General features: G+C 64.0%; 55 protein-coding genes (2 of these 55 running past the window's edge). 18 read left to right on the top strand and 37 right to left on the bottom strand.

The window, feature by feature from the left end:
* On the top strand, positions 1 to 1,255 hold the 3' portion of the coding sequence (locus AB688_RS08385; protein ID WP_063543386.1) for a heavy metal sensor histidine kinase. 131 nt of this gene lie to the left of the window's left edge; only the last 1,255 of its 1,386 coding nucleotides appear in the window; its start codon lies beyond the left edge, outside the window; it ends in the stop codon at positions 1,253 to 1,255.
* A gap of 42 nt (positions 1,256 to 1,297) precedes the next feature.
* On the opposite strand, the gene pdxJ is transcribed toward AB688_RS08385, so the two are convergent.
* From pdxJ to rpoE, 10 genes are all read right to left on the bottom strand, one after another.
* Positions 1,298 to 2,020 carry a pyridoxine 5'-phosphate synthase gene (gene pdxJ, locus AB688_RS08380; protein ID WP_232233620.1) on the bottom strand — a complete coding sequence of 241 codons (723 nt, stop codon included), beginning with the start codon at positions 2,018 to 2,020 and terminating at the stop codon, positions 1,298 to 1,300.
* A gap of 61 nt (positions 2,021 to 2,081) precedes the next feature.
* Positions 2,082 to 2,765, bottom strand: a complete 684-nt coding sequence (recO, locus tag AB688_RS08375) for a DNA repair protein RecO (RefSeq protein WP_063543382.1) — start codon at positions 2,763 to 2,765, stop codon at positions 2,082 to 2,084.
* 145 nt (positions 2,766 to 2,910) lie between these two features.
* The gene (gene era / locus AB688_RS08370) at positions 2,911 to 3,813 is read right to left on the bottom strand and encodes a GTPase Era (protein ID WP_054891833.1); all 903 of its coding nucleotides are present in this window, start codon (positions 3,811 to 3,813) and stop codon (positions 2,911 to 2,913) included.
* Complete coding sequence (gene rnc / locus AB688_RS08365) at positions 3,806 to 4,495, bottom strand: ribonuclease III (RefSeq protein WP_054891834.1); 690 nt, start codon at positions 4,493 to 4,495, stop codon at positions 3,806 to 3,808. The genes era and rnc overlap by 8 nt, the downstream gene beginning before the upstream one ends.
* Positions 4,496 to 4,653: 158 nt before the next feature.
* A complete protein-coding gene (gene lepB / locus AB688_RS08360; protein WP_054891835.1) occupies positions 4,654 to 5,508 on the bottom strand; it encodes a signal peptidase I in 855 nt (284 codons plus the stop codon).
* 5 nt (positions 5,509 to 5,513) lie between these two features.
* Positions 5,514 to 7,313, bottom strand: a complete 1,800-nt coding sequence (gene lepA, locus AB688_RS08355) for a translation elongation factor 4 (RefSeq protein WP_054891836.1) — start codon at positions 7,311 to 7,313, stop codon at positions 5,514 to 5,516.
* Positions 7,314 to 7,528: 215 nt separating this feature from the next.
* Positions 7,529 to 8,932 carry a DegQ family serine endoprotease gene (locus AB688_RS08350; protein WP_371264425.1) on the bottom strand — a complete coding sequence of 468 codons (1,404 nt, stop codon included), beginning with the start codon at positions 8,930 to 8,932 and terminating at the stop codon, positions 7,529 to 7,531.
* A gap of 204 nt (positions 8,933 to 9,136) precedes the next feature.
* A complete protein-coding gene (locus AB688_RS08345) occupies positions 9,137 to 10,102 on the bottom strand; it encodes a MucB/RseB C-terminal domain-containing protein (RefSeq protein ID WP_063543380.1) in 966 nt (321 codons plus the stop codon).
* A gap of 12 nt (positions 10,103 to 10,114) precedes the next feature.
* Positions 10,115 to 10,705 (bottom strand): sigma-E factor negative regulatory protein, encoded by a 591-nt coding sequence (locus AB688_RS08340; RefSeq protein WP_063543378.1) that lies wholly within the window; start codon positions 10,703 to 10,705, stop codon positions 10,115 to 10,117.
* Positions 10,706 to 10,736: 31 nt separating this feature from the next.
* A complete protein-coding gene (rpoE, locus tag AB688_RS08335) occupies positions 10,737 to 11,318 on the bottom strand; it encodes an RNA polymerase sigma factor RpoE (protein ID WP_003252049.1) in 582 nt (193 codons plus the stop codon).
* Between the two features lie 434 nt (positions 11,319 to 11,752).
* On the opposite strand from rpoE, the gene nadB reads away from it, so the two are divergent.
* Positions 11,753 to 13,357, top strand: a complete 1,605-nt coding sequence (gene nadB, locus AB688_RS08330; RefSeq protein ID WP_063543376.1) for an L-aspartate oxidase — start codon at positions 11,753 to 11,755, stop codon at positions 13,355 to 13,357.
* A 61-nt stretch (positions 13,358 to 13,418) separates the two neighbouring features.
* Here the strand turns inward: nadB and AB688_RS26105 are convergent, their stop codons facing one another.
* Together AB688_RS26105 and AB688_RS08325 are read right to left on the bottom strand one after the other, a co-directional pair.
* Positions 13,419 to 13,874, bottom strand: coding sequence for a protein YgfX (locus AB688_RS26105; protein ID WP_081255208.1), 456 nt, complete (start codon positions 13,872 to 13,874; stop codon positions 13,419 to 13,421).
* On the bottom strand, positions 13,858 to 14,112 hold the full coding sequence (locus AB688_RS08325; protein WP_054891841.1) for a succinate dehydrogenase assembly factor 2: 255 nt from the start codon (positions 14,110 to 14,112) through the stop codon (positions 13,858 to 13,860). The genes AB688_RS26105 and AB688_RS08325 overlap by 17 nt, the downstream gene beginning before the upstream one ends.
* 135 nt (positions 14,113 to 14,247) lie before the next feature.
* Here AB688_RS08325 and AB688_RS08320 point away from each other — a divergent pair, with 135 nt between their 5' ends.
* Positions 14,248 to 15,189: a YgfZ/GcvT domain-containing protein gene (locus tag AB688_RS08320; RefSeq protein WP_063543374.1), complete on the top strand. Its 942-nt coding sequence runs from the start codon at positions 14,248 to 14,250 to the stop codon at positions 15,187 to 15,189.
* A gap of 55 nt (positions 15,190 to 15,244) precedes the next feature.
* Positions 15,245 to 16,051, top strand: a complete 807-nt coding sequence (locus tag AB688_RS08315) for an HDOD domain-containing protein (RefSeq protein ID WP_054891843.1) — start codon at positions 15,245 to 15,247, stop codon at positions 16,049 to 16,051.
* An 18-nt stretch (positions 16,052 to 16,069) separates the two neighbouring features.
* Here the strand turns inward: AB688_RS08315 and AB688_RS08310 are convergent, their stop codons facing one another.
* Both AB688_RS08310 and AB688_RS08305 read right to left on the bottom strand, forming a co-directional pair.
* A complete protein-coding gene (locus AB688_RS08310) occupies positions 16,070 to 17,449 on the bottom strand; it encodes a sensor histidine kinase (protein WP_063543372.1) in 1,380 nt (459 codons plus the stop codon).
* The gene (locus AB688_RS08305) at positions 17,442 to 18,113 is read right to left on the bottom strand and encodes a response regulator (protein ID WP_054891845.1); all 672 of its coding nucleotides are present in this window, start codon (positions 18,111 to 18,113) and stop codon (positions 17,442 to 17,444) included. Before AB688_RS08305 ends, AB688_RS08310 begins: the two co-directional genes overlap by 8 nt.
* Before the next feature lie 201 nt (positions 18,114 to 18,314).
* On the opposite strand from AB688_RS08305, the gene AB688_RS08300 reads away from it, so the two are divergent.
* The 5 genes from AB688_RS08300 (at position 18,315) to AB688_RS08280 (ending at position 23,740) form a co-directional block, all read left to right on the top strand.
* Positions 18,315 to 19,589: an OprD family porin gene (locus tag AB688_RS08300; RefSeq protein WP_063543370.1), complete on the top strand. Its 1,275-nt coding sequence runs from the start codon at positions 18,315 to 18,317 to the stop codon at positions 19,587 to 19,589.
* A 31-nt stretch (positions 19,590 to 19,620) separates the two neighbouring features.
* Positions 19,621 to 20,601 (top strand): Bug family tripartite tricarboxylate transporter substrate binding protein, encoded by a 981-nt coding sequence (locus tag AB688_RS08295; RefSeq protein WP_054891847.1) that lies wholly within the window; start codon positions 19,621 to 19,623, stop codon positions 20,599 to 20,601.
* 138 nt (positions 20,602 to 20,739) lie between these two features.
* Entirely contained in the window at positions 20,740 to 21,198 is a 459-nt protein-coding gene (locus AB688_RS08290; protein ID WP_063546661.1) for a tripartite tricarboxylate transporter TctB family protein, read from the top strand.
* Between the two features lie 3 nt (positions 21,199 to 21,201).
* A complete protein-coding gene (locus AB688_RS08285; RefSeq protein WP_063543368.1) occupies positions 21,202 to 22,716 on the top strand; it encodes a tripartite tricarboxylate transporter permease in 1,515 nt (504 codons plus the stop codon).
* On the top strand, positions 22,709 to 23,740 hold the full coding sequence (locus AB688_RS08280; protein WP_063543366.1) for an AbrB family transcriptional regulator: 1,032 nt from the start codon (positions 22,709 to 22,711) through the stop codon (positions 23,738 to 23,740). Before AB688_RS08285 ends, AB688_RS08280 begins: the two co-directional genes overlap by 8 nt.
* Positions 23,741 to 23,824: 84 nt before the next feature.
* On the opposite strand, the gene ung is transcribed toward AB688_RS08280, so the two are convergent.
* Positions 23,825 to 24,517, bottom strand: a complete 693-nt coding sequence (gene ung / locus AB688_RS08275; RefSeq protein WP_054891851.1) for a uracil-DNA glycosylase — start codon at positions 24,515 to 24,517, stop codon at positions 23,825 to 23,827.
* A 129-nt stretch (positions 24,518 to 24,646) separates the two neighbouring features.
* On the opposite strand from ung, the gene AB688_RS08270 reads away from it, so the two are divergent.
* Positions 24,647 to 25,753 (top strand): enoyl-CoA hydratase/isomerase family protein, encoded by a 1,107-nt coding sequence (locus AB688_RS08270; protein ID WP_063543364.1) that lies wholly within the window; start codon positions 24,647 to 24,649, stop codon positions 25,751 to 25,753.
* A gap of 2 nt (positions 25,754 to 25,755) precedes the next feature.
* Here the strand turns inward: AB688_RS08270 and AB688_RS08265 are convergent, their stop codons facing one another.
* Complete coding sequence (locus AB688_RS08265; RefSeq protein WP_063543362.1) at positions 25,756 to 26,169, bottom strand: hypothetical protein; 414 nt, start codon at positions 26,167 to 26,169, stop codon at positions 25,756 to 25,758.
* A 233-nt stretch (positions 26,170 to 26,402) separates the two neighbouring features.
* Between AB688_RS08265 and AB688_RS08260 the strand changes: the two genes are divergently transcribed.
* Together AB688_RS08260 and AB688_RS08255 are read left to right on the top strand one after the other, a co-directional pair.
* Positions 26,403 to 26,624 carry a cysteine-rich CWC family protein gene (locus AB688_RS08260; RefSeq protein WP_063543360.1) on the top strand — a complete coding sequence of 74 codons (222 nt, stop codon included), beginning with the start codon at positions 26,403 to 26,405 and terminating at the stop codon, positions 26,622 to 26,624.
* A 10-nt stretch (positions 26,625 to 26,634) separates the two neighbouring features.
* Positions 26,635 to 27,327: a pseudouridine synthase gene (locus AB688_RS08255; protein WP_063543358.1), complete on the top strand. Its 693-nt coding sequence runs from the start codon at positions 26,635 to 26,637 to the stop codon at positions 27,325 to 27,327.
* A gap of 9 nt (positions 27,328 to 27,336) precedes the next feature.
* Here AB688_RS08255 and AB688_RS08250 read toward each other — a convergent pair whose 3' ends face one another.
* Positions 27,337 to 30,405 (bottom strand): efflux RND transporter permease subunit, encoded by a 3,069-nt coding sequence (locus AB688_RS08250; RefSeq protein WP_063543356.1) that lies wholly within the window; start codon positions 30,403 to 30,405, stop codon positions 27,337 to 27,339.
* A gap of 6 nt (positions 30,406 to 30,411) precedes the next feature.
* Positions 30,412 to 31,512 carry an efflux RND transporter periplasmic adaptor subunit gene (locus AB688_RS08245; protein ID WP_063543354.1) on the bottom strand — a complete coding sequence of 367 codons (1,101 nt, stop codon included), beginning with the start codon at positions 31,510 to 31,512 and terminating at the stop codon, positions 30,412 to 30,414.
* A 182-nt stretch (positions 31,513 to 31,694) separates the two neighbouring features.
* On the opposite strand from AB688_RS08245, the gene AB688_RS08240 reads away from it, so the two are divergent.
* Positions 31,695 to 32,330, top strand: a complete 636-nt coding sequence (locus AB688_RS08240) for a TetR/AcrR family transcriptional regulator (RefSeq protein WP_063543352.1) — start codon at positions 31,695 to 31,697, stop codon at positions 32,328 to 32,330.
* 96 nt (positions 32,331 to 32,426) lie between these two features.
* Here AB688_RS08240 and AB688_RS08235 read toward each other — a convergent pair whose 3' ends face one another.
* On the bottom strand, positions 32,427 to 33,209 hold the full coding sequence (locus AB688_RS08235; RefSeq protein ID WP_063543350.1) for a class I SAM-dependent methyltransferase: 783 nt from the start codon (positions 33,207 to 33,209) through the stop codon (positions 32,427 to 32,429).
* Positions 33,210 to 33,303: 94 nt separating this feature from the next.
* On the opposite strand from AB688_RS08235, the gene AB688_RS08230 reads away from it, so the two are divergent.
* The gene (locus AB688_RS08230; protein WP_054895054.1) at positions 33,304 to 33,927 is read left to right on the top strand and encodes a hypothetical protein; all 624 of its coding nucleotides are present in this window, start codon (positions 33,304 to 33,306) and stop codon (positions 33,925 to 33,927) included.
* Between the two features lies 1 nt (position 33,928).
* Here the strand turns inward: AB688_RS08230 and AB688_RS08225 are convergent, their stop codons facing one another.
* From AB688_RS08225 to ppc, 7 genes are all read right to left on the bottom strand, one after another.
* Positions 33,929 to 34,618, bottom strand: a complete 690-nt coding sequence (locus tag AB688_RS08225; protein WP_063543348.1) for an extensin family protein — start codon at positions 34,616 to 34,618, stop codon at positions 33,929 to 33,931.
* A gap of 6 nt (positions 34,619 to 34,624) precedes the next feature.
* A complete protein-coding gene (locus AB688_RS08220) occupies positions 34,625 to 35,455 on the bottom strand; it encodes an isocitrate lyase/PEP mutase family protein (RefSeq protein ID WP_054895056.1) in 831 nt (276 codons plus the stop codon).
* A 27-nt stretch (positions 35,456 to 35,482) separates the two neighbouring features.
* The gene (locus tag AB688_RS08215; protein ID WP_063543346.1) at positions 35,483 to 36,352 is read right to left on the bottom strand and encodes a DUF72 domain-containing protein; all 870 of its coding nucleotides are present in this window, start codon (positions 36,350 to 36,352) and stop codon (positions 35,483 to 35,485) included.
* A 3-nt stretch (positions 36,353 to 36,355) separates the two neighbouring features.
* Positions 36,356 to 36,652, bottom strand: coding sequence for a hypothetical protein (locus tag AB688_RS08210; protein WP_054895058.1), 297 nt, complete (start codon positions 36,650 to 36,652; stop codon positions 36,356 to 36,358).
* A 131-nt stretch (positions 36,653 to 36,783) separates the two neighbouring features.
* Positions 36,784 to 37,452: a tRNA (adenosine(37)-N6)-threonylcarbamoyltransferase complex dimerization subunit type 1 TsaB gene (gene tsaB, locus AB688_RS08205; protein WP_063543344.1), complete on the bottom strand. Its 669-nt coding sequence runs from the start codon at positions 37,450 to 37,452 to the stop codon at positions 36,784 to 36,786.
* Positions 37,453 to 37,539: 87 nt separating this feature from the next.
* Positions 37,540 to 38,190, bottom strand: a complete 651-nt coding sequence (gene adk / locus AB688_RS08200) for an adenylate kinase (RefSeq protein ID WP_063543342.1) — start codon at positions 38,188 to 38,190, stop codon at positions 37,540 to 37,542.
* A 259-nt stretch (positions 38,191 to 38,449) separates the two neighbouring features.
* Positions 38,450 to 41,077 (bottom strand): phosphoenolpyruvate carboxylase, encoded by a 2,628-nt coding sequence (gene ppc, locus AB688_RS08195; RefSeq protein WP_063543340.1) that lies wholly within the window; start codon positions 41,075 to 41,077, stop codon positions 38,450 to 38,452.
* A 156-nt stretch (positions 41,078 to 41,233) separates the two neighbouring features.
* Between ppc and AB688_RS08190 the strand changes: the two genes are divergently transcribed.
* The 3 genes from AB688_RS08190 (at position 41,234) to AB688_RS08180 (ending at position 43,069) form a co-directional block, all read left to right on the top strand.
* Positions 41,234 to 41,578 (top strand): hypothetical protein, encoded by a 345-nt coding sequence (locus AB688_RS08190; protein WP_063543338.1) that lies wholly within the window; start codon positions 41,234 to 41,236, stop codon positions 41,576 to 41,578.
* A gap of 244 nt (positions 41,579 to 41,822) precedes the next feature.
* Complete coding sequence (locus AB688_RS08185) at positions 41,823 to 42,236, top strand: DUF4398 domain-containing protein (protein WP_054895063.1); 414 nt, start codon at positions 41,823 to 41,825, stop codon at positions 42,234 to 42,236.
* Positions 42,237 to 42,286: 50 nt separating this feature from the next.
* Positions 42,287 to 43,069, top strand: coding sequence for an OmpA family protein (locus AB688_RS08180; RefSeq protein ID WP_054895064.1), 783 nt, complete (start codon positions 42,287 to 42,289; stop codon positions 43,067 to 43,069).
* Positions 43,070 to 43,141: 72 nt separating this feature from the next.
* Here AB688_RS08180 and AB688_RS08175 read toward each other — a convergent pair whose 3' ends face one another.
* The 7 genes from AB688_RS08175 to prfB form a co-directional block, all read right to left on the bottom strand.
* The gene (locus tag AB688_RS08175) at positions 43,142 to 43,468 is read right to left on the bottom strand and encodes a hypothetical protein (protein ID WP_063543336.1); all 327 of its coding nucleotides are present in this window, start codon (positions 43,466 to 43,468) and stop codon (positions 43,142 to 43,144) included.
* Entirely contained in the window at positions 43,465 to 44,388 is a 924-nt protein-coding gene (locus AB688_RS08170; RefSeq protein WP_063543334.1) for an alpha/beta hydrolase, read from the bottom strand. Before AB688_RS08170 ends, AB688_RS08175 begins: the two co-directional genes overlap by 4 nt.
* The gene (locus tag AB688_RS08165) at positions 44,360 to 45,637 is read right to left on the bottom strand and encodes a flavohemoglobin expression-modulating QEGLA motif protein (protein WP_054895067.1); all 1,278 of its coding nucleotides are present in this window, start codon (positions 45,635 to 45,637) and stop codon (positions 44,360 to 44,362) included. The genes AB688_RS08170 and AB688_RS08165 overlap by 29 nt, the downstream gene beginning before the upstream one ends.
* A 62-nt stretch (positions 45,638 to 45,699) precedes the next feature.
* Positions 45,700 to 46,248, bottom strand: a complete 549-nt coding sequence (locus tag AB688_RS08160) for a hypothetical protein (protein WP_054895068.1) — start codon at positions 46,246 to 46,248, stop codon at positions 45,700 to 45,702.
* 30 nt (positions 46,249 to 46,278) lie between these two features.
* Positions 46,279 to 47,031: a TetR/AcrR family transcriptional regulator gene (locus AB688_RS08155; RefSeq protein ID WP_063543332.1), complete on the bottom strand. Its 753-nt coding sequence runs from the start codon at positions 47,029 to 47,031 to the stop codon at positions 46,279 to 46,281.
* 181 nt (positions 47,032 to 47,212) lie between these two features.
* Positions 47,213 to 48,715 carry a lysine--tRNA ligase gene (gene lysS / locus AB688_RS08150; protein ID WP_054895070.1) on the bottom strand — a complete coding sequence of 501 codons (1,503 nt, stop codon included), beginning with the start codon at positions 48,713 to 48,715 and terminating at the stop codon, positions 47,213 to 47,215.
* Positions 48,716 to 48,808: 93 nt separating this feature from the next.
* A protein-coding gene (gene prfB, locus AB688_RS26735; protein ID WP_112897576.1) for a peptide chain release factor 2 occupies positions 48,809 to 49,904 on the bottom strand; the annotation gives its coding sequence in 2 pieces (ribosomal slippage) (positions 48,809 to 49,831 and positions 49,833 to 49,904; 1,095 coding nt in all).
* Positions 49,905 to 50,340: 436 nt separating this feature from the next.
* Between prfB and AB688_RS08140 the strand changes: the two genes are divergently transcribed.
* On the top strand, positions 50,341 to 51,528 hold the full coding sequence (locus AB688_RS08140; RefSeq protein WP_063543330.1) for a hypothetical protein: 1,188 nt from the start codon (positions 50,341 to 50,343) through the stop codon (positions 51,526 to 51,528).
* A 98-nt stretch (positions 51,529 to 51,626) separates the two neighbouring features.
* Here AB688_RS08140 and AB688_RS08135 read toward each other — a convergent pair whose 3' ends face one another.
* The 4 genes in view from AB688_RS08135 to AB688_RS08120 are tightly spaced (at most 51 nt apart) and all read right to left on the bottom strand, a layout consistent with a single transcriptional unit that may run on beyond the window.
* Positions 51,627 to 52,631, bottom strand: coding sequence for a response regulator (locus AB688_RS08135; protein WP_063543328.1), 1,005 nt, complete (start codon positions 52,629 to 52,631; stop codon positions 51,627 to 51,629).
* A gap of 51 nt (positions 52,632 to 52,682) precedes the next feature.
* The gene (locus AB688_RS08130; RefSeq protein ID WP_063543326.1) at positions 52,683 to 53,696 is read right to left on the bottom strand and encodes a chemotaxis response regulator protein-glutamate methylesterase; all 1,014 of its coding nucleotides are present in this window, start codon (positions 53,694 to 53,696) and stop codon (positions 52,683 to 52,685) included.
* Complete coding sequence (locus tag AB688_RS08125) at positions 53,693 to 55,978, bottom strand: hybrid sensor histidine kinase/response regulator (protein ID WP_063543324.1); 2,286 nt, start codon at positions 55,976 to 55,978, stop codon at positions 53,693 to 53,695. The genes AB688_RS08130 and AB688_RS08125 overlap by 4 nt, the downstream gene beginning before the upstream one ends.
* A protein-coding gene (locus tag AB688_RS08120; protein ID WP_063543322.1) for a chemotaxis protein CheW crosses the window boundary here: on the bottom strand, positions 55,975 to 56,093 show its end. Its footprint extends 547 nt past the window's final position; 119 of the gene's 666 nt are visible here — the last part of the coding sequence; its start codon lies beyond the right edge, outside the window; the stop codon is at positions 55,975 to 55,977. The genes AB688_RS08125 and AB688_RS08120 overlap by 4 nt, the downstream gene beginning before the upstream one ends.

Below are 56,093 nucleotides of genomic sequence, written 5' to 3'. Positions count from 1 at the left end.
CCTGGCGCGCAAGATGCTGCAAGTCGAGCACAACCTGCGGGTGGACCTGCGCAGCGACGACCTTGGCGCCCGCGCTCATCCCTTGCTCGACCTGGTGATGGGGCACGACAACCTCAGTCTCAATGTGCTGGCGATCAATGGACGGCACCCGTCGCTGCTGAGCCTGGGCCCAGCACTGGAGGCGCAGGCGTTGCGCCAGCTACCCGCGGGCCAGCAGCCAAGCTTCACGCAATGGCGTGACAGCGATGGGCGGCAGATCCTCACCGTCACCCAGTTGATGCGCCTGCGCGACGACCAGCCGGTGCGAGTAATGATGTCGCTGGACCGCGCCGACGACAATGCGCTGCTCCAGGCCTACCTGAACTCGACCTTGCTGGCGCTGCCGATACTCTTGCTGCTGATCGGCATCGGTGCCTGGAAACTGGTGCAGCGTGGGCTCGCCCCCCTACGCCGATTCCGCCGCATCGCCGGGCAGATCTGCGCGCACGACCTGGCGCATCGCCTGCCGACCAGTGGCCTGCCCCAGGAACTGGCGGAGCTGGCCGGCAGCATCAACATCATGCTCGATCGCCTCGACCAGGGTGTTCGCCAGCTGTCGCAGTTCTCCGACGACCTGGCCCACGAATTGCGCACCCCCATCGGCAACCTGATGGGCAAGGCCCAGGTGACCTTGTCCCGCGAGCGCGACGGCAACCGCTACCGCGAGGCGCTGGAGGACAGCGTCGAGGAGCTCACCCGCCTGAACCGCATCATCAATGACATGCTGTTCCTGGCCCAGGTCAGCCAACCCCAGGCACTGGCCATGCTCAAGCCACTGTCCCTGGCCGATGAAACCGCACGGGTGATGGAGCTGTTCGGCCTCAGCGCCGAACTGAAAGGAATCGAGCTACGGGCACACGGCTGGGGCACGGCCTTGGCCGACCGATTGATGTTCCAGCGAGCGCTGTCGAATCTGCTGAGCAACGCCATCCGCCATAGCCCACAGGGCCAGGTGATCGAACTGGGGATCGAGCGGCGCCAGGACCAGGTCTGGTTGTGGGTGCAGAACCAGGGCGCGGGGATTGACGAGGCGCACCTGGCGCATCTGTTCGAGCGCTTCTACCGGGCCGGCTGTGGTCGCTCGCGCCTGGAGGGTGGCACAGGGCTGGGGCTGGCGATCGTGAAATCGATCATGCAACTGCATGGAGGCCGGGTCGAGGTCAGCAGCGCAGCGCAAGGACCGACTCGGTTCAGCCTGGTGTTTCAGGCCGAGTGATGGCGGCGGCTTCGCGAGCAAGCCCGCGAGGCCGCCCCAATATCAACGCGAAGCCGCCACGATCAAGGCCTTCATTTCTGCCACCGCCGCCTTGAAGCCGACGAACAGTGCATGGGCCACCAGGGCATGGCCGATGTTCAGCTCATTGATCCCCTTGATCGCCGCCACTGCTTCTACGTTATGGTAGTGCAGGCCATGCCCGGCATTGACGATCAGCCCCTGCCCCACGCCAAAGGCCACGCCGTCGACGATACGCTTGAGCTCCTCGGCTACCTCGGTCGGGGTCTGTGCATCGGCATAGCGACCAGTATGCAACTCGATGGCCGGCGCGCCCACGCGACGCGACGCCTCGATCTGCCGCTCGTCGGCATCGATGAACAGCGACACCTCGGCGCCGGTGCGCGCCAGGCGCTCTACTGCAGCCTTGATCCGCGCCTCCTGGCCTGCCACGTCCAGGCCACCTTCGGTGGTCAGCTCCTGGCGGGTCTCGGGCACCAGGCAGATGTGTGCCGGGCGGATCTTCTCGGCGAAAAGCATCATCTCTTCGGTGACGCCCATCTCGAAGTTCATGCGCGTTTGCAGCACGTCCTTGAGCAGCAGCACATCACGCTCCTGGATGTGCCGGCGGTCTTCGCGCAAATGCACGGTAATACCGTCGGCACCCGCTTCCTCGGCGTCCAGCGCGGCCTTGACCGGGTCCGGATAGCGGGTGCCCCGGGCCTGGCGCAGAGTGGCCACGTGATCGATGTTGACGCCGAGAAGCATGCGGTTGCTGTGAGTCACGAAAGGCTCTCCTGAAGATTGAGCCCCACAGCATACGACGTGCTCAACGCTTGCGAAACAGTTCCCGGCTGACCAGTGGCTTGGGCCCCAGGTGAACGGCCAGCGCCTGACGCATCAGGCGCTTGGCCGCAAGCAGCGCGCCCGGGGCATCCCAGTCGGCATCGGCCAGGGCCAACAGCTCCGCACCACTGAACAGCCCAGGCTGAAACAGCTCGACCCGCTCCAGCCCGGCGTCCACCTGGAGCCGATAGCGCCCCTCGGCGACGACCGCATCATCGTTCACGTCGTGGGTCAGCGAGAAGGCATAGCCCAGCTCGTCCAGCAGACGCCATTCGAAGGCGCGCAGCAGCGGCTCCAGCGGGCGGCCGGCAGCCAGCGCCTCGAGGGTCAGGGTGTAATGCTCGAACAGGGCAGGAAACGGCGCTTCGGCAGGCAGCAGGCGCATCAGCAACTCGTTGAGATACAGACCACTGAACAGCGCGTCGCCGTGCAGCCACCCGGCAAGGCCGACCGTATCCAACCGACCGACGTTCTTCAACTCGCCCCGCCCGCGTAACTCGACTTCCAGCGGCACGAAGGGTCGCACCGGGCTACCGCCCTTGCCCCGCGCGCGCCGCAACACCGCCCGCACACGGCCTTGGGCGGTAAAGAAGTCCACCAACGCGCTGGTTTCCTTGTAGGCGCGGCTGTGCAGGACGTAGGCGGGTTGCGGGGTGGGTTGGTCCATGAGCGGTTACTCGGTCTCAGGCAAAGCGCACACCTGTAGGAGCGGGCTTGCCCGCGAAGAGGCCAGCCCAGGCACCGTGGATGCATGGCACAGGCGTTGCCTGTGTTCGCGGGCAAGCCCGCTCCTACAAGGCGCGCGGCGAGGCTTAGAGGTCGCCGTAACCCAGCGAACGCAGGGCGCGTTCGTCATCGGACCAGCCGCCCTTGACCTTGACCCAGAGGTTGAGCATGACCTTGGAGTCGAACAACACCTCCATGTCCTTGCGAGCCTCGGAACCAATGCGTTTGATACGCTCGCCCTTATCGCCGATGATGATCTTTTTCTGGCCGTCACGCTCGACCAGGATCAGGGCGTGGATGTGCAACACATGCCCCTGCTGTTTGAATTCTTCGATCTCGACGGTGATCTGGTACGGCAGCTCGGCGCCGAGCTGGCGCATGATTTTCTCGCGTACCAGTTCGGCTGCCAGGAAGCGGCTGCTGCGGTCGGTGATCTGGTCTTCCGGGAAGAAGTGATCGTTTTCCGGCAGGTGCTTGGCGATCTGGGCTTCCAGGGCGTCCAGATTGTGCCCCTGCTGAGCCGAGATCGGCATCACTTCGGCGTTCGGCAGTTGCTCCTGCAACCACTGCAGGTGCGGGATCAACTCGGCCTTCTCTTCCATGCGGTCGGTCTTGTTGACCGCGATGATGAGCGGGCCGGTGACGTACTGCACACGCTCGAGCACCAACTGGTCCTCGTCGGTCCAGCGAGTGCGGTCGACCACGAAGATCACCACGTCGACATCCTTGAGCGCTGCCGAGGCGTTGCGGTTCATGTAGCGGTTCAAGGCCTTGTCGTTGGCCTTGTGCATACCGGGGGTGTCGACGTAGATCGCCTGCACATCACCTTCGGTCTTGATGCCGAGCATGTTGTGACGGGTGGTCTGCGGCTTGCGCGAAGTGATCGCCAGCTTCTGCCCGAGGATGTGGTTGAGCAGCGTGGACTTGCCCACGTTGGGGCGGCCGACGATGGCCACGTAACCGCAGCGGGTCGGATTGTTCTCAGTCATTGCCATTCTCCACGCCCAAGGCGATCAGTGCGGCGGCAGCGGCGACCTGCTCGGCGATACGCCGGCTCACGCCCTGACCACGGCTCTTGTTGTTCAGCAGCACCACTTCGCATTCGACGAAGAAGGTGCGGCAATGTGGTTCGCCCTGGATATCCACCACTTCGTAGCGCGGCAGTTCGCAGGCACGCGACTGCAGATACTCCTGCAGCCGGGTCTTGGGGTCTTTGTTGGTGTCGACCAGCGTCAACCCATCGAACTCGCCGGCCAGCCAGGCGAGAATGCGCTCGCGGGCGGTCTGCATGTCGGCGTCCAGATAGATCGCCCCGATCAGCGCTTCGAGTGCATCGGCAAGAATGGACTCACGGCGAAAACCACCGCTCTTGAGTTCGCCCGAGCCCAGGCGCAGATAATCGCCCAGGTCGAAGCCGCGGGCCAGGCGGGCGAGGGTCTCACCCTTGACCAGCCGTGCGCGCAGGCGCGACAACTGGCCTTCGCGAGCCTGGGGGAAGCGCTCGAACAGCGCCTCGCCCGCCACGAAGTTGAGAATCGCATCACCGAGAAACTCCAGGCGCTCGTTGTTGCGCCCGGCATAACTGCGATGCGTGAGTGCCAGGAGCATCTGATCCTGGTTTTTGAAGGTATAGCCGAGCTTGCGCTCCAGGCGTTCGAGGGAAGCGCTCATGCAGCCACCCCTTCGTTGTTAAACGCGTTCAAATCAACATCCTGAAAGACTGTTTGGCTGTGTCACGCCGACGTGCAGCGGCGAATTTACCCATCCCTGAGAACACAGCCTATGTCAGAAATGCATTCGGCGCTGTCTGTTGACAGCGCCGAAGGGTATCAATGGATCAGGCCGACCCGCGACAGGTTGGGGAAGTGGCTGAGCTTGGGCTCGGGCCAGCTCATCCAGACTGCGAAGGCCTTGCCGACGATGTTGCGGTCCGGGACCATGCCCTGCAGCTCGCGCGGGATGCTCGGATCGTCCCAGTAGCGGCTGTCGTTGGAGTTGTCGCGGTTGTCGCCCATCATGAAGTAATGCCCGGCAGGCACGGTCCACTGCTGGTCAGGCGGCATGCGGTAGCGGCTCATCTCCTTGCGGATCAGGTGCTCGGCTTCGCCCAGCTTCTCCTTGTACAGCTCGGCACTGCCCAACGATCCGGCTTCGGTGCCCACCAGTTGCTCGGCGACCAGTTGGTCGTTGACGTACAGGTGCTTCTCGTTGGTGTAGCGGATCCGGTCGCCCGGCAGGCCAACCACACGCTTGATGTAGTTGACGTTCGGGTCGCTCGGGTAGCGGAACACCATGACGTCCCCGCGCTGCGGGTCACCGACCTCGATGACCTTCTTGTCGATCACCGGCAGGCGGATGCCGTAGGAGAACTTGTTCACCAGGATGAAGTCGCCCACTTCCAGGGTCGGCTTCATGGATCCCGACGGGATCTGGAAGGGTTCGACCAGGAACGAGCGCAGCACCAGCACGATGAACAACACCGGGAAGAACGACTTGCCGTACTCGACCAGCAACGGCTCCTTGTTCAGGCGTTCGACCACCGCAACTTCGGGCTGGCTGACGCTGCCCTGGTAGTTGGCGATCGCCGCTCGCCGGCGCGGGGCCAGGAACAGCAGATCGATCAGACCCAACAGACCGCAGACAGCAACGGCGATGACTAGCAACAGCGGGAAATTTAGCGACATAGGACCTAGCTATCCAACCTGAGCACAGCGAGGAAGGCTTCCTGTGGGATCTCCACGTTGCCCACCTGCTTCATGCGTTTCTTACCGGCCTTCTGCTTCTCCAGCAGTTTCTTCTTACGGCTGACGTCACCGCCATAGCACTTAGCCAGTACGTTCTTTCTGAGCGCCTTGACAGTGGTCCGCGCAATGATCTGGCCGCCGATAGCTGCCTGGATCGCCACGTCGAACATCTGCCGAGGAATCAGTTCCTTCATCTTCTCGGTCAACGCACGACCTTTGTAGGCCGCGTTGTCACGATGCACGATCAATGCCAGGGCATCGACCTTGTCGCCGTTGATCAGCACGTCCAGCTTGACCAGGTTGGCCGACTGGTAGCGATCGAAATGATAGTCCAGCGAGGCGTAGCCGCGACTGGTGGATTTGAGACGGTCGAAGAAGTCCAGCACCACTTCGTTCATCGGCATGTCGTAGCGCACCTGCACCTGGCTGCCGAGGAACTGCATGTCACGCTGAACGCCACGCTTCTCGATGCACAGGGTGATGACGTTGCCCAGGTGCTCCTGCGGCACGAGGATGGTCGCGGTGACGATCGGCTCGCGGAAATCGGCGACCGCCGAGACATCCGGCAGCTTCGACGGGTTGTCGACGACAATGGTTTCGCCGGTCTTGAGCTCCAGCTCGTAGATCACGCTTGGTGCCGTGGTGATCAGGTCCAGGTCGTATTCGCGCTCCAGGCGCTCCTGGATGATCTCCATGTGCAGCATGCCGAGGAAGCCGCAACGGAAGCCGAAGCCCAGTGCATCGGAGCTTTCCGGCATGTACTGCAGCGACGAGTCGTTGAGCGTCAGCTTCTGCAGGGCGTCGCGGAAGTCCTCGAAATCGTCGGAACTGACCGGGAACAGGCCGGCGTACACCTGCGGCTGGATCTTCTTGAAGCCTGGCAGCACTTCGACCTCAGGGGTCGAGGACAGCGTCAGGGTGTCGCCGACCGGCGCGCCATGAATGTCCTTGATGCTGGCGATGATGAAGCCCACTTCACCGGCCTTGAGATCGGCGGTGGCGGTGTGTTTCGGGGTGAAGACGCCGACGCTGTCGACCAGGTGCACCTTGCCGGTGGACTTGACCAGGATCTTGTCGCCCTTCTTGACCCGGCCCTGGCGCACACGCACCAGCGACACGACGCCCAGGTAGTTGTCGAACCAGGAGTCGATGATCAGCGCCTGCAAGGGTGCGTCGATCTCGCCTTCCGGCGCGGGGATGGTCTGTACCAGGCGCTCGAGCACCTCGTCCACGCCCATGCCGCTCTTGGCACTGCAGGCCACGGCATCGGTGGCGTCGATGCCGATGATCTTCTCGATCTCGTCCTTGACGCGGTCCGGATCGGCCTGGGGCAGGTCCATCTTGTTCAGTACCGGCATGACCTCGAGGCCCTGCTCGATGGCGGTGTAGCAGTTGGCGACCGATTGCGCCTCGACGCCCTGGCCGGCATCGACCACCAGCAACGCGCCCTCGCACGCCGCCAGCGAGCGCGAGACTTCATAGGTGAAGTCGACGTGGCCGGGGGTATCGATGAAGTTCAACTGGTAGGTTTTGCCGTCCTGCGCCTTGTAATGCAGGGTGACGCTGTGGGCCTTGATGGTGATACCGCGTTCACGCTCGAGGTCCATGGAGTCGAGGACCTGGGCTTCCATTTCGCGCGCCGTCAGGCCACCGCACATCTGGATGAAACGGTCGGCCAGCGTCGACTTGCCATGGTCGATGTGGGCGATGATGGAGAAATTGCGGATATGACTCAAATCACTCACGGGTCAACACTCGAAAAGGCTGCGAGCCGGACGCCCGCGGAAAAATAGCCGGGAATTGTACCTCAAGCCGGAGGGATATGGGAGATTCCTCTATCGCCACGCACACCTGCAAATGCGACATGAATTTGCTCGGCTCGCTGATGTTCCCACAGAAAATCATGACACGCTCATGAAAAAGGGCAGCCGAAGCTGCCCTTTCCTACCCTTCACTCAGCCTATTCAGCCAACTTGAAGGTGATGAAGCTGGCGCGCCCTTGTCGCAGCACACGCATCGATACCGAACGATTCTTCGGCAGGTCCTTGGCGATCTCGGTGAATTGCTTGGCCGAGCTGATCGCCTGGTTGTTCAGATGGCTGATGACGTCGCCCGGACGCAGGCCAATCAGGGCAGCCGGACCATCCTGAACCTCCTTGATGACCACGCCGCCCTTGAGCTCGAGCGACTTCTTCTGCTCGTCGCTGAGGTCGGCGACGGAGACGCCCAGGCGGTTGCTGTTGCGCTCCACGCCGGCCTGACCACCGGTGCCAATGTCGGCATCGTCTTCAGGGAGTGCGCCGACAGTGATGTCCAGGGTCTGGCGCTTGCCTTCGCGAATGATTTCGAGCTTGGCTTTCTGGCCATCCTTGAGACCGCCGACCAGGTGTGGCAGGTCTGCGGACATGATGATCGGCTGGCCGTTCATGCTCAGGATCACGTCACCGACCTGCAGGCCGCCCTTGGCCGCAGGACCGTTTTCCAGCACCTGGGCCACCAGGGCGCCGGCAGGCTTGTCGAGCCCGAAGGATTCAGCCAGGTCCTTGTTCACTTCCTGGATCACCACGCCGAGCCAGCCGCGACTGACCTTGCCGTCTTTCTTCAACTGGTTCGAGACATCGATCGCCACGTCGATCGGGATGGCGAACGACAGGCCCATGAAACCGCCGGAGCGGGTGAAGATCTGCGAGTTGATACCTACGACCTCGCCCTTCATGTTGAACAGCGGGCCGCCGGAGTTACCCGGGTTGATCGCGACGTCGGTCTGGATGAACGGCACATAGGTGTCGTTGGGCAAGGTGCGCCCCTTGGCGCTGACGATACCTTTGGTCACCGAATGATCGAAGCCGAATGGCGAGCCAATGGCCAGCACCCACTCACCGACCTTCAGCTTCTCGGAATCGCCCAGTTTGACGGTCGGCAGATTCTTGCCATCGACCTTGAGCAGCGCCACGTCGGTGCGCGGGTCGGTGCCGACCAGCTTGGCCTGCAACTCGCTGCGGTCGGACAGGCGGACGATGATTTCGTCGGCGTCGGCGACCACATGGTTGTTGGTCAGGACATAACCATCACTGGAAATGATGAAGCCCGAGCCCAAGGACTGCGCTTCACGCTGGCGGTCGCCGCCACGCGGGGAACGCGGCTGCTGCGGCATGTTGCGCTCGAAAAACTCGCGGAACATCGGCGGCAGGCCTTCCAGATCGGGCATCTGCCCAGCGGCCACGCGACGGTCCGGCAGCTTTTGCTTGGTACTGATGTTGACCACTGCCGGCGAGGCCTGCTCGACCAGGGTGGTGAAATCCGGCAGGGCTTCTTCGGCCTGGGCGGTGAGCACCTGGCCGAGCATCAGCACGGCGGCGAACATCGATAGGTAGGTTTTCAAGCGTGGTATTGACATACGGCTCCCGTCACAACGAGCGTAGTTAGCAGAAGGGCCCCTGCAGATGCAGGAAAGGCCAGACTCCAGGGAGTCTGACCTATAGGAAATTTACCAGTTGATTGCAAATGACAATGCTTTAATTTCATGTCAGTTGCATGCCTAGCAGCTTGTAGGAAGGGTCTGCGACGGTCATTGCCGTGCCTGGACATCCTGGGCGCGCATCGACAAGGCCACACGCTCGGCAGTGCCCAGCGGAATCTCTCCGACCACGGTCACCATGACCTTGCCCTTGGGCGTGTTCAGATGCCGCGAAACAGCGACAGTCGGCCCCAGTTGCGCACGGGTATCGGTACCGGCGTCTTCCTTGATCGGCTCGAGAAAGACCGAAAAACGCGCCAGCCCATCGTCGTACATCAGGCTACTGACGGTACTGTTGCGTTCCGGATCACGGCGCACGGCACTATTGACCAATTCGAAGCCTGGCGGCAGCCAATCGGAACGCCAGCCAGCGACTGTTTCGGACTGGGTCGCCGCAAGACGTTCCACCGGCTTGCACGCGGCACTGGCCTGCAGGTCGCGATCGGTCGGCACATCATCGGTGTCCAGGCGGGTCATCTGGAAGCGCTCAAGCAACTGCCCCTTGTCGTTCAGCATCAACGAACGCAGCGGCAGGCCGGTCTGGCGATCCAGGTGAAGCTCAAAGGCGTAGCGGTGCTGGTCGCGTGGCGTGAGCGTGACGATCACCGCGTCGCGCCCGGCGATTCGGGCCTTGCCAGCCACACCCAGGTCGTACCAGCTCATCAGCTTCAAAGGATCGAGTAAACGCGGGGCGGAATCGGGCGGTGTACCGACCCCGCTGACCAGGGAACCACTGACGCACTGCACCTTGCCATTGACCCGCACGATTTCCTGGGCGGCGCCATCAAGCTGCAACAGCCGCTCGCTGACCTTGCCGTCCTGGACTCGATGCCAGATATCGTGGGAAGAAAAACTGCCGTTACGTTCGTAGACGAAAGAACCCTGGTAACTCTGCCCTTGCTCGGCCTGTGCCAGCTTGTTAAGCCACTCGCTCGCCTCGGGCGAAGAGTTGGCCGCCAATACCGGCACCGTCATGCAACTGCCGAGCAGCAGCGACAGAAGAGGTAGCGCGCGCATGAGCCTCCTTACTTAGCGATTTTCCAGGCTGGCGGCGCGGGCATAAGGCAGAGCGGTTTCGGTGCCCTTCAGCGCAGACTCCTGAGCGTGCTGGCGCAGATAACCGGGCAGACGCTGATCCCAGCCAGCCTGATTCTGCAGCACACCGTTGGCCATCGGACCGGTCGGTTGCTCACTGCTTTCACTATAGCCTGCCAGAACGGCTGGGCCCTGAGCCTGTGGCACGATGATGCCCTGCTGCACAGGTTGCTGCGAAGCGAGTTGCGCACCGTTGATCTCGTCCTGGTTGTACAGGCGTACACCTGCCAGCACAGCGACGGTCACCGAGGCGGCAACGGCCAGGCGGCCAATGCTGCGCCACGGGCCACGCTTGGCCTTGACCGGTACGGCTTCATCGGCCAGCGCAGCCGAAACGGCCGAGGCGATGTCGAGCTTGGGCAGCAGCAGTTCCTTGTGCATGGCTGCGCGAGCGACCTGGTAACGCGACCAGGTGGCACGGGTCTCGGCATCATCGACCGCGTTCAGCACGCGACGTAATTCCAGTTCGTCCGCTTCGTTATCCATTACCGCGGACAGCGATTCCTGCAAAGCTTCACGACTCATGGCGGTTCCTCTCTTGGCTGTCGCCGCTGTCTCAGGTTTCCTGCAACAAGGGTTGCAGGGCTTTGTCTATGGCCTCCCGAGCGCGGAAGATTCGAGAGCGCACGGTACCCACCGGACATTGCATGACACTCGCAATGTCTTCGTAACTCAGTCCGTCGAACTCGCGCAGGGTCAATGCCGTGCGCAGGTCTTCGGGCAGTTGCTGGATGGTGCGATGGACAGTGCCTTCGATTTCATCCCGCAACAACGAGCGCTCTGGGGACTCGAGATCCTTGAGACCATGATCGCCGTCATAGAACTCCGCATCCTCGGAGCTCACATCGCTGTCTGGCGGCCGTCTTCCACGGGACACCAGGTAATTCTTCGCCGTGTTGATGGCGATGCGGTACAGCCACGTGTAGAACGCACTGTCACCGCGGAAGTTGCCAAGCGCACGATAGGCCTTGATGAACGCTTCCTGTGCCACGTCCTGCGCTTCATGGGTGTCGTGTACAAAACGCACGATCAACCCGAGAATCTTGTGCTGATACTTCAGCACCAACAGATCGAACGCTCGCCTGTCACCGCGCTGCACGCGCTCGACAAGCTGCTGATCCTCTTCCTGGGTTAGCATGAACACTCCTCAGTGAACTCAAAGGAGCGTTGCGACAGCCATCGTTCAGGCTTGCAACCATAGACTCGGGCTTTGCGCAAAAGTTCTCCCCTCCAAGCAAGTTTCCTGCGGCCTCTGGTCGGCTCGCACGAAAAAGACACAGCGCGGTCGCAGCCGGCTGCGTCGATAATCGGTGTTTCGAATACACAGGTTTCAGCCCGGGTAGAGCTGCTGTCCTGCATCGCCTCGGCAATCGTGGCAGACGGGCAGCCTTCTTGAGATTTGCAGGGGTGCTGGAAAGTTCCCACAAAGTCGCCGCGCCTGCGCAACCGCCATTGGAAATCCGACGCCGGGGGCTGCTATAAAGGCATCCCGGCACTTTTCCAATAGTTTCACAATGCCATATACGCATGCCTATTGTGCCGCTCCCCTTCCCTAGTTACTAGTGTCCCGACATGAGCCAACAATTCCAACATGATGTCCTGGTGATCGGCAGTGGCGCCGCTGGTCTCAGCCTGGCACTGAACCTTCCCAGCCACCTGCGCGTTGCCGTACTGAGCAAGGGCGACCTCGCCAATGGCTCTACCTTCTGGGCCCAGGGCGGTGTCGCCGCAGTACTGGACGACACCGACACGGTGCAGTCACACGTCGAGGACACGCTCAATGCAGGCGCAGGCCTGTGCCATGAAGACGCCGTGCGCTTCACCGTCGAGCACAGCCGCGAAGCCATCGAGTGGCTGATCGAGCAGGGCGTGCCCTTCACGCGCGACGAACACCACGGCGTCGACGACGGCGGCTTCGAGTTCCACCTCACCCGTGAAGGCGGTCACAGCCACCGCCGCATCATCCATGCCGCCGATGCCACGGGCGCCGCGATCTTCACCACGCTTCTGGAACAGGCCCGCCAGCGCCCGAACATCGACCTGCTCGAACAGCGTGTGGCCGTGGACCTGATCACCGAGCGGCGTCTGGGCCTGCCCGGCGACCGCTGCCTGGGCGCCTACGTGCTCGACCGCAACAGCGGCGAGGTAGACACCTTCGGCGCACGCTTCACGGTATTGGCGACAGGCGGTGCAGCCAAGGTCTATCTCTACACCAGCAACCCCGATGGCGCCTGCGGTGATGGCATTGCCATGGCCTGGCGCGCTGGCTGTCGGGTGGCGAATCTTGAGTTCAACCAGTTCCACCCCACCTGCCTGTACCACCCGCAAGCCAAGAGTTTCCTGATCACCGAGGCCCTGCGCGGCGAAGGCGCACTGCTGCGCCTGCCCAACGGCGAGCGTTTCATGCCGCGCTTCGACCCACGTGAAGAGTTGGCGCCACGGGATATCGTCGCCCGCGCCATCGACCACGAAATGAAACGCCTGGGCGTGGACTGCGTGTACCTGGATATCACCCACAAACCTGTCGAGTTCATCAAGAGCCACTTCCCCACGGTCTACGAACGCTGCCTGACCTTCGGCATCGACATCACGCGACAGCCAATCCCCGTGGTACCCGCAGCCCACTACACGTGCGGCGGCGTGATGGTCGATGAGCGCGGGCACACCGACGTGCCGGGCCTGTACGCCATCGGCGAAACCAGTTTCACTGGCCTGCACGGCGCCAACCGCATGGCCAGCAACTCGCTGCTGGAGTGCTTCGTCTACGGGCGTGCGGCGGCAGCGGACATCGAGGCGCACCTGGACGAAGTCAGCAGGCCACAAGCCCTGCCTTGTTGGGATGCCAGCCAGGTCACCGATTCGGATGAGGACGTGATCATCGCGCACAACTGGGACGAACTGCGGCGATTCATGTGGGACTACGTGGGCATCGTGCGCACCAGCAAGCGCCTGCAGCGCGCCGAGCACCGGGTGCGTCTGCTGCTCGACGAAATCGACGAGTTCTACAGCAACTACAAGGTCAGCCGCGACCTGATCGAGCTGCGCAACCTGGCGCAGGTGGCCGAGCTGATGATTCGCTCGGCGATGCGGCGCAAGGAAAGCCGTGGACTGCACTACACCCTGGATTATCCGGGGATGCTGGATGAGGCCAGGGATACGGTACTCAGCCCGACCTGAGCCTGGCGCCGACCTCTTCGCCTTTGGCGACTTGCCCGCGAGGAGGTCGGCAACTCTCACCTCACTCTGGCGCCATCACCCACCGGCGCCGGCTGAACTTCAAGCGCACACGCAGCCGTCGGTGCTCATCCGCCGTCAGCGCATCCCTTGGAATGCACTGACTCTGGGCAACCCACCGCCCCTCGCGCATGAAGCGCAACACCACTATCCCCGGCAGCGCGACGCTGTCACGACACAACCTTATCCGCTCCCAGCCACAGGCACGGCTGAACGCCTGCCAGCCACGCGCATCACGGCGCAAGCCAGTCACGGCATCGGGGTGAGTCAGAAGGATACGGCGGGGAATCACCCAGCAGGCATGGGCGAGGCAGCCAATCAGTGCACAAGCTGCCAACCACCAGGGCAACTCGACTAACCACAGGGTGGCGAGCGCCAGCGCCTGCCCGCAAAGATAGGCCGTCAGCAGCAGGCGCGAGCCTTGCCAACGGCACTCGAAGCACTCACTTGGGCTGGACACGGTCCAGGATGATGCGGACCATGCGCTGCAGCTCAGGGTCTTCGGATTCGTTACGCTCCATGAACCAGCCGAACATGTCCTGGTCCTCGCAGGTCAACAGGCGGCGGTACAGTTCGCGATCCGCTTCGCTCAGGTTCGGGTAGACCTCTTGAGTGAAGGGGACGAGCAGCACGTCCAGCTCCAGCATGCCGCGGCGGCTGTGCCAGAAAAGCCGGTTGAGTTCAGTTTGTTCGACCATGGGGCCCTCCTCGAATGGTCGCGCAGTATACCGCGCTGCAACCGCAGCGGCACGAGGCATTGGTCTAGTCACCTACCTATTTTGTTACTGGCGTTCTATGATGGCCGCCAGTCTTTATAGCTACCGCGATGACCCATGGCCGACTCCGCTTTCTTCTGTCCCCTGTCCCACGAGGGCATCCTCGCTGTCCGCGGCTCCGACGCCGGAAAATTCCTGCAAGGCCAGCTGACCTGCAACCTCGACTATCTGAATCTGCAGCACGCCAGTCTCGGCGCGCGCTGCATGGTCAAAGGCCGCATGCAATCCAGTTTCCGCATCCTGCCCGAGGGCAATGGCTACCTACTTGCCATGGCCAGCGAACTGCTCGAGGCGCAACTGGCGGACCTGAAGAAGTATGCGGTCTTTTCGAAGGCCACGCTGACCGACGAAAGCGCCGCCTGGGTGCGCTTCGGCTTGCAGCAGGGCGATGCCGCGCTGCAGGCGCTGGGGCTTGAAACACCGCAGGCAGCCGGCGCCACCGTGCGCCATGAAGGGCTTTTGGCCATCGCCGTCTCGCCCGCTCGCGTCGAGCTATGGGTTCCCTCCGAACAGGCCGCCAACGTGCGCGAGACCCTCGCCGCCGCGCTGCCCGAGGGCACCCTGGATGCCTGGCTGCTGGGCCAGATCCGCGCCGGCATCGGCCAGGTCATGGGCCCGACCCGTGAACTGTTCATCCCGCAGATGATCAACCTGCAGGCCGTCGACGGCGTGAGCTTCAAGAAGGGCTGCTATACCGGCCAGGAAATCGTCGCGCGCATGCAATACCTGGGCAAGCTCAAGCGTCGCCAGTATCGCCTCTCGCTGCCCGTGGACGAAGCGCCCGCACCAGGCGCAGAAATCTTCTCGCCCACCCACGGTTCGTCTGTCGGCGAGGTAGTCATCGCGGCACCCGCCGAGCAAGGTGTCGAACTGCTGGCAGTGCTCAGCGCCGACTCGGTGGAAGATGACAACCTGCACCTGGGCAGCCTCGAAGGGCCACGCCTGACCCTGCTGGACCTGCCTTACGAACTGGACCGCGACCGGGAAATCCAGCGCTGACCAGCCCGCCCCGCCGCTGCGGCGGGGCAGCCCCACCACTGCGGTAGAGAAGTCCATGAACAAGCTGGCCGAGATGGTTCAAGCGCAGTTGCTCGCTGCCATCGACAACGACGACCTGGTCCTGCCCACGCTGCCAGAGGTTGCCCTGAGCATCCGCGAAGCCGCCGAAGACAGCGAAATCAGCGTGGCCGCCTTGAGCCGCGTGATCGGTCGCGATGCCGCGCTCTCGGCGCGCCTGATCAAGGTGGTCAACAGCCCGCTGCTGCGCGCACTGGTGGAGGTCACCGACCTGCACACCGCGATCACGCGCCTGGGCGTCAACTACAGCTGCAACCTGGCCATCGGCCTGGTGATCGAACAGATCTTCCATGCCCGCTCGGCGGCGGTGGAGCACAAGTTGCGCGATATCTGGGAAAACAGCCTGGAAGTAGCGGGCATCAGTTACGAAATATGCAGGCGCTACACCCACCTCAAACCCGATCAGGCCACCCTGGGTGGGCTCGTGCACCAGATCGGCGCCCTGCCGGTGCTGATCTACGCCGAAGAGCACAACGAGCTGCTGTCCGACCCCGTGTGCCTGCACTATGTCATCGAGCAGATTCAACCGGTGCTGGGCGACAAGATCCTCAGCGCCTGGGAGTTTCCAGAGCAACTGGTCAACCTGCCCAGCCAGGTCCAGAACCTGGAGCGCGAGACCGACAAGATCGACTACATCGGCATCGTCCAGATCGCTCGCTCGCTCAGCCTGCGCGGGCGCGGCCAGCCCTTGACCAGCCTCCCCGCCTATAAGCTGCTGCGCCTGCCGGAGGGCAAGGAGCTGGACCTGATGGAACTGGTCGAGGCGCGGGACATGTTGCGCTGACCGCCGCGGGTGCGGCGGTCAATCCGCGATGAAACTCACCCGCACCTTCAAACCGCCGTTGTCGCCATCATGCAGGCTGATCTGCGCCAGATGCGCACGACAAATTTCGCCGACGATCGCCAACCCCAGCCCACTGCCCTGGGCACTGCGCCGGTAGAAGCGCTCGAACACACGCTCGCGATCATCCAGTGGAATCCCCGGGCCATCGTCCTCGACCTCCAGTACGGCGGGGGCCAGCACCCGCAGAATCACGTTGCCGCCCGTCGGCGTATGGGCCAGTGCATTGTCCACCAGGTTGCTGAGCAGCTCGTTGAGCAAGGTCGGCTCTCCCTTCAGCCACACCGGCGCCTCGGCTTCCAGCGCGAGGGCAACACCACGGGCATGGGCCAGCGGCGCCATCGCCATGCCCAGTTCGCGGGCCAGCTGGCTGAGGTCCAGGCGCTTTGCACCGCCTTCGGCGATCGCCCGCGCGCCATTTTCCACTCGGGCCAGCGACAGCAACTGGTTCGCCAGGTGGGTAAGGCGATCAGTACCCTGGGCCGCGGACTCCAAGGTCTGGCGCCACTCCTCGGGCTCCCGCGAGCGCAAGCCCAACTCCACCCGCGCCTTGAGCGCCGCCAGCGGTGTGCGCAACTCGTGGGCGGCATCGGCAATGAACTGCGCCTGGCGCTCGAACTGCCCGCGCAGCCGCTCGGTGAAATGGTTCAAAGCCCGCACCAGCGGCCCCAGCTCATGCTGTACCTGCACCACCGGCAGGGCCCGCAGGTCGTCGGGCTGACGGGCTTCCACCGCCGTGCGCAGACGCTCCAGCGGACGCAGCGCAGCACTGACTGCAAACCACACCATCACCAGCGCACCCAGCGCAAGCATGCCCAGGCGCAGCAAGGTATCGGCCATCAGCCCACGCGCCATGCTCACCCGCGCCTCTTCGGTCTCGGCCACGCGGATCTCGGCCATGCCGTTCATGTTCGGCTCGCTGACAGCCTTGAGCAGGCTAACCACGCGCACGTCCTGCCCCAGGTAGGTGGCGTTGTAGAAGCGCGCCAGCGCCGGATAGTCGTCGGTGCGCGGCGTGCCAGGGGGCGGCGGCGGCAGCTTCTCGTAACCGGAAATCAGCTTCTGGTGGATATCCAGCACCTGGTAGTAGATGCGTCCGGCGCTGTCGTAGGCGAAGGTGTCCAGCGCGACATAGGGCACATCGGCGCTGAGCGTGCCATCACGCTGGGAGAGGCCGGCGGCAATGGTCCGCGCCGAGGCCAGCAGCGTGCGGTCATAGGCGGTGTCGGCGGCCTCGCGGCCATTCCAGTATGCGCTCAGGCCACTGGCCAACATCAGCACCACGAGCAACAGCGCCAGGTTGCCGAGCAGGCGCGCGCGCAGGCTGCCGTTGTCACGCATCACGATGCTCGAGCAGGTAGCCCAGACCGCGGAAGGTGACGATGGCCACCGGATGGCCATCGAGCTTCTTGCGCAGACGATGGATGTAGATCTCGATGGCATCGGGGCTGGCTTCTTCGTCCAGGCCAAACACCTGGGCGGCCAATTGCTCCTTGCTCATCACCCGCCCGGGACGGGCGATCAGCGCCTCGAGCACGCTCTGTTCCCGCGAGGTCAAGGTCAGCGGCTCGTCACCCAGCGCAAAGCGCCGCGTGTCCAGGTCGTACACCAGGGGCCCGCAACGTTGCTGGCGTTCGCCACCGAGTACGCTACGGCGCAGCAGTGCCTTGACCCGCGCCTCAAGCTCGGTGAGCTCGAAAGGCTTGGCCAGGTAGTCGTCGGCCCCAAGGTTCAGGCCATGCACGCGGTCCTTGACGTCGCTGCGCGCGGTGAGCATCAGCACCGGGAGGGTCTTGCCCCGCGAGCGCAGGCGCGCCAGCACCTCGAAGCCGTCCATGCGCGGCAGGCCGACATCCAGCACGGCGACAGCATAGTCCTCGCTGGCCAGGGCCAGGTCGGCGGCGACGCCGTCATGCAGCACATCCACGGTCAAGCCCTGGCTCTTGAGGGCCTGGGCCACGCTTTCAGCCAGCGGCAGATGGTCTTCGACCAGCAGCACACGCATCGGATTCTCCCTGCTCGGGTTGGGCGGTGGCGCGGAGTGTAACGCCGTCGTGGGGACTGTGAAGCCCTTGTGACAAACCTTTCGTGCTGAAAGGTTAGCGAAAGGTTCGCCACCTAGCATCGCACCACGGTCGCTCCACGCGCCGAAAAAAGCACCAGCAAGGTGCAACGAATAAGAACAATAAAACGGAGTCAGACGACGATGCTGTCAATGCAGCCCAGCCGGTCCCTTTGCGCCCGCCCTTCCACGCTCGCCAGCGCCATCGCCCTCGCCGGCATCGCCCCGATGAGCCAGGCCGCCTTCTTCGAAGACAGTACGGCCACCTTCGAAACCCGCAACATGTACTTCAATCGCGACTTCCGCGATGGCACCAGTTCGCAGCAATCCAAGCGCGACGAATGGGCCCAGGGCTTCATGCTCAACTTCGAATCCGGCTATACCGACGGCACCGTGGGCTTCGGCCTCGACGCCCTGGGCATGCTCGGCATCAAGCTCGACTCCAGCAAGGACCGTACAGGCACCGGCCTGCTGCCGACCCACGACGACGGCAAGGCGGCCAACGAGTACTCCAAGCTCGGCCTGACCGGCAAGGTCAAGATCTCCCAGACCGAACTCAAGGTCGGCACCCTGATCCCGGAACTGCCGACGCTGCAGCCCAACGACGGGCGCATCCTGCCGCAGACCTTCGAAGGCGGCCTGCTCACCTCCCGCGAGATCAAGAACCTGACCTTCACCGGCGGCCGCCTGGAAAAGGCCAAGGACCGTGACGACACCAACTGGGAAGACCTGGCGCTGAACAACAAGAACGGCCGCTTCGGTGGTACGTTCCGCGCCGATCACTTCGACCTGGGCGGCCTGGACTACAAGTTCACCGACCGCATCACCGGCAGCTACCACTTCGCCCAGCTCGACGACATCTACCGCCAGCATTTCGTCGGCATGGTCGCCACCCAGCCCTGGGGCCCCGGCACCTTCGGTGCCGACCTGCGCCTCTCGAAGAGCGACGAACAGGGCAAGGCCCTGGCCGGCAAGATCGACAACACCACGGTCAACGGCATGCTCAGCTACGCGCTCAGCGGCCACAAGTTCAGCGCCGCCTACCAGCACCTGTCTGGCGACAGCGCCTTCCCCTATGTCGACGGCGCCGACCCGTACCTGGTCAACTTCGTCCAGATCAACGACTTCGCCGGCGCCGACGAGCGCTCCTGGCAGGTCCGCTACGACTACAACTTTGCCTCCCTGGGCATCCCCGGCCTGACCTTCATGACCCGCTACATCAACGGCGACAATGTCAGCCGCGCCGATGGCAGCGAAGGCAAGGAATGGGAGCGCAACACCGAGTTCAAGTATGTGGTGCAGAGCGGTCCGCTGAAGAACGTCGCAGTGCGCCTGCGCAACGCCACCTTCCGTTCCAACTTCGCCCGCGACGCCGATGAAGTACGCCTGCTGGTCAGCTACAGCGTGGCCCTGTGGTAACCCATAACAACAACGCTCACGGAGATAGACGATGAACCTTTCACTACGCCGACTCGTCCTTGCCACCGGCTGCCTGCTGCTGGCAGGCAACGCCCTGGCCGCCGAACCGAAACGCCCGGAATGCATCGCCCCGGCCTCGCCCGGTGGCGGTTTCGACCTGACCTGCAAACTGGTGCAGAGCGCACTGGTCGAGGAGAAGATCCTCAGCAAGCCCATGCGCGTCACCTACATGCCAGGCGGTGTTGGCGCCGTGGCCTACAACGCCGTCGTGGCCCAGCGTCCGGCCGATGGTGGCACGCTGGTCGCCTGGTCCAGTGGCTCGCTGCTGAACCTGGCCCAGGGCAAGTTCGGCCGTTTCGACGAGAACGCGGTGAAATGGCTGGCCGCCGTCGGCACCAGCTATGGCGCCATCGCAGTGAAAAGCGACTCGCCCTACAAGACCCTCGATGACCTGGTTGCTGCATTGAAAAAGGACCCGAGCAAGGTGGTGATCGGTTCCGGCGGCACCGTGGGTAGCCAGGACTGGATGCAGACCGCGCTGATCGCCAAGGCTGCCGGCATCAACCCGCGCGACCTGCGCTACGTGGCCCTGGAAGGCGGCGGCGAAATCGCCACCGCGCTGCTCGGCGGCCATATCCAGGTGGGTTCGACCGACATTTCCGACTCCATGCCACACATCCAGAGCGGCAGCATGCGCATCCTCGCGGTGTTCTCGGAAAATCGCCTGGACGAACCTGAAATGAAGAACATCCCGACCGCCAAGGAACAGGGCTACGACATCGTCTGGCCGGTGGTGCGTGGCTTCTACCTCGGCCCGAAGGTGAGCGACGAAGACTACGCCTGGTGGAAAGCGTCGTTCGACAAGCTGCTGGCCTCGGAAGACTTCGCCAAGCTGCGTGACCAGCGCGAGCTGTTCCCGTTCGCCATGACCGGTGAAGAGCTCGACGGCTATGTGAAGAAGCAGGTCGCCGACTACAAGACACTGGCCAAGGAATTCGGCCTGATTCAGTAAGCCCCTGTGATCTCTGTGGGAGCGGGCTTGCCCGCGAATTCGCCAGTCGCAGCAGCATCGTTGCCTGGTCTGTCGCATTCGCGGGCAAGCCCGCTCCCACAGGGAAGCATGAAAGCCGCTTCCATCGAGGATTCCTTCATGATCCTGCAACGCATCTTCGCCCTGGTCCTGCTGGCGGTCTGCGCCGCCCTGGCCGTCATGGCCTGGCCATACCAGGCGGCGTTTTCCTATGAGCCGGTAGGGCCGCGTGCCTATCCGCTGCTGATGCTCGGCCTGATGAGCCTGGGCCTTTTGTATTTGGCGATTCGTCCGACGCCCATCGTGCACAAGGACGACGAAGTTCCCCTGGACCGCGAGACCCTCACCAAGATCGCCGCCTGCATCGGCCTGCTGATCGTCTTCGCTGCCACCTTCGAGTCGCTGGGCTTCATCCTCAGCGCCGTCCTCGCCGGCCTGCCCATGGCCCGCCTGTATGGCGGCCGCTGGCTGCACAGCGCCATGGTGGTGGTGGGCATGAGCATCTTCCTCTACTGGCTGTTCGACCGGGTGATGGACGTCCCCCTGCCCCTCGGCCTGCTCGACGTACTGGAGAACTGACACATGGATACCTTGAGCTACCTCGGCCAGGGCTTCGGCGTCGCCCTGAGCCCCTACAACCTCGTCACTGCCCTGAGCGGCACCTTGATCGGCACCGTCGTCGGCCTGTTGCCAGGCCTGGGCCCGATCAACGGCGTGGCGCTGCTGATCCCCATCGCCTTTGCCCTCGGCCTTCCGCCGGAGTCGGCGCTGATCCTGCTGGCCGCGGTGTATCTGGGCTGCGAGTACGGCGGCCGGATCAGTTCGATCCTGCTGAACATCCCGGGCGAAGCCTCGACCGTGATGACCACCCTCGATGGCTACCCCATGGCCCGCCAGGGTCTGGCCGGTGTCGCCTTGTCACTGTCGGCCTGGAGCTCGTTCATCGGTGCCTTCATCGCTACCTGCGGCATGGTGCTGTTCGCCCCGCTGCTGGCGAAATGGGCGATCGCCTTCGGACCGGCGGAGTACTTCGTGTTGATGGTGTTCGCCATCGTCGCCCTTGGCGGCATGGCCGGCGACAAGCCACTGAAGACCTTCATCGCCGCACTGATCGGCCTGTTCCTGTCCGCCGTCGGCATCGACGCCAACAGCGGCGTGTACCGCTTCACCGGTGACAGCGTGCACCTGGCCGACGGTATCCAGTTCGTCGTGCTGGTACTGGGCCTGTTCTCCATCAGCGAGATTCTCCTGCTGCTGGAAAAGACCCACCATGGCCACCAGGCCGTCAAGGCCACCGGGCGCATGTTGTTCAACCTCAAGGAAGCGGCCTCGGTCTTCGTCGTCAACATTCGCTGCGGCCTGCTCGGCTTCTTCATGGGCGTGCTGCCCGGTGCCGGTGCCACCCTGGCCAGCGCCGTGGCATACATGACCGAGAAGCGTATCGCCGGGACCAGCGGCAAGTTCGGCAAGGGCGATGCCCGTGGCCTCGCCGCCCCGGAAACCGCCATCGGTGCATCCTGCTGCGGCGCCCTGGTGCCAATGCTGACCCTGGGCGTTCCAGGTTCGGGCACCACCGCCGTGATGATCGGTGCACTGACCCTGTACAACATCACCCCCGGCCCACTGCTGTTCGAACAGCAGCCTGACATCGTGTGGGGCCTGATCGCCTCGCTGTTCATCGCCAACATCATGCTGGTGATCCTGAACATCCCGATGATCCGCATCTTCACCCGCATCCTTGCCGTGCCGAACTGGGCGCTGGTGCCGGTGATCGCGATCATCACCGCGATCGGCGTCTATGCCGTGCACGCCACCACCTTCGACCTGTTCCTGATGGTTGGCATCGGCATCATGGGCTACATCCTGCGCAAGCTCGACTTCCCGCTGTCGCCGATCCTGCTGGGCTTCATCCTCGGCGGGCTGATGGAGCAGAACCTGCGCCGTGCGCTGTCGATCTCCAACGGCGAGCTGGGCATCCTCTGGTCGAGCCCGATCAGCATGAGCGTGTGGGCACTGGTGTTCTGCATGCTGGCCCTCCCGCTGCTGCGCATCTGGCGGCGCCGTAGCCTGCAGCGCCGGACCATGGCCGATGCCTGATCGGTCGTTGCCGCTGTTCTGGGCTACCGGGCTGGTCGGACTTGCTGGCGGTTTCATCGCCAGCAAGGTCGGCGGGCCTTTGCCGTGGATGGTCGGCTCGCTGCTGGCAATCATCGCAGTACGCTGCCTCACCCCCTGGCAGCTGTCGGAAATCCCCAACGGCCGCAAATGCGGGCAGTGGGTCATCGGTATCGGTATCGGCCTGCACTTCACCCCGGAAGTGATCGAACAGGTTGCCAGCCATTTCGGCTTGATCTTCTTCGGCGCGCTGCTGACCACGGTCTCCAGCGGCGTCGGCGTGTGGCTGCTGCGCCGCTCCGGTGAGGACCGTGCCACCGCGTTCTTCGCCAGCATGCCCGGCGGTTCGGGCGAGATGGTCAACCTCGGCGCGCGCAATGGCGCAGTGCTCAGCCAGGTAGCGGCAGCGCAGAGCCTGCGCGTGCTGGCGGTGGTGCTGTGTGTACCGGCACTGTTCAAGCTGCTGCTGGGCGATGGCGTGGCGCTGAACCATGCCGGCAGCGTCAGTTGGGGCTGGCTGGCGCTGATCGCGCCGCTGAGCATTGGCGTGGCGCTGCTCTGGCAGCGCCTGCGCCAGCCCAACCCCTGGTTGTTCGGGCCACTGCTGGTGGCCGCCAGCATCAGCCTGGCAAACAACCTGCAGATCGGCCTGCCCAACGGCGCCAGCCAGATCGGCCAGTGGCTGATCGGCAGTGGCCTGGCCTGTCACTTCAACCGCGCGTTCTTCCGCCGTGCGCCGGCGTTCCTGGGGCGCACCCTGGTGGCGACGGCCCTGTGCATGCTGATCGCAGGCGGCGCGGCCTGGGTGCTGAGCCTGTTCAGCCACCTGGACCTGCGTTCGCTGACATTGGGGATGATGCCCGGGGGGATTGCCGAGATGAGCCTGACGGCGGAGACCCTGCAACTGTCGGTGCCGCTGGTGACGGCATTGCAGGTGATGCGGCTGCTGTTCGTGCTGTTTCTGGCAGAACCGATGTTCAGGTATTGGGTGCGCCAGGGCGATTGAGCGGTCGGTCTCTTCGCGGGCAAGCCCGCTCCCACTGGCTGAGAGCAGGCTTGCCCGCGAAGAGACCAACCCGACCGCAAGCCCTTACAACGGCGGCACCGCCCAGTTGATGGGCTCCAATCCGCGCTGCTGCAGGAAGCCGTTGGTCCGGCTGAAATGCCCGCAACCCAAAAATCCGCGATACGCCGACAAGGGCGACGGATGCACCGACTTGAGCACCAGATGCTTGGTCCCGTCGATCAGCTTCTGCTTGCTCTGCGCATGGGACCCCCACAGCAGGAACACCACGTTCTCGCACTGCTCGCTGACCAGCTCGATGATGCGGTCGGTGAAGAACTCCCAGCCCTTCTTGGCATGCGACGCAGCATTGGCACGCTCGACGGTCATGGTGGTGTTGAGCAGCAACACCCCCTGCTCGGCCCAGCTCTGCAGGTAGCCGTGATTGGGGATCGGCAGGTTCAGGTCGCGCTGCAGCTCCTTGTAGATGTTCACCAGCGAAGGCGGCGTCGGCACGCCCGGTTGCACCGAGAAGCACAGACCATGGGCCTGGCCGGGGCCGTGGTAAGGGTCCTGGCCGAGAATCACCACCTTCACCTTGTCCAGCGGCGTGGTATTGAGGGCGTTGAAGATCAGCGGCCCAGGTGGATAGATCTCCTTGCCCGCGGCATATTCCTGGCGCAGGAATTCGCGCAGCTGCTGCATGTAGGGCTTGTCGAACTCGGCACGCAATGCGGCCTTCCAGCTAGGTTCGAGCTTGATGCGATCGTCGTCGGTCATGGCGCCATCCTGAATCAGAGTGGGCGCGACACTAGGAAAGCCGCCTCGGCTTGTCAATCGCTCCGACCGGTGACAAGCACGATCGGCCAGGCAAGCCATACTTGTGCGACGACTTGCGCGAGGTTGTCCATGTCCATTCATTGCGAGGTACTCACCGGCGCCGATGGCGCCCGTATCGGCATCGCTACCCTGGATGCCGCCAAGACCCTGAACGCCCTGACCCTGGGGATGATCGAGATGCTCGATTCGCACCTGCGCGAATGGGCACGCGATCCGGGCGTGGTCTGCGTGCTGCTGCGCGGCGATGGCGAAAAGGCCTTCTGCGCAGGCGGCGATGTACGGGCGCTGGTACAGGCCTGTCGCGAGCATCCCGGCAGCGTGCCGCCGCTGGCGGCAACCTTTTTCGCCGCCGAATACCGCCTCGACTATCTGCTGCACACCTACCCCAAGCCGCTGTTGTGCTGGGGCCACGGTCATGTGCTGGGCGGCGGCATGGGCCTGTTGCAGGGTGCCAATGTACGCATCGTCACCCCCAGCAGCCGCCTGGCGATGCCGGAGGTGAGCATCGGCCTGTATCCGGATGTTGGTGCCAGTTGGTTCCTCAGCCGCCTGCCGGGCAAGCTTGGCCTGTTTCTGGCGCTGACCGGTGCGCCGATCAATGCCCGTGACGCCCTTGACCTGGGGTTGGCGGACCGCTTCCTCGGCGAGCCGCAGCAGGCGTCGCTGATTGAAGAACTGCTGCAACTGAACTGGCAGGAACAGACCGACTTGCAACTGAACAGCCTGCTCAGGGCCGAGCAGCATCGCGTCTGGGGCGAACTTCCCGAAGCGCAGTGGCTGCCCCGCCGTGCCGTGATCGATGCGCTGCTCGATATCGCTGACCCGGTAGCCGCCTGGCGGGCCGTGTGCGGCTTGAGACAACACGCCGATCCACTGCTGGCCAAGGCGGGCGAGCGCTTGCATGAAGGCTGCCCGCTCACGGGTCATCTGGTCTGGGAACAGCTTCACCGCGCCCGTCACCTGTCGCTGGCCCAGGTGTTCCAGATGGAATACGCCATGAGCCTGAACTGCTGTCGGCATCCGGAATTCAGCGAAGGGGTGCGTGCTCGCTTGCTCGACAAAGACAATCAACCGCACTGGCACTGGCCGGATATCGGCAAGGTGCCAGCGGCGGTGGTCGACGCACATTTCGCTAAAGTCTGGGAGGGGCGACACCCGCTGGCAGATCTGGGCTGATCCTATCGCTGCCAGTTGCGATCCCCGCGCCCCCGGTCCCTTTGCCCATTGGAATGCCAGCGATCATCCCGCCCACCACCACGATAATCATGGCGATCGCGGTCACGCCCATAGTCATAGCGCTGGCGGTTGCCGTAGTCATAACGCGGATTGCCATGCCACTGGTTCACCACCGGTGGCGTGTAGGGCCGGTAGTAAGGCGCCGGCGCTGGACGGTAGTAACGCGGTGCCGTCTGGTAGTAATACCGAGGCTGGGGCGCGACGTAGTAACGGTCCTGACGATAGTAGTAACCCGGGTAGGCGTAGCGGTCAGCGGTGTAGTACCCGCTGCGGTAATAGCCCCCGCCCCCGTAGTATGGGGCGCAGGCACTGGTCATCAGGCCAAGCAGAACGACCAACAGGATTCGAGGGTACATGGCGGCCTCCTGGACCGCTGGATTGCCCGGCACAGCGGCGCTGGCGGACGTCGATCGCAACACGTTGATCGACACTGAGTAAGACAGTGCGCCCGAGATCCGGTGCCATTTGCGCAACAAATTGAAACAGACAGAACGATCCGGAAATACAAATGGACAGAGGCGCGACAAAAGCTGTCAGCAGATATACTGCGCGCCTCTGTGCAGATCTACTCGAATCCCCGGAAGCCACCATGAACGACAGCCAGCGCTGCCCCGCCTGCGGCGCCGCCAACCAGTGCGCCCTGGCGGACCCGCGCAGTGCCACCCAGGCCTGCTGGTGTTTCAGCGTCAGCATCGATTGCGCTGTGCTCGAAGCGCTTCCCGACGAACTGCGTAACAAAGCCTGCCTGTGCCCTCGCTGTGCAGCAGCCGACGAACAGCTCAAGGCAGCCGACCAGCGGCAGCCTCTCTAAGACTTGTACGATGCGCCTGGATCGATTTCTCGCCAACTTCCCCCAGTACAACCGCCAGCAGGTGCGCGTGCTGCTGGTGCAGCGCCGTGTGTGGGTCGACGCGCAGCCGGTGATCGACCCGCGCCACGAGGTGCGCGAATTCAGCCGAGTCGAGGTCGATGAGCAGTTGCTGCAGGCCGGGCGCCCGGCACGCTACCTGATGCTGCACAAGCCCGCCGGTTGCGTCAGCGCCACCCGCGACCCGCAGCACCCCACCGTACTCGACCTGCTGCCGCCCGAACTGCGTGACGACCTGCACATTGCCGGGCGCCTGGACTACAACACCACCGGCCTGATGATCCTGACCAATGACGGCCAATGGTCACGCCGCCTGACCCAACCACGCACCAAGCAGGCGAAGATCTATCTGGTCGAGACCGAGGACGAAATCGGCGCGCACTACATCGACAAGTTCCGCGAAGGCTTCTACTTCGCCTTCGAAGACCTCACCACCCTGCCCGCCCAACTCGACATTCTGGGCCCACGCAGCGCGCGGCTGGCGATCGTCGAAGGGCGCTATCACCAGGTCAAGCGCATGTTCGGCCACTTCGACAACAAGGTGATCGGCCTGCACCGCGAAAGCATGGGGCCGATCCATCTGGACCCGGCCCTGGCGCCAGGTGCGTTCAGGACGCTGACCGCCGAAGAAATCGCGGCGGTCTGAAGGTCGGCCTCAGGCGTTCTTCCTCACTCTGAACCACGCCGCATACAGCGCCGGCAGGAACAACAGCGTCAGCGCCGTGGCCACGATCAGACCACCCATGATCGCCACCGCCATCGGCCCGTAGAACACGCTGCGCGACAGCGGGATCATCGCCAGAACCGCCGCCAGGGCAGTCAGCACGATGGGCCGGAAGCGCCGCACCGTGGCCTCGATGATCGCCTGCCAACGGTCCAGCCCAGCGGTGATGTCCTGCTCGATCTGGTCCACCAGGATCACCGAGTTACGCATGATCATCCCTGCCAGCGCGATGGTGCCAAGCATCGCCACGAAGCCGAACGGCTGGCGGAACACCAGCAGGAACAGGGTCACACCAATCAGCCCCAACGGCGCGGTGAGGAACACCATCACCGTGCGCGAGAAACTGCGCAGCTGGATCATCAGCAAGCTCAGTACCACCACGATGAACAGCGGCATGCCCGCGTTTACCGAGCGTTGACCGCGCTGGGCATCCTCTACCGTGCCGCCGACTTCCAGCAGGTAGCCGTCGGGCAACTGCTCGCGCACCTGCTGCAGGGTCGGCAGGATCTGCTTGACCAGGCTGTCCGGCTGTTCCTTGTCGTAGATATCGGCACGCACGGTCACCGTCGGCAGGCGATTGCGGTGCCAGATCACGCCCTCTTCGAAGCCGTACTCCAGCGTCGCCACCTGCGACAACGCCACGCTCTGGCCGTTGTCGGTCGGCAGCGCCAGGCTGCCCAGGCTACCCATGTCGCTGCGCTCCTCGCGGGTGCCGCGCAGGAGGATCTCGATCAGTTCGTTGTCCTCGCGGTACTGGCTGACCGTAGTACCTGTCAACGAGCTCTGCAGGAAACTGGACAGGTGCGAAGTACTCACCCCCAGCGCGCGGGCACGGTCCTGGTCGATCGCCAGGAACACCGCCTTGCTCGGCTCCTCCCAGTCCAGGTGCACGTTGACCACATGCGGGTTCTCGCGCACCTTGGCCGCCACCTCGCGGGCCAGGGCGCGTACTTTCTCGATGTGCTCACCGGTGACCCGGAACTGCACCGGGTAACCCACGGGCGGACCGTTCTCAAGGCGCGTGACCCGCGAGCGCAATTGCGGGAATTCCTGCTCAAGGGTGGTAATGGCCCAGCTGCGCAGGGCTTCGCGGTCTTTGAGCGACTTGGCCAGCACCACGAACTGGGCGAAGCTCGCCGCCGGCAGTTGCTGATCCAGCGGCAGGTAATAACGCGGTGAGCCGGTGCCGACGTAGGCCACGTAGTTGTCGATACCGTCCTGCTGCTTGAGTAGGGCCTCCAGACGCTTGACCTGCTCGGCGGTATTGGCCAGCGAAGCCCCTTCGGCGAGCTTCAGGTCGATCATCAGCTCAGGCCGCGCCGACGCAGGGAAGAACTGCTGGGGCACGAAGCGGAACAGCACGATGCTGCCGATGAAAGCGGCAATGGTCAGCACGATCACGGTCTTGCGACGGCGCACGCACCACTCCACCACCTTGCGCACACGTTGGTAGAACGGCGTGGCATAAGGGTCGGGCGTATGCTCGCCATTGCCGTGACGCGCCGCATGGCGCTTGGCCAGGTCCGGCAGCAGGCGGTCGCCCAGGTAGGGAACGAACAATACCGCCGCGACCCACGAGGTCAGCAAGGCAATGGTCACCACCTGGAAGATCGACCGGGTGTACTCGCCGGTGCTCGACGCGGCCGTGGCGATCGGCAGAAAGCCCGCAGCGGTGATCAGCGTTCCGGTCAGCATCGGGAAGGCGGTACTCGACCAGGCATAGCTCGCCGCCTTGAGCCGGTCGTAGCCCTGCTCCATCTTGATCGCCATCATCTCGACCGCAATGATCGCATCGTCCACGAGCAAACCCAGGGCCAGCACCAGCGCCCCCAGCGAAATCTTGTGCAAGCCGATGCCGAAGTAGTGCATCGCGGCGAAGGTCATCGCCAGCACCAGCGGGATCGCCAGCGCCACCACCAACCCCGTGCGCACCCCCAGCGAGAAGAAGCTCACCAGCAACACGATGACCAGTGCCTCGACCAGCACCTGGATGAACTCGCCGACCCCAGCCTTGACCGCTGCCGGCTGATCGGACACCTTGCGCAGTTCCATGCCCGCTGGCAGGTTGTGCGCCAGGCGGGCGAACTCGGCTTCCAGCGCCTTGCCCAGTACCAGGATGTCACCGCCGTCCTTCATCGACACGGCAAGGCCGATGGCATCCTCGCCCATGAAGCGCATACGTGGCGCAGGTGGGTCGTTGAAGCCGCGATGGACTTCGGCGACATCGCCGATGCGGAAGGTTCGGTCGCCCACGCGGATGGGGAACTGGCGAATCTGCTCGACGCTGTCGAAGCGCCCGCTGACCCGCAGTTGCAAGCGCTCACTGGGCGTTTCGAAGAAGCCCGCAGTGCTCACCGCATTCTGCTCACGCAACGCCTGCTGCACCGCCGCCAGCGGCACCCCAAGGGTCGCCAGCTTGGTGTTGGACAGCTCGATCCAGATCTTCTCGTCCTGCAAGCCGATCAGCTCGACCTTGCCCACATCCTTGACCCGCTGCAGCTGGATCTGGATGCGATCGGCATAATCCTTGAGCACCGCATAGTCGAAGCCTGCCCCGCTCAGGGCGTAGATATTGCCGAAGGTGGTGCCGAACTCGTCGTTGAAGAACGGACCCTGCACTTCCGGTGGCAAGGTGTGGCGAATGTCCGCGACCTTCTTGCGGATCTGGTACCACAGCTCGGGAATTTCGTTCGAATGCATCGAGTCGCGGGCCATGAACGTGACCTGGGACTCACCCGGACGGGAGAACGAGACGATCTTGTCGTACTCGCCGGTCTCCATCAGCTTCTTTTCAATGCGCTCGGTGACCTGTCGGGACACCTCTTCGGCGGTGGCACCAGGCCACAGCGTGCGCACGACCATGGCCTTGAAGGTAAAGGGCGGATCTTCACTCTGCCCCAGCTTGGTGTAGGACATGGCGCCAATGGCCGCCAACAGGATCATCAGGAACAATACGATCTGGCGATTGCGCAGCGCCCAGGCGGAAAGGTTGAAACCCATCGGGACTTACTCCTTGGTCGCCAGGTTCACCATACGGTTGCTGCGATCGACCGGCCGTACCTCCTGGCCTTCGCGCAGCACGTGGCCACCTGCGGCGACCACCCAGTCGTTGGCGCCCAGCCCTTCGAGCACCGGCACGCTGTCTGCGCCATAAGGGCCGAGACGCACGGGCGCACGCTCCAGTCGATTGTCCTTGCCAACCCGCCAGACATAAGCCTGGCCCTGCTCGGCAGTCACCGCCGACAGCGGCACCGACAGCGGCGAGTGTTCGGCGTGGGCGATGTACACCTTGGCACTCTGGCCCAGCTCTGCCGGGGCTTGCGTCGATGTGAAGGCGATTCGCGCAGCGAAGGTGCGCGAGCGTGGATCGGCCGCCGGCGACAGCTCGCGGATACGCCCCTCGAAGCGTTGCTCGGGATGCGACCACAGTTCGACACTGACCGCCTGCCCTACCGAGAAACGCGCGAACTGTTGCTCGGGCAGGCCGATGGCCACCTCACGTTCGCCATCGGCGGCCAGGGTGAACACTGTCTGCCCCGCCGCAACCACCTGGCCGACCTCGACCTGGCGCTTGGCGATCACCCCGTTCTGCGGCGCCCGCAGCACCGCGTATTCGGCCTGGTTGCCGGCCACGTCGAATTCGGCCTTGGCCTGCTTGAGGCGGGCAAGACCTGCACGGTAGAGGTTCTCGGCATTGTCGAACTGGGAATGGCTGACCATCTGTCGGTCGAGCAGCTTCTGGTAACGGTCGCGTTCGGCCCGCACCAGCGACAGGTTCGCTTCGGCGGCCGCCATCTGCGCGCGGTTGGCCTCCAACTGCAGGTGCACATCCTGTGGATCGAGCTCGGCCAGTGGTTGGTCGGCCTTGACCCGCTGCCCTTCCTCGACCAGGCGCTTGCTGACCTTGCCACCAATACGGAACGCCAGTTCCGGCTCGAACCTGGCGCGTACTTCGCCCGGATAGCTGTCGGCCGAGGCGCCGGTGGGCTGGGGCTGGATCACCAGTGCCGGACGCGGGGCCGCGGGTGCAGCAGCCTCCTGGCCACAGGCAGTGAGCAGCAGAAGGCAGGCAAGGGGCAGGACGAGGGGCGACGCACGACGCAACATGATGGAAGACCTTTCGCAGAGGACGCATCGAATAATTATACTGGCGGGTATATTAAGTCAGCGAAACGACTCCGGGAAGCAGGTGCATGAGAGAAAAATGTATTTGCGCCGCGACGTGCGTAGCAGCCGCGAGCCGCGCGACCCGGTAATATGAGCGCTCCATCAGACAAACACGGATTCCAATGCCCATCGACGCACCCACAGGCCCTGGCCGGCCCAAGGATCTCGCCAAGCGCGAGGCCATCCTCGAAGCCGCCAAGTCGCTGTTCCTCAGCCTTGGCTATGCCAACACCAGCATGGATGCGGTCGCTGCGGCGGCGGGTGTTTCAAAACTGACGGTCTATAGCCACTTCAACGACAAGCAGACCCTGTTCGGCTCTGCAGTCATGGCCACCTGCCAGACGCAGTTGCCCGACCTGATCTTCGAGCTGCCCGAGGGGGTGCCGATCGAAGAGGTGCTGCTCAACATCGCCCGAGGCTTCCAGGCACTGATCAGCAGCGACGAGTCGGTCAAGCTCACGCGCCTGATCATGGCCTTGGGCAGCCAGGACCCGGGGCTTGGGCAGTTCTTCTACGAGGCGGGGCCCAAGCGGGTGCTGGCCGAGATGGAGGCGTTGCTGCGCTGTGTCGACGAGCGTGGGTTGCTGCGGATAGAGAATCCGTTGCGCGCCGCCGAGCATTTCTTCTGCCTGATCAAGGGTGCTGCCGATTACCGCCTGCTGCTGGGCTGCGCACCGCCGCTGGCCGGCGAGGACGCCGAGCAGCATGTGCGCGAGGTGGTCGGGGTGTTCATTCGCGCGTATAGCAGCCCCCTGTAGGAGCGGGCTTGCCCGCGAAAAGTACACACCGCGCTCATGCACCGGCTTTTGCCGGTGTTCGCGGCGGTTCGGCGCCACCCCTCGAGCCGGCTGACCCTAAGCCTTCAACGCCTTCTTCGGATAGATATCGTAGCGGCTGGACTTGCCTTCCAGGCTATGACTCGGCTTTGGCCCGTCGATGATCGGCGCCTTGCGCGGGCGCTTGACCACCACCCGGTGGCTGGCCAGCGCCAGCGCCGCCTCCAGCAGTGCAGGAGCATCCAGGTCGTCGCCCACCAGCGGGCGGAACACGCGCATTTCCTTCTTCACCAGCGCGCTCTTGTCACGATGCGGGAACATCGGATCGAGGTAGATCACCTGCGGCGCCTCGCCCTGCCAATCGCGCATGCGCTCGATGGCGTTGCCGGTCAGCAGGCGCATGCGCTCGACGATCGGCCCCACTTCGGCATCCAGGCGCCCACGCGCCAGGCCATCCTCGAGCAACGCAGCAATCAGCGGCTGACGTTCGATCAGGGTCATCTGGCAGCCCAGACTCGCCAGCACGAAGGCATCCTTGCCCAGGCCCGCAGTGGCATCCAGCACCTGAGGCCGCACGCCTTGAGCGATACCGACCGCCTTGGCGATCATCTGCCCATTGCCGCCGCCGAACAGGCGTCGATGTGCCGCCTGCCCTTCGACGAAATCCACCCGGACCGGGCCGGGGGCCTGCGGGCCCAATTGCTGGATCTGCAGACCATCAGCACCGATCTGCACAGCGAACTCCGCCGCGTCATCCACCTGCGGCAGGCCCAGACGCTGCGCCCATTCCTGTGCCTGCGCCTGGAACGACGCCGACAGCGCCTCGACCCTGATACCTGTGCCCTGCTCTTGCTCTGCCATCCGATCCCGCACTCGAAAAAATTAATGAAACCCCGGCCACGGCCGATAAAAGCTCTATCCGCTATTCTGCCAGAGCACAACGCGCGCGACTGCCATGTCAGATACTCTTCCCATCGGTTTGACCTACCTGTCGCCAGTCGGCAACTACGGTCGCCAGAATACCCAGGCACTGGGCGGCGTCAGCCACCTGTGGCAGGACTTCTTCGCCCGCGCGATGGCCGAGCAGTCCGCAGAAGAGCAGGACAGCTTCAGCCAGGCATTGACTCGCCAGTACGACAAGGACAGCGGCGAGCCACTGGGTGGCGCCAAGGCGCTGGCATTGATCGAAATTCAGCGCGCGCTGCCGGTTCAGGATACCGAGGTGCGTCCGCCCGAGCCGCTGTTCCTGCCCAAGGCGGAACTGGAAGCCAACCTGCTGGAGCCGGCCCCCGAACCCTTCAGCGCCAGCGAACTGATCGAGCAGCAGCGCCAGCTCGACCTCAACGGCAGTTGGCTACGTCCGCTGGTGATGAACCAGGGCCATCCTTCGCCCGAGCCGGGCCCGGCGCCTTCGCCGCGTCCGCTGCACCTGCCAATCGCCGAACTGGAAAAGTACCTGCTAGAGCCCGCCCCGGAACCCTTCGACGACGCGACTCTCGCCAAGCAGCAGACCGACCTGGAGTTCGACACCCACTGGGCGCGCCCGGTGGTGCTGAACAACGTGCGCGTACACGCCTGAATCAGCGACAGACCTGCCACCGCCCCGCATCCAGATGAAAGTGATTTGCGTGGGCGGCATTGTAGTCAGGTCCAAGCACCGTACTGAAGCTCTCGCAGGCCGCATCGCGCACTTCGCGCAGGAATTGCGCCTTCGCCCCGCCCGCCTGCCAGTCTCGCGCCAGCACGATGCGCTGGCCATCCTTCAGACGAAAACCGCTGATGTCCAGGGCATTGGCCGTCGCGTGCTGGCTAAGCCGCCCCTGCTCGCGATGATAGACATTGCGACAGGCAAAACTGCCCAGGTGATCCACCTGTGCCACCGACTGGCCAAACACACGCTGCGCCGCAGGCTGCAGGCCGTGAGTCTCGAACAGCGCATAGGCCACCGCCAGCGGACAACTGGCGAGAAAGCTGCTGCTCAACCGCGCCTCGCCAGCTTCGATACGCCATACGTTGCGTAACGGACAACGCGCCGTTTCCGGGCTGTCGGCCTGTTCCCGATAACGCAGCGCGGAGGTTTGCAGTGCCTGTCGACACAGATCCGGGTCGTCACGCAGGCGTGACAGCTTGTAGGCCGTCAGCAGGTTCGGCGGCTGACGCACATCCAGCGCCGCCCAGGGGTTCCACGCCGCCGGGGGGCGCCAACCGAGATACCAGGCAACAGCGCCTGCGACCATCACCCCGCCCAGCACCGTCGCCAGCAAACGCATGGCCGATCAGCGTCGGAACAGATCGTTGAGCTGGGCGAACGGCACCGCCTGCTCGCCGTAAGCGAAAGTGCCCTGGTCGCGGATCTCCAGCGCCGCACGCTGCAACGCCCCCAGCGCCGCCCTGGCCATTGATGAACCCACACTGATGCGCCGCACACCCAGGTCCTGCAACTGGTTCACCCCCAGCGGCACGCCTGCCATGCCCATCAGCACGTTGACCGGCCTGGGCGCAACGGCCTGCACCACTGCCCGTATCTCATCGACGCTGCGCAGGCCTGGGGCATAGAGCACATCGGCACCGGCCTCGGCGAACGCCTGCAGCCGCTTGATGGTGTCATCCAGGTCCAGGCGCCCGTGCAGCAGGTTTTCTGCGCGGGCACAGAGAGTGAACGGGAAAGGCAGGCTGCGCGCCGCCTGCACTGCAGCGCGTACGCGCTCGACGGCCAGGCCGAAGTCATGGATGGGGGAATCGCGGCGACCGCTGGCGTCCTCGATCGAGCCGCCAACCAACCCGGCCTCGGCGGCACGCAGAATGGTCTGCGCGCAGTGTTCGGGCAGGTCGCCGAAACCGTTCTCCAGGTCTGCGGCCACCGGTAGGGGAGTGGCATCAACGATGGCCTGGGCGTTGGCCAGGGTTTCATCGAGGCTCAGAGCGCCCTCGGCATCAGGACGGCCCAGACTGAAGGCCAATCCTGCGCTGGTCGTGGCAAGTGCCTCGAAGCCCAGCGCAGCCAGCAGCTTGGCGGACCCGGCGTCCCAAGGGTTGGCGATGACGAAGGCGCCATCACGCTCGTGCAACATCTTGAAGGCTTCGGCTCGCAGGGTTTGCACATCCATGATCAGGTCTCCGGCAAGGTCTGGGGGTCAGAGTAATCCCAGTTGTTCGACCTCAGGTGCGCGCGGCAATTCCGGCAAGGCCGCCAGGCCCGGCAACCGCACCATGAGGCGCTGGTGAAAGTGCTGGGCCAAGGCTGCGGCCAGGCGGTTGTCGGAGGTGTGCAGGAAAATGTACGGGCAACGCCCCTCCTCGATCCAGCCGGCGACCTTGTCTACCCAAGGTGTGAGAAAGCTTTCGTTGGCAGCCAACTCCGGATGACCGATGAAGCGCACCTGCGGGTGCTGGCTGAAGGCGGCCGGACGCGGCGGCACCTTGGGCTTCTTGGCCTGCGCGTGCAGCACCGCCGGGTCGCGCGACGTGCAACTGAACAGTGCCCGCGGATCCAGGCAGATCCGCTCCACACCGCGCTCATGCAACAGTCGGTTGAGCAGGCGCTCTTCATCGCCACGGGCGAAGAAGGCATCGTTGCGCACCTCGACGGCCACTGGCACACCGATCTCGTCGAGAAAGTGACTCAGTTCCGCCAATCGGGCCGGGCCGAACAGCGCTGGCAGTTGCAGCCAGTAGGGGGTTACTCGCTCGCCCAGCGGCGCCAGCAGACGGGTGAAGTCCAGCGCGGATTCAAGCTGATCACGCAGATCGCCCGCATGGCTGACGTCACCGGGAAACTTCGCGGTGAAGCGAAACCGCTGGGGCATGACCTGGGCCCAGCGCTCCACCGTGGCGGGCGCAGGACGGGCGTAGAAGGTGGTGTTGCCCTCGACCGCATTGAACACCTGGCTGTACAGGCCAAGGTATTCAGCAGGGCGGGCGTCGGCGGGATAGAGGTAGTCGCGCCAGGCGTTCTCGCTCCAGGACGGACAACCGAGGTGATAAGGCAGAGGCGATGGATTCATCCATCAAATGTACAGGTCCAACCCAAGCACTTCCATCTCCCAATCGGTGAAACCGGCGGTGCTGAGGTAGCTGGCCAGCGCAGTGGCGGTGCGGCGGTCACGGGCGCGGGGGAATACCATGTCCTGCTGACGCGCAGGCAGGCCGGCGCTGCGGCGGTTGGCGCGGGCAATCTGCTCGGCTTCGTCGTCTTCGACGTCCTCGATTACCTGTGCATCGTCGATGCTCTCGTCGCGCACCAGCGCCTTGCGCGGGGCACGCTTGACCGGATAGGACTGTGAGGAGAAACCGTCGATGCGCATGATGGGTGCACTCAGGAGCAATGATGGCAATCTAGCAGCATCAGGCTTCCATCACCAATGCGCGTGTGATAACTGGACCACAGTTCGCGCAAAAGGTTTTATCTCGAACGGCAATAGCCGACGAACTGTACTCAGCGCGCCTTGGGCGTAGCGACATTATCGCGCAGATAGACCGGTTGAGCCTGTTCGGCTGCAACCGCCTCGCCACGCGCCCAGGCATGACCGGCCAGGCTGAGGATATCCAGGGCATGCGGCAGGGCCTGGGCATCGCAACGCTCGACCTGCACCGCCAGACGCTCGCCATAACCCCAGCCAGTGCCGGCACCGAACCACTGGCCGGCCTGGGGCAGTGCCACCCGCTCAGGGGCGATCACCCGCTCCTGATCGAGCAGGCGCATTTCGCCATCGTGCGCCTGGTAGCAGCCCCAATACACTTCGTCCATGCGCGCATCGATGGCCGCGGCCACCTGCTGCACACCCTGTTGGCGCAAGGCCCCCTGGGCCAGGGCGGCGAGGTTCGACACCGGCAGCACGGGCCGTTCGAGGGCGAACGCCAGCCCATGGACCACACCGATGGCGATGCGCACACCCGTGAAGGCCCCAGGCCCACGGCCAAAGGCGATGGCATCCACTGCACTCAGGGCGATACCGGAGTCGGCGAGCAACTGCTTGATCATCGGCAGCAGCTTCTGCGCATGCTGGCGCGGGATCACCTCGTAATGGCTGGTCACCTTGCCGTCATGCAGCAGGGCGACGGAACAGGCTTCGGTGGCGGTATCCAGGGCCAGCAGGGTGGTCATCGAACGTGTATCCAGGCGAAAGGGAAAAGAGCGGCAGTATAAACGACAACGGCCCGCAAGCGGGCCGTTGTAAAACGCAGAGGCCGATCAGCTCAGGGCTGCCAGCACCTTGGCGGTGATCGACTCGACCGAGCCGACGCCCTCGATGTGGGCGTATTTGGGCTTGCCGGCGTTGTCAGCCGACAGCTTCTGGTAGAAGTCCACCAGCGGCTTGGTCTGGCTGTGGTAGACCGACAGGCGGTGACGCACGGTTTCTTCCTTGTCGTCGTCGCGCTGGATCAGGTCTTCGCCGGTGACATCGTCCTTGCCTGCCACTTTCGGCGGGTTGTACTGGATGTGGTAGGTGCGGCCCGAGGCCAGGTGCACGCGGCGACCGGCCATGCGACCGACGATCTCTTCGTCGTCCACGGCGATTTCGACCACGGCGTCAATGTCGACACCTGCAGCGACCATGGCCTCGGCCTGCGGAATGGTGCGCGGGAAACCGTCGAACAGGCAGCCCTTGGCGCAGTCTGGCTGAGCGATGCGCTCCTTCACCAGGCTGATGATCAGATCGTCGGAAACCAGCTGGCCGGCATCCATGACTTTCTTCAGTTCCAGGCCCAGCGGGGTGCCGGCCTTGACAGCGGCACGCAGCATGTCGCCAGTGGAGATCTGTGGAATACCGAACTTCTCGGTGATGAACTTTGCCTGAGTACCTTTACCGGCCCCGGGAGCTCCCAGCAGAATTACGCGCATCTCGTGCTCCTCATATTTTTTTATTGCAAATCAATGGATTCGGCGTTCAGGGCCAAGTCCGGAAAATCGGATCAGACCGGAAAATCGGTCAAAAGGCTGATCAAGATACACAGCGCCCGGCAGCCAGACAAGCGTTCCAAAGTTGCACGAAAGCCCATCTGGCGCCGTTTTGCCGAGCAGGTTGCACCCATCGCAACCCACCCCGATACACCCCGTGCCTGCACCATCGTGCAGCCTGCTGCTGCGCTGCCGGACGGCCTCAGCCGGTGTTGCGCAAACCGGCGGCAATACCGGCCACGGTCACCAGCAGGGCCTGCTCCAGCGGGCTGTCCAGAGCGGCTTCGCGCACCCGCGACCGGGCCAGCAGCTCGGCCTGCAGGCGGTGCAGCGGGTCCAGGTAGGTGTTGCGCAGGCTGATGAATTCCAGGGTCTCCGGGCTGTGTGCCAGTAGCACCGCCTGGCCGGTCAGGCCCAACACCACCTGGCACGACTGCGACAATAGGTCGCGCAGATGCGCACCCAATGGCAGCAGCGCCGGTTGCACTAGACGTTCGTCGTAGGCCCTGGCGATTTCTGCATCGGCCTTGGCCAGCACCATCTCCAGCATGTCGATGCGGGTGCGGAAGAACGGCCACTGCTCACGCATTTGCCCCAGCAGCTCACCCTGGCCGCGCGCCAGGGCATTGCTCAGCGCCGTTTCCCACCCAAGCCAGGCCGGCAGCATCAGGCGCGTCTGGGTCCAGCCGAAGATCCACGGGATGGCCCGCAGGCTTTCGATGCCGCCCGCCCGGCGCTTGGCCGGCCGACTGCCTAACGGCAGGCGCCCAAGTTCCTGCTCCGGGGTGGATTGACGGAAGTACTCGACGAAATCGGGGTTCTCGCGAACCACCGCGCGATAAGCCTTCACCCCATCGGCGGCGAGCTGGTCCATGAGTTCGCGCCAGGCAGGCTCGGGCGGTGGCGGCGGCAACAAGGTCGCCTCGAGCACCGCCGCCAGGTAGAGATTGAGGTTCTGCTCGGCGATCCCCGGCAGGCCGAACTTGAAACGGATCATCTCGCCCTGTTCGGTCGTGCGGAAACGCCCCGCCACCGAACCTGGCGGCTGGGAAAGGATCGCCGCATGGGCCGGGCCACCGCCACGGCCGACGGTGCCGCCGCGGCCGTGGAACAACAGCAGTTCGACTTGGTGTTCGCGGCAGATGCGCACCAGGTTTTCCTGCGCCCGGTACTGCGCCCAGGCGGCTGCAGTGGTACCGGCATCCTTGGCCGAGTCCGAGTAACCGATCATCACCTCCTGCGGCCCGTGCAGGCCGGCACGGTAGCCCGGCAGGCCGAGCAGTCGTTCCATCACTGGGCCTGCGTTGTCCAGGTCGGCGAGCGTTTCGAACAGCGGCACCACGCGCATCGGCCGGGTCAGGCCGGCCTCCTTGAGCAGCAGTTGCACGGCCAGCACATCCGATGCTGCGCCAGCCATGGAGATGACATAGGAGCCAAGCGATGCCGCTGGTGCTGCAGCAATCTCGCGGCAGGTGGCAAGCACCTCGGCAGTTTCGGCCTCGGGCTGGAAATGCGCGGGCAACAGCGGCCGACGATTCTTCAGCTCGGCCTGGAGGAAGCTCATGCGCTGTTCTTCGTCCCACTCGGCATATCGCCCAAGCCCGAGATATTCGGTGATTTCTGACAATGCGTCGCGGTGCCGGGCCGCATCCTGACGCACGTCCAGGCGCACCAGGAACAGGCCGAAGGTCACCGCCCGGCGCAGGCAGTCGAGCAACGGGCCGTCGGCGATCACACCCATGCCGCAGTCGTGCAGCGACTGATAGCACAGTTGCAGTGGTTCGATCAGTTCACGGTTGTCGGCGAGCACGTCCGCACCGGCAGGCTGCGGACCGGCCAGCGAGGCATGGGCCCAGGCCCGGGTGGCACGCAGGCGATCGCGCAGTTGCTTGAGGAAGGCGCGGTAGGGCTCGGCGCTGTCACCCACCTTGGCGCGCAGGGCGTCACTGGCCTGTTGCATGGACAGTTCGGCGGCGAGGTAGTCGATATCGCGCAGGAACAGGTCGGCCGCCATCCAGCGTGCCAACAACAGCACCTCGCGGGTGACCGGGGCAGTGACGTTGGGGTTGCCATCGCGGTCGCCACCCATCCACGAGGCGAAACGCACCGGCGCCGCTTCCAGCGGCAGGTGCAGGCCCGTGGCCTCGAACAGCGCCTTGTCGACCTTGCGCAGGTGGCTGGGAATCGCCTGCCACAGGGAATGCTCGATCACCGCAAAGCCCCATTTGGCCTCATCGACCGGCGTTGGCCGGGTGCGTCGAATCTCCTCGGTGTGCCAGGCCTCGGCGATCAACCGGCGCAGGCGCTCGCGCACCTGCTGGCGCTCGGCCGGCGTGAGGTCGCGATGGTCCTGTGCGGCAAGCTGCGCGGCGATGGCATCGTACTTCTGGATCAGCGTACGCCGCGCCACTTCGGTGGGGTGGGCAGTGAGCACCAGCTGGATGTCCAGCTTGGCCAGTTGCCGGGCCAAGGCATCGTTGCCATGCCCTGCCTGCTTGAGGCGCGCCAGCAACTCGGGCAGCGCACGGTCCTCGAACGGTGCCGGTTGGTCGGCCCCACGGCGATGAATCAACTGGTACTGCTCGGCAATGTTGGCCAGGTTGAGGAACTGATTGAAGGCCCGGGCAACCGGCAACAGGTCATCGTCTGCAAGATCGCCGAGGGTGGAGCTCAACTGCTCGGCCGCGCCACGGCGATCGGCCTTGGCGCTGTGACGGATATCCTCGATCTTCTGCAGGAATGCCTCGCCATGCTGCTGGCGGATGGTCTCGCCCAGCAGTTCACCCAACAGATGGACATCCTCACGCAAGCGCACATCGATATCGGTCATTGGCTCTCCTCATCGCGCGGTCCACCCGCGCCGCCGCCCAGGTCATTGCCCAAGAGTGCCCACAGGCGCCCCCGCAAGGCAAGCCGGGATCGGCCAATGCAACTAAAGTGAAGAGACGGCCCTCACAGCTCATGCCATGGTTTTACAGAGGTCATCATGAAAATCCGCGAGCTCGCACAACATTGGGAACAGAACGCCGCCGGCACCCTCAGCCCCACCGGGCACCACCTGCACCTGGACCTGGAATCCGAAGCGCGCCTGGCAGCCTTGGTCGAGATGTACCCCAAGCGCACCACCGAAGAATTGCTCGGCGAACTGGTTGCCGCCGCGCTCGAAGAACTCGAAGCCAGCTTCCCCTACGTGAAGGGCCAGCAGGTGATCGCCACCGATGAAGAGGGTGATCCGCTGTACGAAGATATCGGCCCCACCCCACGTTTCCTCAGCCTGTCGCGGCGGCATCTGCACGACCTCAGCCACACGCTTCCCAAGCGCGACGCTTGAGCTGGAAGGCCCGCGAATACTGCCGCGCACGGCAATAGTTCCGTAGGAAAAGCACTGACTGACAAGTCAGAAATAATTACGAAGCCTACGCAACTTTTTCTGAACTATTCTGAAAAAGCTCAAGTCGGAGCCAATAGCCATCACGCAAAAACCCTGCACGCATGGTGTTTGGCTTTGGACTCGAGCACATGCGTATGTCAGGGAGCGATGGACTGCCACGGACATCGTTATCAGGAGTGATCCAATGGAGTTGACCACCATGAAGACCCGCACCGAAAAATTCCCGTCCAACTCTCTGCGCGGGCTCAAGCTGGCCGCGCTGGCGCTTGGCAGCAGCCTGGTACTGGCTGGCTGTGCTGGCAACCCGCCGACCGAGCAGTACGCGGTGACCCAGTCTGCCGTGAACTCTGCCGTCAGCGCAGGCGGCACCGAGTTTGCCGCCGTGGAGATGAAAGCGGCGCAGGACAAGTTCAAGCAGGCGGAAATCGCGATGCATGACAAGAAGTACGACGAAGCCAAGCGACTGGCAGAACAGGCCGAATGGGACGCCCGCGTTGCCGAGCGCAAGGCACAGGCAGCCAAGGCCCAGAAAGCCGTGCAGGATGCCCGCCAGGGCGTTCAGGACGTACGTGAGGAAGGCCTGCGCAGCGCCCAGTGAGGCCTGCCCGGTATTCCCCTGCCTTCGTTATCGATCAAAGGATGAACACAATGCGCAATTACGTAATGATCCCTGCCCTGTTGGCTCTGAGCGTCGGTCTGGCTGCATGCTCGCACGACCCGAACGCCAACCTCGAATCGGCCCGCACCAACTTCTCGGCGCTGCAGAGCGATCCGCAGGCGAGCAAGCTGGCAGCCCTCGAGACCAAGGATGCCCAGGACTGGCTGAACAAGGCTGACAAGGCCTACATGGACCGCGAGGACGAGAAGAAGGTTGATCAACTGGCCTACCTGACCAACCAGCGTGTCGAAGTCGCCAAACAGACCATCGCCCTGCGTACCGCAGAAGCCGATATCAAGAATGCTGCGGCGCAACGCGCCCAGGCCAAGCTGGACGCCCGCGACGCGCAGATCAAGAAGCTGCAGGACAGCCTCAACGCCAAGCAGACCGACCGCGGTACGCTGGTGACCTTCGGCGACGTGCTGTTCGACTTCAACAAGGCTGACCTGAAGAGCAGCGCCCTGCCGAACATCACCACCCTGGCCAACTTCCTCCAGGAAAACCCGGAGCGCAAGGTGATCGTCGAGGGCTATACCGACAGCGTCGGTTCGGCCAGCTACAACCAGGGCCTGTCGGAGCGTCGCGCCGAAAGCGTGCGCCGTGCGCTGCTGCGTGCCGGCATCGACCCATCCCGCGTGGTCGCCCAGGGCTATGGCAAGGAGTATCCGGTCGCGGACAACTCCAGCAACTCGGGCCGTGCGCAGAACCGTCGCGTGGAGGTGACCATCTCCAACGACAACCAGCCAGTTCAGCCGCGTTCCACCATGCGCTGATACAGGTTGCCTGAGTGACATGAAAAACCCGCCTTGATGGCGGGTTTTTCATGTCTGGGGAACAGCGATGGATCACTGCACCTGCTGCGGCGTGTCCTGGCCCATGCAGCGGATCGCCCGCTTGCGGTTGTCGACCAGCACGCCCGTCAGGCCCTTCTGCTGGGTGTCGAACAGCACCAGGACACCCTCGACGCACTGCGCCACCTGCGGCGATGGATCGAGAGAAACCCGATAGTCTTCGCCCGGGATCGTCTTGAGCATGGTGTAGTCCTGCAGCAGCAGGGCGTCCTCGGGCTTGGCGAAATGCAGGTAGCCGTAGTACCACAAGGCACCCACCGTCACGATGATGCTGCCGACACCGGTCAGGATCAGCGGGATGGCGTTGCGTTCTTCACTCATTGCTCATTCTTCTCGTCAGGGTAGTTCGGGACTTCCGCCAGTCGGCGCAGGCCGTTGAAGTGGCTGGGGTCGTCGAGGAAGCGCAGCATCACCTGACGCCAGGTCGGGTCGGCGAAGGTCTGCACATGGTCGCCGCGGGTCAACTGCAACACGCGGGGCGGCGGGGCATGCTGGTACAGGCGGATACCGTTGGCCATGGGCACCAATTTGTCATCGATGCTGTGGAAGAACAGCTTGGGCGGGCTGTCCAGGCGTTCGATGGAGTGGATCGCGCTGTCAGCGTCCGGCACCAGCCACGACAGCGGCACCTGAAGCGGCCAGGTCATCCACGACGTGCTCAGGGCGAAACGCCCGACGTCGCGGTAACTCGCCGGCACGCCATCGAAGACCAGCGCACTGAAACGCTGGCGCTGCTCGGGATGGCCGGCCAGGTAATGGATGGCCATCGCACCACCCAGGCTCTGGCCGAGCAGCACCAGCGGCTTGCCCTGCACCTCGGGCGCCTTGCCCAGCCAGTCCAGCGCAGCGTCGATATCCTCGTAGACCGCTGGCAGTGTCGGCGTGCCCTGGGACAGGCCATAGCCGCGGTAATCGATCATCAGTACCTGATAACCCTGCTCGGGCAGCCAGTAACTGCCACCCAGGTGCCAGGCCAGGTTGCCACCATTACCGTGCAGATGCAGCACCGTGCCCTTGACCTCGACGCCCGTCTTGACCGGCAGCCACCAGCCATGCAGGCGAGTGCCATCCTCGGTGGTCAGCGTGACGTCGCGGTATTGCAGGTGCGCTCGCTCGGGGGTGAACGGCTGGCCCGGCTCTGGATAGAACAGCAGGCTGCTGCAACCGGCCAGGCACGTCAGCCCGAGCCCGAACAACAGGGTGCGGCAACGCTTAGAGAATGTTCGCGTAGTCGGCTTCAATGCGATCCAGGCTCAGGTGATTGAGGAAGTTGGAGAAACACATCCAGGCCGACAGCGCGTTGAGGTCGCGGAACTGTTCGGGCAGGTACTTCGGCGGTTCCACCAGGCCCTCCTCGACCAGTTGGCGCAAGGTGCGCATGTCTTCCAGCGTGGTCTTGCCGCAGAACAGCAGCGGAATCTGCTCCAGCTTGCCCTTTCTCACGGCCAACTGAATGTAGTTGTAAACCATGATGAAGCCCTTGAGATAGGACAAGTCCTTGGTAAACGGCAGGCCATTGGGTACCGAACCGCGGAATACCCGGCTGGCATTGCCATAGCTTTCGGCCATCTCGAAGCCTTGGCCACGGAAGAACTCGTATACCTGCAAAAAATCGGCGCCCTGCTCCACCATGTGGATGGCGCGGGTGCGGTTGGTCAGCTTGCGCAAGCGGCTGGGGTAGGAGGCGAAGGCGATCACCTCCATGAGGATGGCCAGGCCCTCCTGGGTCACGGTCGACGAGGGCGGCCCCTTGGCCAGGAAGGTGCAGATGGGCTGGTTCAGGCCGTTGAGCGTTGTGCCCACGTGCACCAGCCCTTCGTGGACTTCCAGCGCGCGTACGTCGCGGCTGTTGAACATGGCATCGGCGCGCACCTTGATGTAGTCGGCACCGGCCGCCGCATCGGCGACGATGCCATCGGACTCGAACACGCGGATGGTTTCTTCTGCCTCGCCGAAGACCTTGTTCAGGCGGCGCTGGAGGATTTCCACCGCCTCCTTGGCCGTGAGGTTTTTCGGCTCGTCCTTCAGGTCACCACGGCCATCGATGTTGTTCAGGTAGTCCGAGAGCATCAGCCCCAGGTCGGCCAGGGTCGGGTCACCCGCGTGGAACGCGTCGGAGGCGGCGCCGTAGAGCTCCTGGGAAATCAGGCCGAAGTCCTCGGTGCCGCGCGCTTCGAGCATGCGCACCACCATGCGGTATTCGCGGCACATGCGCTTCATGATCTGCCCGACCGGGTTGAACTGGCCGAGCTGGCGGATGATGTCGCGCTCGATGGCCTGGAACTCGGCCTTCACCGCGCTCGAGTCGAACGACAGCGGACGGTTCTGGTAGTAGGCACGGTCCACCGCAGGCGGCTCCTTGCCCTTGGCCTTGAAAAAGCCCTGGCGAATGCCGTCGTCCCATTTCACCGCGTCCAGGACCCGGATCGGGGTCTGGGCCGCGACGATACGGTCGGACAATGCGCGGATGGTTTGCTGGTATTCGTCCACCGGGGACTCCTTGTAAGGCCCTATTCGCGGGCAAGCCCGCTCCCACAGGTACGCGGTATCCGCTATTTGCCGGCCCGCTGGAACCGCGCCACCTCGACGAACAGGTCGGAGTTGGCCGGATCGTCGAGGTAGGCCAGCACCCGCTCGGCGGGGCTGTCGATCAGCACACCCGGTCCGTTATCCTCGGGCACCTCGGTGCTGCGTCCGCTCAACTCCTTGTTGTTTACAGCCTGCTGGACCTGCTCGACGTCAAGGTTGTAGACCACCAGTTGCTTGCCGTCGACGACCTCGAAACCGCCAATCAGGAACTTGCCCCCCAGACGCTTGGGCACGCCGGCCGACAGGTACCAGCGGTTGCCATGGCGCGACACACTGAAGGTGTATTCCTCGGCGGCCTTGCCCTGCGTACGGGCCACGGCCTTGTAGGTGTTACCGCCGACGCGGCTGATGGTCAGCTTCAGTGGCTGGCCCCAGGCATCCTTGCTGCTCCATTGGCCCAGCAAGGCCTTGGGGGCCGGCTCATTACTGGCCAGCGGTTCGTCGAAGGTCACCAGACACCCGCCCAGCAGCAGGAACGACAAGGTCAACAACAGCACACGCCAGGCTTTCATCAGGTTCTCCTTGAAAAGATCAGCTGCGCCTCAAACCGCGGCCAGCACCAAGTGCAGGTAACGGGTAAGGATAGCGAGCATCTGCCCATCGGCCTGGGCGTTCGCTTCTTTGAGCAGCCCTTGATATTCCATCTGCTCGATGATGGCCGTCAACACCAGGGCGTCCTGCTCGGGCTGGCGCGAGCCCACCACCTGAAGCATCTGCCGCGCGCCATGCAGCAGGATCTGCTCATGGGCCCGCACCAGTTCGGCCAGCCGGGGGCACAGCAGCGCCTCCTGGCGGAAGGCCTGCTCGGCCATCAGGAAGTCGCGGCGGTTGTACAGCTGGCGGGTCACATAGTCGGCGGTCATGCGCGCCACTTCGTCGGCAAGGCGTGCACGGGACTGAGGGCTGCAGTCGCCCTGGGCCAGCAACTGGCGCAGCACCACTTCGGTGTTGGCCCACAGCTTGGCCATGTAGGCGGCGCTGCGTTCGACGTACTGGGCGAAGGTATCGGTGAGCAGGTCTTCGATATCCTTGAAGTAATAGGTGGTGGCCGACAGCGGCACCTCGGCCTCGGCCGCCACTGCGCGGTGGCGCACACCGCGCACACCGTCGCGCACGACGATGCGCATGGCCGCGTCGAGGATCTGCTGGCGGCGTTGCTCGCTGCCCTGGCGGCTGGTCTTGCGACCCTGGTACTGCACGCTCTCGGCGACGGCGTTGGCTACGCCGGCGGCGCCTTGCTGGGCGTTTGCGGGGGGCACGGTAGGGACCTCGGTGTCTGTCTGGGGGATGTTCATTGTCTGTACCGGCCCTATCGCGGGGCAAGTCGGATCGCCGCACCGCCGCTCCTACAGGTACAGCGCCGCGCCTGCAGGAGCGGCGGTGCGGCGATCCGACTTGCCCCGCGATAGGGCCGGTACAGAGACTACACAGCCAGGCAAGAAAAAGCCGCCCCGAGAGGCGGCTTTTTCAAATCACTCAAGCCTGCGGACGCATGTGCGGGAACAGGATCACATCGCGAATCGACGGCGAGTTGGTCAACAGCATCACCAGACGGTCGATACCGATACCTTCACCTGCCGTAGGCGGCATGCCGTACTCCAGGGCACGCACGAAGTCGGCATCGTAGTGCATGGCTTCGTCGTCACCGGCGTCCTTCTCGGCGACCTGTGCCAGGAAGCGCTCGGCCTGGTCTTCGGCATCGTTGAGCTCGGAGTAGGCGTTGGCGATTTCGCGGCCACCGATGAACAGCTCGAAGCGGTCGGTCACGGCCGGATTGTCATCGTTGCGACGGGCCAGCGGCGACACTTCGAACGGATACTCGGTAATGAAGTGCGGCTGCTCCAGCTTGTGCTCGACCAGCTCTTCGAAAATCATCACCTGCAGCTTGCCCAGACCTTCGTGGCCCAGCACCTTGGCGCCAGCCTTCTTGGCGATGGCGCGGGCCTTGTCGACGTCCTGCAGGTCGGCGGCGGTCAGCTCCGGATTGTACTTGAGGATCGAATCGAACACCGACAGGCGCGCGAATGGCTCGCCGAAGTGGAATACCTTGTCGCCGTACGGCACGTCGGTAGTACCCAGTACCAGCTGCGCCAGCTCGCGGAACAGCTCTTCGGTGAGGTCCATGTTGTCACGATAGTCGGCGTAGGCCTGGTAGAACTCGAGCATGGTGAACTCGGGGTTGTGCCGGGTCGAAACGCCTTCGTTACGGAAGTTGCGGTTGATCTCGAACACTTTCTCGAAGCCACCAACGACAAGGCGCTTGAGGTACAGCTCCGGCGCGATGCGCAGGAACATGGCCATGTCCAGAGCGTTGTGGTGGGTTTCGAACGGCTTGGCCGCAGCGCCGCCAGGGATGGTCTGCAGCATCGGCGTCTCGACTTCGAGGAAGTCGCGCTCGATCAGGAATTTGCGGATATGCGAGATCACCTGCGAACGCACACGGAAGGTGTGGCGGGTTTCCTCGTTGACCATCAGGTCGACGTAGCGCTGGCGGTAGCGCTGCTCGGTGTCGGTCAGGCCATGGTGCTTGTCTGGCAGCGGGCGCAGCGACTTGGTCAGCAGGCGCACGTCGGTCATCTCGACGTACAGGTCGCCCTTGCCCGAGCGAGCCAGGGTACCTTCGGCGCTGATGATGTCACCCAGGTCCCAGGTCTTGACCGCGGCGAGGGTTTCTTCGGGCAGGGTCTTGCGGTTGACGTAGACCTGGATGCGCCCGGTCATGTCCTGGATCACCATGAACGAGCCACGGTTGAGCATGATGCGACCGGCAACCTTGACCGGGATCGCGGCTGCTTCCAGCTCTTCCTTGGTCTTGTCCGCGTATTGCTTCTGCAGGTCGTTGCAGTAGCTGTCGCGACGGAAGTCGTTGGGGAAGGCGTTGCCCTTGGCACGCTCGGCAGCAAGTTTTTCCTTGCGCAGGGCGATCAGGGTGTTTTCTTCCTGTTGCAGGTCTTGCGATTCGGTCTTGAGGTCGCTCATGTCGTCATTGTTTCCATCAGGTATTCGGTGCCCCTGTCGGGCAGGGCACGCGATACGGGCCCATGGCCTCGTATCGCGGCAGTGGTGTGCGGTTTACAGCCCCTGCTTGAGGCTGGCTTCCAGGTACTGGTCGAGGTCGCCGTCAAGGACCTTCTGGCAGTCGCTGCGCTCGACACCGGTACGCAGGTCCTTGATGCGCGAGTCATCGAGCACGTAGGAGCGGATCTGGTGACCCCAGCCGATATCCGACTTGCTGTCTTCCAGCGCCTGCGAGGCGGCGTTGCGCTTCTGCATTTCCAGCTCGTACAACTTGGCCCGCAGCATTTTCATGGCGGTATCCTTGTTGGCGTGCTGGGAGCGTTCGTTCTGGCACGCCACCACGGTGTTGGTCGGCACGTGGGTGATACGCACCGCCGAGTCGGTGGTGTTGACGTGCTGGCCGCCGGCGCCGGAGGAGCGGTAGGTGTCGATGCGCAGGTCGGACGGGTTGATCTCGATCTCGACCTTGTCGTCGATCTCGGGCGAGACGAACACCGCAGAGAACGAGGTGTGGCGACGGGCACCGGAGTCGAACGGGCTCTTGCGCACCAGGCGGTGCACGCCGATCTCGGTGCGCAGCCAGCCGAAGGCGTACTCGCCCTTGATGTGCACGGTGGCGCCCTTGATGCCGGCGACTTCACCTTCGGACAGCTCGATGATGGTGGCGTCGAAACCGCGCTTGTCGGCCCAGCGCAGGTACATGCGCAGCAGGATGTTGGCCCAGTCCTGCGCTTCAGTGCCACCGGAGCCGGCCTGGATGTCCAGGTAGGCGTTGTTCATGTCCATCTCGCCGCTGAACATGCGACGGAACTCGAGCTGGGCGAGGTTTTCTTCCAGGCCTTCCAGTTCGGTCACGACGTCGCCGACGGCACCTTCGTCACCCTCCTCGACCGCCATGTCGAGCAGGTCCTGGCAGTCAGCCAGGCCGTTGGACAGCTTGTCGAGGGTCTCGACCACCTGCGCCAGCATGGCACGTTCGCGGCCCAGGGCCTGAGCGTACTCGGGCTTGTTCCAGACGTTGGGGTCTTCCAGCTCGCGGTTGACTTCGATCAGACGATCAGCTTTGTGATCGTAGTCAAAGATACCCCCGAATGGACTGGGAGCGTTCGGTGAGGTCCTTGATGGTGTTCAGGATCGGTTGGATTTCCATGGCTCTGGCTACTCGCACGAATTCGGTGAAAAGCCCGCGAGTATAACCCAGCCTGGCGCAGGACGGCAGACCCACTGGGCAGCCCTTTCGGGTGAAACGCCTGGCAATTACCACCTGCAGAGTAGCGCCCCACACGCTGCCCGCCCCTGAATCAGCAGATGCAAGCGAGACAACGACAATCAAAAAATGACGTAACGACACCCCTCGGCGCAACTTCATGGTAGTTGTACGATCACGAAAATCGAGACGCCATGAAGGTTACTATCCAACCAAAGAGGGATAGCCGTCATGAATAACGCGCCGATCAATTTTTCAAGATGCCCCTCTCTCCACAGTGCCTGGCCCCACGGCGTACCTGACATTTTTGCCAGTTCTCATGAACGATGGATACAGCGAAAATCACGGTTACCTAAACACCGTCAGGAGTTGACCGACGATGCGTAAATATGACCTCGCACTACTCCTTGCAACGCTGTCCTGCCCGCTGACGATTGCAGCACAGCCAACATCCGCTGCGGCCTCCGATACACCCCCCGTTGCCCTCCAGGGTATCGGTCATGCAACGTTGATCGATCTGGGCGTTCTCAAGGGTGCCGACTTGTCCGTTCAGGTTAATGCTCCGGGGGCCCAGCAGGGCGACGCCATCCAATTGCGCTGGCGCGGCAGTCGACAGGGATGGGTCAGCACATGGCAACCTGCCAATGGGCCTTCGCCGATCGACTTCACTGTCCCGCACTCAGTCATCAAGGCAGAAGCGGGAATGAACGCGGTGCTGAGTGCGCACATCAAGACATTGGCAAACCACGAGTACCCCCTCCCCGCCTTGCGCGTGGCGATCGCGCCGGCCCTTGGCGGTCAGCAGGTAGCGGAACGTCTGAATGCCCGCTTTCTCGACACACGGGATGTCTGCGACGAGGGGCGACCAGCTTATTACTGCGACGGTTTGATGCTCAGATCCATCGGTGACGGAGATTTCTTCCCGTGGAACCCCAGCGAAAGGGCAGACCGACTTGGCATGGTCTCGTTTTCCTGGCTACGCCGAGGCACACGCGTAACCAGTTTGCACGGGAGCAGTGGAATCGTATTCCTGCCACAACAAGAGGCGATCGACCAGGGATATGCCATGCGCTATCTCTGTGTCTACGCCTACGATGCCTGGACCGCCTCCGAGGGGCGCCCCGACCAAGGCTGCGGCATTCAACCCGGCGCGATGACGGCCGAAGCAGACCTGAGCTCGTGCCAGGGACAACACGCGTCCACGATCGAGAGCTGGTACGCATTTACCGCGAAGCTAAGCCATCCGAAGTTCCAGTGCTCGCTCAGCACGCACGATGCCGAACAATTCGCAGTGGCTTATAAAGTGCGCGACCAGCGCCCCGTGAACATGCCGAATACGCACAACGAGGTCTTACTGGAGGCATGGCCCCAGAACATTCCACGACAGTTACCCATGGAAGCGTTCTTCTACACGAACAACAACGGGCGCGTCGCGGCCATGAACTTCCAGCGCAAGTACAAGCAGGCAACCAATGCCTGGTTGCCCGTCATCAAACTCGACCTGAGCAAACTTCCCAGTCGGGCCCCCTTGAGCTACTCCACCACCGACCAGGCAGTCCTACCTTGAGGGCCGAGTGAGTAGCGCCGCACTCAACACCCACCCTGCGCTCACATCCTCAGCGTAGACGCACACTACCTAGCCCAGTCGACCTTCCGCGAGGAGGCTCAAGCGATCCCAACCTGGTTACGCCCACTGTGCTTGGCCTGGTAGAGCCCCTTGTCCGCCGCCGAGATCAACTGCCGGCAATGGCTGCCGATGCTTGGCGTCTGGGTTGCAAGGCCAATGCTCACGGTCAGGCGCGAGTCGGCCTGTGGCGCGGTGTGCGGGATATTCAGCGCATGCACGGTCTGGCGCAGCTTCTCGGCGACCAGCCGGGCACCGCCCGGCGACGTGTTGGGCAGCACCAGGGCGAACTCCTCGCCGCCGTAACGCGCCGGCAGATCGCTGGGGCGCGAGCAGGAGCCGCGAATGGCCTCGGCCACCTGGCGCAGGGCCTCATCGCCGGCCAGATGGCCGAAGCTGTCGTTGTAGGCCTTGAAGTAGTCGACATCGATCATCAGCAGCGACAGCTGCTGCTGCTCGCGCATGGCGCGGCGCCACTCCAGTTCCAGGTACTCGTCGAAGTGGCGGCGGTTGGACAACCCGGTCAGGCCATCGGAGTTCATCAACCGCTGCAGCATCAGGTTGGTGTCGAGCAGCTGCTGCTGGCTGACACGCAAGGCGCGATAAGCCTCGTCACGCTGCAGCAGGGTGAGGTAGGAGCGCGAGTGATAGCGGATACGCGCCACCAGCTCGATGGTGTCCGGCAGCTTGACCAGGTAGTCGTTGGCCCCGGCGGCGAAGGCCGCACTCTTGACCAGCGGGTCCTCCTTGGTCGACAGGACGATGATCGGGATATCCTGGGTCGCCGGGTTGTTGCGGTACTCGCGCACCAGCGTCAGACCGTCCAGGCCCGGCATGATCAGGTCCTGGAGGATCACCGTCGGCTTGATGCGCATGGCCTGGGCTACCGCCTGGTGTGGATCGGCACAGAAGTGGAAGTCGATGTTTTCCTCGTGGGACAGCCCACGACGCACCGCCTCGCCGATCATCGCCTGGTCGTCGACCAGCAGGACCATCGCGGCGCTTTCGTTGATCGTCGTGAAACCATCGATCGGTAGGTCATTCATCCCTATTCACCAGGTCACTACCGGCCAGGCGGCGTGACTCAATACATATCGTCATTTCGGAAAGATTTCCACAAGTCGCCCGGCAATTCGCTCCAGCGGTCGTATCTCGACCGCCGCCTGGATCGCTGCGGCGGCCTTGGGCATGCCATACACCGCACTGCTTTGCTGGTCCTGGGCGATGGTCAGGAAGCCCTGCTCGCGCATCAACTTCAGGCCCTGCGCGCCATCGCGGCCCATGCCGGTGAGCAGCACGCCCACCGCATCGCTGCGCCAGAAGCGCGCCACGCTCTCGAAGAACACGTCGATCGAGGGGCGGTAGATTTCGTTGACCGGCTCGGCGGTATACGCCAGCTGGCCATTCTGCAACAGCCGGATGTGGTGGTTGGTACCTGCCAGCAACACCTGCCCCGGCTGCGGTGGTTCACCCTCGCGGGCCAGGCGTACCGGTAGCCCGGACACACCGCTCAGCCATTCGGCCATACCGGCGGCGAACACCTGATCGACATGCTGGACCAGCACGATGGCCGCCGGAAAATCCCGTGGCAGTCCCTTGAGCAACACTTCCAGCGCAGCCGGGCCGCCTGCCGACGAACCGATGGCCACCAGGCCGCAGCGAAGCACTGGGTTACGCACCGGCGCCGCCACGGTGCGCGCCGCGCTGGAGCGCTGCTGGCCGATCAACCAGCCGATGTTGAGGATCTTGCGCAGCAACGGTGCCGCCGCCTCCCGGGCATCGCCCGCGCCCAGTGCCGGCGTGTCGACCACATCGAGGGCGCCGTAGCCCATGGCCTCGAACACCCGGTGCACATTCTGCTTGCGATCCACCGTGACGATGACGATGGCGCAAGGGGTTTCGGCCATGATCCGACGGGTCGCCTCCACGCCATCCATCACCGGCATGATCAGGTCCATGAGGATCAGGTCCGGCGTCTGCTCGGCACACTTGTGCACGGCCTCGGCACCATCGCCGGCCACCCAGATCACTTCGTGCGCAGGCTCGAAGGCCAGCGCACGGCGCAAGGCTTCGACAGCCATGGGCATGTCATTGACGATGGCGATCCTCATCCCTGGGCTCCTCCAATCAACTCCTCCACCGCATCCAGCAACGCATCGTCATGGAAGCTGGCCTTGGCCAAATAATAGTCGGCACCGGCATCCAGTCCACGTCGGCGGTCCTCTTCCCGGTCCTTGTAAGACACCACCATCACCGGCAACGTTTGCAGGCGATTGTCGCGACGCACCAGGGTGACCAGCTCGATACCGTCCATGCGCGGCATGTCGATGTCGGTGATCAGCAGGTCGAAGTCTTCGCTGCGCAGGGCGTTCCAGCCATCCATGCCATCGACCGCCACCGCTACGTCGTAGCCCCGCGTACCCAGCAGCTTGCGCTGGAGCTCGCGTACCGTCAGCGAGTCGTCGACCACAAGGATGCGCTTGCGCGCCACTCCCCGGCCCGCCCGTGCCCCGCGATCGATACGCTCCAGGCGCCCGGTGCTCAGCAGCTTGTCCACCGAGCGCAAGAGGTCTTCGACATCGATGATCAGCACCACCGAGCCATCGTCGAGCAAGGCGCCGGAGGAAATGTCCTGGACCTTGCCCAGACGCGGGTCGAGCGGCATCACCACCAGCACGCGCTCGCCGATCAGGCGCTCCACGGCCACACCGTACAGTTGCTCGCGCTCGCGGATGACCACCACGCGCAGATTGTCCGCCTCCTCCTGCGCCGCCGGACGGTTGAGCAACTGGCTTGCGGCGACCAGGCCGATATGGCGGTCTTCGTGCCAGAAGTGCTGGCGACCTTCGATCTGCACGATGGCCTCGGCCGGTACATCGAGAGTGCGTTCGATATGCGCCAACGGGAAGGCGTAGGCCTCGCCACCGACCTCGACCACCAGGCTGCGCACCACCGACAGCGTCAGCGGTACCTCCAGGTGGAAGCAGCAGCCCTGCCCCGCCACCTGAGTGAGCTCGATTGACCCGCGCAGTTCGCGCACCATGTGCTGCACCGCGTCCAGGCCGACGCCTCGTCCAGACACCTCGGTGACCTGGTCACGCAGGCTGAAACCGGGCAGGAACAGGAAGGTCAGCAGCTCGGCCTCGCTCATCTGCGCCACGGTCTCGGCGGGCGACAGTGCCCGATCGACGATGCTGCGGCGCAGGCGCTCAAGGTCGATGCCCGCACCGTCGTCGCTCAGTTCGAGAATCAGCAACCCGGCCTGGTGCGATGCGCGCAGGCGCAGCGTGCCGTCACTGGGCTTGCCCGCCAACAGGCGTCGCTCGGGCTGCTCGATGCCATGGTCGACAGCATTGCGCAGCAAGTGCGTGAGCGGCGCCTCGAGTTTTTCCAGCACATCACGGTCGACCTGGGTCTTCTCGCCCTCGATCAGCAGCCGCACCTGTTTGCCCAGGGAGCGCCCAAGGTCGCGCACCATGCGGCTCTGCCCGGCCAGCACATCGGCGAAGGGACGCATCCGGCAGGCCAGCGCAGTGTCGTACAGCAACTGCGCGCGCTGGCTCGCCTGCCAGCCGAACTCGTCGAGGTCGGCAGCCTGCTGCTGGAGGATCTGTTGGGTTTCGGCGAGCAAGCGCTGGGTCTGGGCCAGGGCATCGAGCACTTCGGCGCTCTGCCCGCTGCCCTCGAGCTGGCTCTTGAGCCCGTCGAGGGCGCGCATGCCTTGGCCATGCATGCGTTTGAGGCGCTGCAGGCTGGCGAGATAGGGCTTGAGCCGCTGGGTTTCCACCAGCGACTTGCTCGACAGGTCGAGCAGGCTGTTCAGGCGGTCGGCGGTGACCCGCAGCACGCGCTCCGCGCCCTCGCCTGCGCGCTTGCCGCCCCTGGCTGCGGGCGCAGGCTCCACTTCCGCCTCGGGCTCGACAGGCGTCGTCGGCACCTCGGGCGGCATCGCCAGCGGCGAAGGCGTGGCCGCAGCGCCGGCAGCATCCGGCGCGGGTGCCGAAGAAGGGTCGAGCAACATGGCCATCTGCACCAGGAACGCCGGCACCGCCGTTTCGGCCTGGGTATCCCCGGGTGTTGCAATGCGCATCAGCAGGTCAGTGCCCTGCAACAAGGCATCGATGTGCTCAGGGCGCAGCAACAGGCGGCGCTCCTGGGCCGCGACCAGGCAATCCTCCATGACATGAGCGACGCTGACGCCGGCATCGATGCCGACGATACGCGCGGCGCCCTTGAGGGAGTGCGCTGCGCGCATGCAGGCTTCCAGCTGGTCGACCTGGGCCGGATTGCGCTCGAGGGCCAACAGCCCGGCACTGAGCACTTGGGTCTGGGCCTCGGCCTCAAGGCTGAACAGTTCGAGCAACGATGCGTCGCGCATTTGCTCCGGGGTCATGACAGGCTCCGCTTCACGGCAGACAGGAGGTGTTGGTCATCGAGTACGCGCACACTGCGGCCACGCCATTGCAATACCGCCAGCGTGAAGTGGGCCGCGTCGTGCTCCTCGTGCA

Origin of the sequence: Pseudomonas putida (assembly GCF_001636055.1) — a bacterium.
Lineage (GTDB): Bacteria > Pseudomonadota > Gammaproteobacteria > Pseudomonadales > Pseudomonadaceae > Aquipseudomonas > Aquipseudomonas machongensis.
This window is presented reverse-complemented; position numbering and strand designations above follow the sequence as displayed.

Coding starts and splice junctions, on each gene's coding strand:
- pdxJ (WP_232233620.1), bottom strand. CDS start 2,020: ATGCTTCTCGGCGTCAACATCGATCACGTGGCCACTCTGCGCCAGGCC.
- recO (WP_063543382.1), bottom strand. CDS start 2,765: ATGGACCAACCCACCCCGCAACCCGCCTACGTCCTGCACAGCCGCGCC.
- era (WP_054891833.1), bottom strand. CDS start 3,813: ATGACTGAGAACAATCCGACCCGCTGCGGTTACGTGGCCATCGTCGGC.
- rnc (WP_054891834.1), bottom strand. CDS start 4,495: ATGAGCGCTTCCCTCGAACGCCTGGAGCGCAAGCTCGGCTATACCTTC.
- lepB (WP_054891835.1), bottom strand. CDS start 5,508: ATGTCGCTAAATTTCCCGCTGTTGCTAGTCATCGCCGTTGCTGTCTGC.
- AB688_RS08350 (WP_371264425.1), bottom strand. CDS start 8,932: ATGTTCGCCGCCGTGCTGATGCTCGGCCAGGTGCTCACCGCCCAGGCC.
- AB688_RS08345 (WP_063543380.1), bottom strand. CDS start 10,102: ATGCGCGCGCTACCTCTTCTGTCGCTGCTGCTCGGCAGTTGCATGACG.
- AB688_RS08340 (WP_063543378.1), bottom strand. CDS start 10,705: ATGAGTCGTGAAGCTTTGCAGGAATCGCTGTCCGCGGTAATGGATAAC.
- rpoE (WP_003252049.1), bottom strand. CDS start 11,318: ATGCTAACCCAGGAAGAGGATCAGCAGCTTGTCGAGCGCGTGCAGCGC.
- nadB (WP_063543376.1), top strand. CDS start 11,753: ATGAGCCAACAATTCCAACATGATGTCCTGGTGATCGGCAGTGGCGCC.
- AB688_RS08325 (WP_054891841.1), bottom strand. CDS start 14,112: ATGGTCGAACAAACTGAACTCAACCGGCTTTTCTGGCACAGCCGCCGC.
- AB688_RS08320 (WP_063543374.1), top strand. CDS start 14,248: ATGGCCGACTCCGCTTTCTTCTGTCCCCTGTCCCACGAGGGCATCCTC.
- AB688_RS08315 (WP_054891843.1), top strand. CDS start 15,245: ATGAACAAGCTGGCCGAGATGGTTCAAGCGCAGTTGCTCGCTGCCATC.
- AB688_RS08310 (WP_063543372.1), bottom strand. CDS start 17,449: ATGCGTGACAACGGCAGCCTGCGCGCGCGCCTGCTCGGCAACCTGGCG.
- AB688_RS08305 (WP_054891845.1), bottom strand. CDS start 18,113: ATGCGTGTGCTGCTGGTCGAAGACCATCTGCCGCTGGCTGAAAGCGTG.
- AB688_RS08300 (WP_063543370.1), top strand. CDS start 18,315: ATGCTGTCAATGCAGCCCAGCCGGTCCCTTTGCGCCCGCCCTTCCACG.
- AB688_RS08295 (WP_054891847.1), top strand. CDS start 19,621: ATGAACCTTTCACTACGCCGACTCGTCCTTGCCACCGGCTGCCTGCTG.
- AB688_RS08290 (WP_063546661.1), top strand. CDS start 20,740: ATGATCCTGCAACGCATCTTCGCCCTGGTCCTGCTGGCGGTCTGCGCC.
- AB688_RS08285 (WP_063543368.1), top strand. CDS start 21,202: ATGGATACCTTGAGCTACCTCGGCCAGGGCTTCGGCGTCGCCCTGAGC.
- AB688_RS08280 (WP_063543366.1), top strand. CDS start 22,709: ATGCCTGATCGGTCGTTGCCGCTGTTCTGGGCTACCGGGCTGGTCGGA.
- ung (WP_054891851.1), bottom strand. CDS start 24,517: ATGACCGACGACGATCGCATCAAGCTCGAACCTAGCTGGAAGGCCGCA.
- AB688_RS08270 (WP_063543364.1), top strand. CDS start 24,647: ATGTCCATTCATTGCGAGGTACTCACCGGCGCCGATGGCGCCCGTATC.
- AB688_RS08265 (WP_063543362.1), bottom strand. CDS start 26,169: ATGTACCCTCGAATCCTGTTGGTCGTTCTGCTTGGCCTGATGACCAGT.
- AB688_RS08260 (WP_063543360.1), top strand. CDS start 26,403: ATGAACGACAGCCAGCGCTGCCCCGCCTGCGGCGCCGCCAACCAGTGC.
- AB688_RS08255 (WP_063543358.1), top strand. CDS start 26,635: ATGCGCCTGGATCGATTTCTCGCCAACTTCCCCCAGTACAACCGCCAG.
- AB688_RS08250 (WP_063543356.1), bottom strand. CDS start 30,405: ATGGGTTTCAACCTTTCCGCCTGGGCGCTGCGCAATCGCCAGATCGTA.
- AB688_RS08245 (WP_063543354.1), bottom strand. CDS start 31,512: ATGTTGCGTCGTGCGTCGCCCCTCGTCCTGCCCCTTGCCTGCCTTCTG.
- AB688_RS08240 (WP_063543352.1), top strand. CDS start 31,695: ATGCCCATCGACGCACCCACAGGCCCTGGCCGGCCCAAGGATCTCGCC.
- AB688_RS08235 (WP_063543350.1), bottom strand. CDS start 33,209: ATGGCAGAGCAAGAGCAGGGCACAGGTATCAGGGTCGAGGCGCTGTCG.
- AB688_RS08230 (WP_054895054.1), top strand. CDS start 33,304: ATGTCAGATACTCTTCCCATCGGTTTGACCTACCTGTCGCCAGTCGGC.
- AB688_RS08225 (WP_063543348.1), bottom strand. CDS start 34,618: ATGCGTTTGCTGGCGACGGTGCTGGGCGGGGTGATGGTCGCAGGCGCT.
- AB688_RS08220 (WP_054895056.1), bottom strand. CDS start 35,455: ATGGATGTGCAAACCCTGCGAGCCGAAGCCTTCAAGATGTTGCACGAG.
- AB688_RS08215 (WP_063543346.1), bottom strand. CDS start 36,352: ATGAATCCATCGCCTCTGCCTTATCACCTCGGTTGTCCGTCCTGGAGC.
- AB688_RS08210 (WP_054895058.1), bottom strand. CDS start 36,652: ATGCGCATCGACGGTTTCTCCTCACAGTCCTATCCGGTCAAGCGTGCC.
- tsaB (WP_063543344.1), bottom strand. CDS start 37,452: ATGACCACCCTGCTGGCCCTGGATACCGCCACCGAAGCCTGTTCCGTC.
- adk (WP_063543342.1), bottom strand. CDS start 38,190: ATGCGCGTAATTCTGCTGGGAGCTCCCGGGGCCGGTAAAGGTACTCAG.
- ppc (WP_063543340.1), bottom strand. CDS start 41,077: ATGACCGATATCGATGTGCGCTTGCGTGAGGATGTCCATCTGTTGGGT.
- AB688_RS08190 (WP_063543338.1), top strand. CDS start 41,234: ATGAAAATCCGCGAGCTCGCACAACATTGGGAACAGAACGCCGCCGGC.
- AB688_RS08185 (WP_054895063.1), top strand. CDS start 41,823: ATGGAGTTGACCACCATGAAGACCCGCACCGAAAAATTCCCGTCCAAC.
- AB688_RS08180 (WP_054895064.1), top strand. CDS start 42,287: ATGCGCAATTACGTAATGATCCCTGCCCTGTTGGCTCTGAGCGTCGGT.
- AB688_RS08175 (WP_063543336.1), bottom strand. CDS start 43,468: ATGAGTGAAGAACGCAACGCCATCCCGCTGATCCTGACCGGTGTCGGC.
- AB688_RS08160 (WP_054895068.1), bottom strand. CDS start 46,248: ATGAAAGCCTGGCGTGTGCTGTTGTTGACCTTGTCGTTCCTGCTGCTG.
- AB688_RS08155 (WP_063543332.1), bottom strand. CDS start 47,031: ATGAACATCCCCCAGACAGACACCGAGGTCCCTACCGTGCCCCCCGCA.
- lysS (WP_054895070.1), bottom strand. CDS start 48,715: ATGAGCGACCTCAAGACCGAATCGCAAGACCTGCAACAGGAAGAAAAC.
- AB688_RS08140 (WP_063543330.1), top strand. CDS start 50,341: ATGCGTAAATATGACCTCGCACTACTCCTTGCAACGCTGTCCTGCCCG.
- AB688_RS08135 (WP_063543328.1), bottom strand. CDS start 52,631: ATGAATGACCTACCGATCGATGGTTTCACGACGATCAACGAAAGCGCC.
- AB688_RS08130 (WP_063543326.1), bottom strand. CDS start 53,696: ATGAGGATCGCCATCGTCAATGACATGCCCATGGCTGTCGAAGCCTTG.
- AB688_RS08125 (WP_063543324.1), bottom strand. CDS start 55,978: ATGACCCCGGAGCAAATGCGCGACGCATCGTTGCTCGAACTGTTCAGC.